46 protein-coding genes and 1 other RNA gene (2 of these 47 cut by a window edge) are annotated in these 57,671 nt (G+C 39.0%); 20 read left to right on the plus strand and 27 right to left on the minus strand.

Translation table 11 applies throughout. The features are described from left to right. On the plus strand, nt 1-253 hold the 3' end of the coding sequence (locus tag OZX76_RS04715; RefSeq protein ID WP_277181392.1) for a CCA tRNA nucleotidyltransferase. Its footprint begins 944 nt before the window's first position; only the last 253 of its 1,197 coding nucleotides appear in the window; its start codon lies beyond the left edge, outside the window; it ends in the stop codon at nt 251-253. Here the strand turns inward: OZX76_RS04715 and OZX76_RS04720 are convergent. Next, complete coding sequence (locus OZX76_RS04720) at nt 250-915, minus strand: hemolysin III family protein (protein ID WP_277181394.1); 666 nt, start codon at nt 913-915, stop codon at nt 250-252. The two genes, OZX76_RS04715 and OZX76_RS04720, sit on opposite strands and share 4 nt — an antisense overlap. Nucleotides 916-1,033: 118 nt before the next feature. On the opposite strand from OZX76_RS04720, the gene OZX76_RS04725 reads away from it, so the two are divergent. The 11 genes from OZX76_RS04725 to OZX76_RS04775 all read left to right on the plus strand — a co-directional run bounded on the left by OZX76_RS04725 (nt 1,034) and on the right by OZX76_RS04775 (nt 12,020). Further along, nucleotides 1,034-1,894: a DegV family protein gene (locus tag OZX76_RS04725; RefSeq protein ID WP_277181396.1), complete on the plus strand. Its 861-nt coding sequence runs from the start codon at nt 1,034-1,036 to the stop codon at nt 1,892-1,894. Nucleotides 1,895-1,896: 2 nt separating this feature from the next. Continuing rightward, the gene (locus tag OZX76_RS04730) at nt 1,897-2,127 is read left to right on the plus strand and encodes a YozE family protein (RefSeq protein WP_277145034.1); all 231 of its coding nucleotides are present in this window, start codon (nt 1,897-1,899) and stop codon (nt 2,125-2,127) included. 49 nt (nt 2,128-2,176) lie between these two features. Then, on the plus strand, nt 2,177-3,016 hold the full coding sequence (gene ylqF, locus OZX76_RS04735; RefSeq protein ID WP_277181398.1) for a ribosome biogenesis GTPase YlqF: 840 nt from the start codon (nt 2,177-2,179) through the stop codon (nt 3,014-3,016). Beyond that, complete coding sequence (locus OZX76_RS04740) at nt 3,013-3,771, plus strand: ribonuclease HII (protein WP_277181400.1); 759 nt, start codon at nt 3,013-3,015, stop codon at nt 3,769-3,771. The genes ylqF and OZX76_RS04740 overlap by 4 nt, the downstream gene beginning before the upstream one ends. A 46-nt stretch (nt 3,772-3,817) precedes the next feature. After that, entirely contained in the window at nt 3,818-4,666 is an 849-nt protein-coding gene (gene dprA / locus OZX76_RS04745; RefSeq protein ID WP_277181403.1) for a DNA-processing protein DprA, read from the plus strand. Between the two features lie 65 nt (nt 4,667-4,731). Beyond that, a complete protein-coding gene (gene topA / locus OZX76_RS04750) occupies nt 4,732-6,843 on the plus strand; it encodes a type I DNA topoisomerase (protein WP_277181405.1) in 2,112 nt (703 codons plus the stop codon). 87 nt (nt 6,844-6,930) lie between these two features. Continuing rightward, nucleotides 6,931-8,247, plus strand: coding sequence for a methylenetetrahydrofolate--tRNA-(uracil(54)-C(5))-methyltransferase (FADH(2)-oxidizing) TrmFO (trmFO, locus tag OZX76_RS04755; protein ID WP_277181407.1), 1,317 nt, complete (start codon nt 6,931-6,933; stop codon nt 8,245-8,247). Beyond that, nucleotides 8,248-9,171, plus strand: a complete 924-nt coding sequence (gene xerC, locus OZX76_RS04760; RefSeq protein WP_277181409.1) for a tyrosine recombinase XerC — start codon at nt 8,248-8,250, stop codon at nt 9,169-9,171. Beyond that, entirely contained in the window at nt 9,171-9,695 is a 525-nt protein-coding gene (gene hslV, locus OZX76_RS04765; RefSeq protein WP_277132724.1) for an HslU--HslV peptidase proteolytic subunit, read from the plus strand. Before xerC ends, hslV begins: the two co-directional genes overlap by 1 nt. 15 nt (nt 9,696-9,710) lie before the next feature. Next, nucleotides 9,711-11,114 (plus strand): ATP-dependent protease ATPase subunit HslU, encoded by a 1,404-nt coding sequence (gene hslU, locus OZX76_RS04770; protein ID WP_277181411.1) that lies wholly within the window; start codon nt 9,711-9,713, stop codon nt 11,112-11,114. Between the two features lie 18 nt (nt 11,115-11,132). Beyond that, nucleotides 11,133-12,020: an aldose 1-epimerase family protein gene (locus OZX76_RS04775; protein ID WP_277181413.1), complete on the plus strand. Its 888-nt coding sequence runs from the start codon at nt 11,133-11,135 to the stop codon at nt 12,018-12,020. Between the two features lie 123 nt (nt 12,021-12,143). Here the strand turns inward: OZX76_RS04775 and plsY are convergent, their stop codons facing one another. Next, nucleotides 12,144-12,779, minus strand: a complete 636-nt coding sequence (gene plsY, locus OZX76_RS04780) for a glycerol-3-phosphate 1-O-acyltransferase PlsY (RefSeq protein WP_277181415.1) — start codon at nt 12,777-12,779, stop codon at nt 12,144-12,146. 96 nt (nt 12,780-12,875) lie between these two features. Between plsY and parE the strand changes: the two genes are divergently transcribed. From parE to OZX76_RS04800, 4 genes are all read left to right on the plus strand, one after another. Beyond that, complete coding sequence (parE, locus tag OZX76_RS04785; protein ID WP_277181417.1) at nt 12,876-14,834, plus strand: DNA topoisomerase IV subunit B; 1,959 nt, start codon at nt 12,876-12,878, stop codon at nt 14,832-14,834. 15 nt (nt 14,835-14,849) lie between these two features. Next, complete coding sequence (gene parC / locus OZX76_RS04790) at nt 14,850-17,303, plus strand: DNA topoisomerase IV subunit A (protein WP_277181419.1); 2,454 nt, start codon at nt 14,850-14,852, stop codon at nt 17,301-17,303. Between the two features lie 145 nt (nt 17,304-17,448). Then, nucleotides 17,449-18,384 carry a LysR family transcriptional regulator gene (locus OZX76_RS04795; RefSeq protein WP_277181421.1) on the plus strand — a complete coding sequence of 312 codons (936 nt, stop codon included), beginning with the start codon at nt 17,449-17,451 and terminating at the stop codon, nt 18,382-18,384. Between the two features lie 61 nt (nt 18,385-18,445). Next, on the plus strand, nt 18,446-19,375 hold the full coding sequence (locus OZX76_RS04800) for a manganese-dependent inorganic pyrophosphatase (protein WP_277181423.1): 930 nt from the start codon (nt 18,446-18,448) through the stop codon (nt 19,373-19,375). A 64-nt stretch (nt 19,376-19,439) separates the two neighbouring features. On the opposite strand, the gene OZX76_RS04805 is transcribed toward OZX76_RS04800, so the two are convergent. Next, nucleotides 19,440-19,799 carry a helix-turn-helix transcriptional regulator gene (locus tag OZX76_RS04805; protein ID WP_277132737.1) on the minus strand — a complete coding sequence of 120 codons (360 nt, stop codon included), beginning with the start codon at nt 19,797-19,799 and terminating at the stop codon, nt 19,440-19,442. A 1,238-nt stretch (nt 19,800-21,037) separates the two neighbouring features. Here OZX76_RS04805 and xerS point away from each other — a divergent pair. After that, nucleotides 21,038-22,105 (plus strand): tyrosine recombinase XerS, encoded by a 1,068-nt coding sequence (xerS, locus tag OZX76_RS04810; RefSeq protein ID WP_277181426.1) that lies wholly within the window; start codon nt 21,038-21,040, stop codon nt 22,103-22,105. Nucleotides 22,106-22,317: 212 nt separating this feature from the next. Here xerS and OZX76_RS04815 read toward each other — a convergent pair whose 3' ends face one another. The 4 genes from OZX76_RS04815 to OZX76_RS04830 form a co-directional block, all read right to left on the minus strand. Beyond that, nucleotides 22,318-24,294: a S9 family peptidase gene (locus OZX76_RS04815; RefSeq protein ID WP_277181429.1), complete on the minus strand. Its 1,977-nt coding sequence runs from the start codon at nt 24,292-24,294 to the stop codon at nt 22,318-22,320. Between the two features lie 154 nt (nt 24,295-24,448). Further along, on the minus strand, nt 24,449-25,072 hold the full coding sequence (locus OZX76_RS04820) for an NUDIX hydrolase N-terminal domain-containing protein (RefSeq protein WP_277181431.1): 624 nt from the start codon (nt 25,070-25,072) through the stop codon (nt 24,449-24,451). Nucleotides 25,073-25,120: 48 nt separating this feature from the next. Further along, nucleotides 25,121-25,999 (minus strand): DegV family protein, encoded by an 879-nt coding sequence (locus tag OZX76_RS04825; protein WP_277181434.1) that lies wholly within the window; start codon nt 25,997-25,999, stop codon nt 25,121-25,123. A gap of 78 nt (nt 26,000-26,077) precedes the next feature. Then, on the minus strand, nt 26,078-26,491 hold the full coding sequence (locus OZX76_RS04830; RefSeq protein WP_277181436.1) for a winged helix-turn-helix transcriptional regulator: 414 nt from the start codon (nt 26,489-26,491) through the stop codon (nt 26,078-26,080). Between the two features lie 377 nt (nt 26,492-26,868). Here OZX76_RS04830 and OZX76_RS04835 point away from each other — a divergent pair, with 377 nt between their 5' ends. Beyond that, nucleotides 26,869-28,557 (plus strand): NFACT RNA binding domain-containing protein, encoded by a 1,689-nt coding sequence (locus tag OZX76_RS04835; RefSeq protein WP_277181438.1) that lies wholly within the window; start codon nt 26,869-26,871, stop codon nt 28,555-28,557. Between the two features lie 50 nt (nt 28,558-28,607). Here OZX76_RS04835 and OZX76_RS04840 read toward each other — a convergent pair whose 3' ends face one another. The 12 genes from OZX76_RS04840 to OZX76_RS04895 form a co-directional block, all read right to left on the minus strand. After that, on the minus strand, nt 28,608-31,784 hold the full coding sequence (locus OZX76_RS04840) for a carbamoyl phosphate synthase large subunit (protein WP_277181441.1): 3,177 nt from the start codon (nt 31,782-31,784) through the stop codon (nt 28,608-28,610). 3 nt (nt 31,785-31,787) lie between these two features. Then, the gene (locus tag OZX76_RS04845) at nt 31,788-32,843 is read right to left on the minus strand and encodes a carbamoyl phosphate synthase small subunit (RefSeq protein ID WP_277181443.1); all 1,056 of its coding nucleotides are present in this window, start codon (nt 32,841-32,843) and stop codon (nt 31,788-31,790) included. A gap of 4 nt (nt 32,844-32,847) precedes the next feature. Continuing rightward, a complete protein-coding gene (locus tag OZX76_RS04850; RefSeq protein WP_277181445.1) occupies nt 32,848-33,756 on the minus strand; it encodes an RluA family pseudouridine synthase in 909 nt (302 codons plus the stop codon). Continuing rightward, on the minus strand, nt 33,749-34,213 hold the full coding sequence (gene lspA / locus OZX76_RS04855) for a signal peptidase II (RefSeq protein WP_277181447.1): 465 nt from the start codon (nt 34,211-34,213) through the stop codon (nt 33,749-33,751). The genes OZX76_RS04850 and lspA overlap by 8 nt, the downstream gene beginning before the upstream one ends. A 9-nt stretch (nt 34,214-34,222) precedes the next feature. Then, nucleotides 34,223-35,899 (minus strand): formate--tetrahydrofolate ligase, encoded by a 1,677-nt coding sequence (locus OZX76_RS04860; protein WP_277178300.1) that lies wholly within the window; start codon nt 35,897-35,899, stop codon nt 34,223-34,225. Between the two features lie 212 nt (nt 35,900-36,111). Next, nucleotides 36,112-37,509 (minus strand): ISLre2 family transposase, encoded by a 1,398-nt coding sequence (locus tag OZX76_RS04865; protein WP_277178302.1) that lies wholly within the window; start codon nt 37,507-37,509, stop codon nt 36,112-36,114. 154 nt (nt 37,510-37,663) lie between these two features. After that, nucleotides 37,664-37,999, minus strand: a complete 336-nt coding sequence (locus OZX76_RS04870; protein ID WP_277178304.1) for an acyltransferase — start codon at nt 37,997-37,999, stop codon at nt 37,664-37,666. 4 nt (nt 38,000-38,003) lie between these two features. Further along, nucleotides 38,004-39,242: a metallophosphoesterase gene (locus OZX76_RS04875; RefSeq protein WP_277178305.1), complete on the minus strand. Its 1,239-nt coding sequence runs from the start codon at nt 39,240-39,242 to the stop codon at nt 38,004-38,006. Continuing rightward, nucleotides 39,239-40,363: a class I SAM-dependent RNA methyltransferase gene (locus OZX76_RS04880; RefSeq protein ID WP_277181499.1), complete on the minus strand. Its 1,125-nt coding sequence runs from the start codon at nt 40,361-40,363 to the stop codon at nt 39,239-39,241. Before OZX76_RS04880 ends, OZX76_RS04875 begins: the two co-directional genes overlap by 4 nt. 68 nt (nt 40,364-40,431) lie before the next feature. Next, nucleotides 40,432-40,789: RNase P RNA component class B (gene rnpB / locus OZX76_RS04885), an RNA gene on the minus strand. A gap of 29 nt (nt 40,790-40,818) precedes the next feature. Beyond that, the gene (locus tag OZX76_RS04890) at nt 40,819-41,247 is read right to left on the minus strand and encodes a DivIVA domain-containing protein (RefSeq protein WP_277178307.1); all 429 of its coding nucleotides are present in this window, start codon (nt 41,245-41,247) and stop codon (nt 40,819-40,821) included. Between the two features lie 91 nt (nt 41,248-41,338). After that, the gene (locus OZX76_RS04895; protein WP_277178309.1) at nt 41,339-41,908 is read right to left on the minus strand and encodes a DUF1273 domain-containing protein; all 570 of its coding nucleotides are present in this window, start codon (nt 41,906-41,908) and stop codon (nt 41,339-41,341) included. Nucleotides 41,909-41,977: 69 nt separating this feature from the next. On the opposite strand from OZX76_RS04895, the gene recU reads away from it, so the two are divergent. Both recU and OZX76_RS04905 read left to right on the plus strand, forming a co-directional pair. Then, nucleotides 41,978-42,613, plus strand: coding sequence for a Holliday junction resolvase RecU (gene recU, locus OZX76_RS04900; protein ID WP_277178311.1), 636 nt, complete (start codon nt 41,978-41,980; stop codon nt 42,611-42,613). After that, complete coding sequence (locus OZX76_RS04905; RefSeq protein ID WP_277178313.1) at nt 42,600-44,924, plus strand: transglycosylase domain-containing protein; 2,325 nt, start codon at nt 42,600-42,602, stop codon at nt 44,922-44,924. Before recU ends, OZX76_RS04905 begins: the two co-directional genes overlap by 14 nt. Nucleotides 44,925-44,970: 46 nt before the next feature. On the opposite strand, the gene OZX76_RS04910 is transcribed toward OZX76_RS04905, so the two are convergent. The 8 genes from OZX76_RS04910 to OZX76_RS04945 all read right to left on the minus strand — a co-directional run. Further along, nucleotides 44,971-46,515, minus strand: a complete 1,545-nt coding sequence (locus OZX76_RS04910; RefSeq protein ID WP_277178315.1) for an ATP-binding cassette domain-containing protein — start codon at nt 46,513-46,515, stop codon at nt 44,971-44,973. Nucleotides 46,516-46,804: 289 nt separating this feature from the next. Beyond that, on the minus strand, nt 46,805-47,428 hold the full coding sequence (nth, locus tag OZX76_RS04915; protein WP_277178316.1) for an endonuclease III: 624 nt from the start codon (nt 47,426-47,428) through the stop codon (nt 46,805-46,807). After that, nucleotides 47,428-48,069, minus strand: a complete 642-nt coding sequence (locus OZX76_RS04920; protein WP_277178319.1) for a DnaD domain protein — start codon at nt 48,067-48,069, stop codon at nt 47,428-47,430. The genes nth and OZX76_RS04920 overlap by 1 nt, the downstream gene beginning before the upstream one ends. Before the next feature lie 75 nt (nt 48,070-48,144). Continuing rightward, nucleotides 48,145-49,443: an asparagine--tRNA ligase gene (gene asnS, locus OZX76_RS04925; RefSeq protein WP_277178322.1), complete on the minus strand. Its 1,299-nt coding sequence runs from the start codon at nt 49,441-49,443 to the stop codon at nt 48,145-48,147. A 66-nt stretch (nt 49,444-49,509) separates the two neighbouring features. Next, on the minus strand, nt 49,510-49,992 hold the full coding sequence (locus OZX76_RS04930; protein WP_277178324.1) for a hypothetical protein: 483 nt from the start codon (nt 49,990-49,992) through the stop codon (nt 49,510-49,512). After that, entirely contained in the window at nt 49,985-52,771 is a 2,787-nt protein-coding gene (locus tag OZX76_RS04935) for a helicase C-terminal domain-containing protein (protein ID WP_277178326.1), read from the minus strand. Before OZX76_RS04935 ends, OZX76_RS04930 begins: the two co-directional genes overlap by 8 nt. Before the next feature lie 21 nt (nt 52,772-52,792). After that, nucleotides 52,793-56,407 carry a helicase-exonuclease AddAB subunit AddA gene (gene addA, locus OZX76_RS04940; protein ID WP_277178328.1) on the minus strand — a complete coding sequence of 1,205 codons (3,615 nt, stop codon included), beginning with the start codon at nt 56,405-56,407 and terminating at the stop codon, nt 52,793-52,795. Between the two features lie 3 nt (nt 56,408-56,410). Further along, nucleotides 56,411-57,671 carry the 3' portion of a PD-(D/E)XK nuclease family protein gene (locus OZX76_RS04945; protein ID WP_277178330.1) on the minus strand. It continues 2,216 nt past the right edge of the window, so only the last 1,261 of its 3,477 coding nucleotides appear in the window; its start codon lies off the right edge, out of view; the stop codon is at nt 56,411-56,413.

The raw sequence follows: 57,671 nt of genomic DNA on the forward strand, positions 1-57,671 counted from the left end.
TCTGCTGAATGCAATTGATGTTGCTCATATCTTGGGTCAGCCAGTTGATTCCGAAGCCTTGGTTGACCGCTATGTTGCTCTGCCGATTAAGTCAACAGCTGAACTAGCAATTGACGGCCGGTTTTTAATTAATGCTGGAATTGCTCCGGGACCACAATTAGGTAATTTATTGACCAAGATTAAGCAGAAAATCATTGCTGGCGAACTTGAGAACACGACAGACGCAGTTATTGCCTTTTTGGCAAATAATTAAACGTATAACAGGACTGAAAAGTACATTAAGCCCGATCCCAGCATCACAAATAAGTGCCAAATGACATGGATGAAGGGAATACCGCGCATGGTATACAATAAGGCGCCGATAGTGTAGGCAACGCCGCCGCCAACAAGTAGCCAAAAGCCAACGGGACTGAGGCGAACGTAAAGTGATTGCCCCGAAAAAATGACGAGCCAACCCATAACAACATACAAAACGGTGTCAAGGATTGTGTGCTTACCACGGTTAAAGATATAGTAAATAATGCCAAAAATGGTCAATGTCCAGATTAAGCTAAATAAAATCCAGCCCCAAGTGCCACCGATAGCCACAAGCGAATACGGCGTGTATGATCCAGCAATTAATAAAAAGATTGATGTGTGATCAAAAATTTGAAAAACATTGCGTGCACGGGTAAAGATTAGGCTATGAAATAGCGTTGAAAATAGGTATAAAAAGACCAAACAAGCACCATAAATACTAAAGGTTACGATGCGTAATGCACTCCCAGTAGCTGCAGCTTTAACGACTAGCAATACTAGACCAGCAACGGCTAGGCCAAAGCCAATTCCGTGAGTAATGGCACTAAAAATATTGTCTAAAATGTAATATGCTTTTGATCTTGTAGTTGGCTCTTGCCAGAGTTTTTTAAATTCCATTATTAAATTAGTCCAATCATTTTCTTCTACACTAAAGTTTTTTGCTATAATGCAAGTATTGATATTGTTCACATTTTATCATAAAATGTAACGCGAATTAGAATTGAGGGCAAATACATTGTCAGAGATAAAAATTATGACGGATTCTTCAGCGCAATTAACGCCAGAAGAAATCGAGAAATATCATATCACAGTTGTTCCACTATTAGTGACGATTGATGATCAAACATATGTTGATGGCGTTGACATTACACGGCAAGAGTTTGTCGAAAAAATGACGACATCAAAAGAATTACCTAAGACGAGTCAGCCGCCAATTGGTCAGTTAGTTGATACAATCAATGGGCTAACTGCTGATGGTAGTAGCGTTATCGGTATCTTTTTAGGCAAAGGCTTAAGTGGCACAGTTGATGCGGCAAGACAGGCCGTTAAAATTGCAGGTAAAGCTGAACAAGTAAGTATCGTAGATTCTCAATTGACCGATCGAGCTGAGGGACTACAAGTTTTAGAAGCTGCTCGGGGTACTCTTAAAGGGCAAAGTGTTCAAGAAATCTTGGCGCACCTAGAGCAAATTAAAAAGACGCAGCGCTTGCGCATGATGATTGTTAATTTAGAAAATATCATTAAGGGTGGACGACTAGGAGCTGTTTCTGGTAAAATTGCTACTTTACTGAACATTCGTATTGAGCTGCAAATGCCGGGTGGTCATTTAAAAGTGGCTAAAAAGGGGCGCGGCAAGAAGTTCTCGCTAGCTTTTGATAATCGAGTTTTGGCTGATATTGAGGCAAACAAGGATAAAATCAAGGAAGTTGGTATTTCTTACGTTTCACTCGATGGTGTGCCGCAAGAATTAAAGGATTTTGCACAAAAAATCAAGGAAATTAATTCTAAAATTGATGTGCTAGTGCGCGAGACCAGCCCAGTAATTGCAACGCATGCTGGACTTGGTGCTTATGCAATTTTGTATTATACGGAGTAATAATGGCTTATCGAGAAAGTTTTTATCGTTATTTGATGACGCAGCGTGACAGTGATTCAAATGATGAAGTCGCACAGTTTGCAAATAATGCTCAGAATGATCAGACTTTTCCTAAGCAGGAACAAAATTACGAAAAGCTATCTGATTACCTAGAACTAAATGCGGGTTATTTACCTAGTATGAGTATTTTTGATCAGGCTTATGAGATGTATCGGGAAAAGATGGCGTATTAAGCAAGCTCCTCATTATTTGGGGCTTTTTTAGTGTTAAAGAGGGCAAAAAATGGCGACAATTCAGTGGTATCCGGGACATATGAACAAGGCGCGCAACCAGCTTGAAGACAAGATGGGCTTAATTGATGTCTTAGTTGAAGTTTTAGACGCGCGCATCCCGCAATCATCAAGAAATCCAATGATTGAGGAGTTAGTAGGTACTAAGCCGCACCTAATCATTTTGAATAAGGCGGATTTGGCGGACCCAGTGCTAACTAAGATTTGGCAAAAAAAGCTTACGGAAAAAGGCAAATTCGTCATGGCGATAGACTCACTGCATAATACCAACATGCAGGTGTTAGTTCGGATGGTTAAAAAGGCGGCGGCTGATAAAATTGCTAAATTGGAGGCCAAGGGAGCTTCTAATCCGGTGATTAGAATTGCCCTTGCTGGTATTCCTAACTGTGGTAAGTCAACAATTATTAACCGGTTAGTTGGCCGAAATGTGACTGCTGTTGGAAATAAGCCGGGGGTAACCAAAGGTCAAACTTGGCTTAAGACGCAAAGCAATATTCAAATTTTGGATACACCGGGAATTTTGTGGCCTAAATTTGACGATCAAGAAGTCGGTTATAAATTAGCAGCTTTTGGCGCAATTAAGGACAGCATTTTTCACGCTGATGATGTGGCGCTATTTTTACTGAAAAATTTACGCAAATATTATCTCGCTGATTTAGCTAAATTTGCCCGAACAACTAAGGATCAAATTACGCAAATTAATGACACTGACTTATTGCTAGCGATGACTGAGGTTTATGGGATGCGGGACGACTATGACCGCTTTTCGTTATACTTGCTGCAGCGTCTGCGTAAGGGTAAGGTTGGTAGAATTACGCTGGACCGCCCATGACAATTAAAGAAATAAAGCAGCTGCTTTCAGATAAAGTTAGTGGAGAAGAATTAGCTGCTCTCAAAGCTGACCCACGTACAGGCGTTCAAAAGCTATTGGCAAGTTACTATCGCCGGCAGAAAAAATCAGCGCAAAAACAGGCTGCCTTTTTAACCAGAATGCAATATGAACGACAATTTTGGGCTAAGGGGCAAATTGTGGCTGGTGTAGATGAAGTTGGTCGCGGGCCATTAGCTGGGCCGGTAGTCACGGCCGCAGTGATTATTGATGCCAATTTTGATTTGCTTGATGTGAATGATTCTAAGAAGCTAAGTCCACAAAAGCGGCAGGAATTATACCCGAAGATTTTGCAAGAAGCAGTTAGTGTTGCTGTGGGCGTTAAAAGTGCCCAAGTAATCGATGAGATTAATATTTATGAAGCAGACCGTTTGGCAATGGCGCAAGCTGTCAAGGAGCTTGATTGCAGGCCCGATGCATTATTAGTCGATGCAATGAATGTCCCCGTTAATTTACCGCAAGTGCGCCTGATCAAGGGGGATGCTAAGTCAAATTCGATTGCGGCAGCCTCGATTGTAGCGAAGGTCTTTCGTGATCGCTTGATGACCGATTACGGCAAAATTTACCCGCAATATCAATTTGCGCATAATGCCGGTTACGGCACTAGTGCCCATCTTGCTGCTTTAGAAAAGTACGGGCCAACACCAATTCACCGCAAGACTTTTGCACCAGTTAGTGACTTTTTTAAAACAAAATAGAATATATCCTCCTTTTTTACGTATTTGTAATTAGGAGGCTTTTTTAATGGAAAAAACAAATTTTTTGTTACGCCTGAAATTACAAAAGGGACTTGGTTATGTCAAGATGCTGCAAGTTGCCAGTCAACTGGACGATGATCAGGTCACTGTACAAACAATTAAGCAAATGACCTTACCTGCAGCTGTCAAAGAAGCTAGCTTGGCTGCCTATAGACTTGAAAAATTTGGCAAGGTGATTAAGCGAATTAAAAAGCAGTGTCAGGTAATCAGCTTTTTTGATGATAATTATCCCGAGCAATTGCGGCAGATATATCAGCCGCCCTTAATTTTATTTGCGCGTGGCGATATTACCCTACTACAAAAAAGAATTGTGACAATTGTTGGCTCGCGACAGGCAACGGTGTATAGTCAGCGGGTTTTGGCTCAACTCGTACCAAATTTAGTTAATAACCATGTGGTAATTGCCAGTGGTCTAGCTAAAGGCGTCGATGTCTTGGCACATCAAGCCACTTTACAAAATCATGGTAAGACAATTGCTGTTGTCGGTAACGGCTTAAATCATTATTATCCAATGGTTAACCACCACGTGCAGGAGCAAGTTATGCAAAAGGGGCTGATTTTAAGTGAATATTTACCAGATACACCGCCGCGTCCTTTTCGCTTTCCTGAGCGCAACCGTATTCTAGCGGGACTTGCGGAAAGTGTCGTGGTAACGGAAGCTAAGGAAAAGTCGGGCTCCTTAATCACGGCTAACTTGGCACTGCAGGAAAATCGCAATGTCTATGCTGTCCCCGGGCCGATTACTAGTCCATTATCAGCGGGACCAAATAGGTTGATTGCAGTGGGTGCTAACCCGATAACAGATTTTAAATTAAATGAAAGATTTGACAACTAGCCATTAAATATTCTATTCTCAGAATAGTATTTTTAAAAAATAGAATTTTAATGAGGAGGCATTTGATGCCTACTAAGTCAAAGCCAAAAAAACGTAAAAAAACATTAGTAATTGTAGAATCGCCGGCAAAAGCCAAGACGATTGAAAAATATTTGGGGCGTAATTATCGGGTAATTGCTTCTAAGGGGCATATTCGCGACTTGCCAAAATCACAAATGGGAATTGATTTTGACAATAATTACAAGCCGAAATATATTTCCATTCGGGGTAAAGGCGATACAATTAAGGAATTAAAATCAGAAGCAAAAAAGGCTAAAGATGTCTATCTAGCATCCGACCCCGACCGTGAAGGAGAAGCAATTGCTTGGCATGTAGCTCATGCGTTAAATCTTGACGATACAGCTAAGAACCGGGTAACTTTCAATGAGGTTACTAAGGATGCAGTTAAGGAGAGCTTCAAGCATCCCCGTGCAATTGATATGGACACGGTTAACGCCCAGCAGGCACGGCGAATTTTAGACCGGATTGTTGGTTATTCACTCTCACCAATTTTATGGGATAAGGTTAAAAAGGGTTTGAGTGCTGGTCGTGTTCAGTCAGTTGCCTTAAAGTTAGTAATTGACCGGGAAAAAGAAATTAAAAATTTCAAACCGGAAGAATACTGGTCAATTGATGCTGAATTTAAAAAGGAACGCAAAGCATTCAAATCACAATTTTGGGGTGTTGATGGTAAAAAGAAGGAACTGCCAAATAACGATGCCGTTAAGGAAGTTTTAGCTAAAATCGATAAGAAAAAGGCATTCACCGTCAGCAAAGTTGTTGCTCGTGAACGCCGCCGGCAACCAGCTGCGCCATTTACAACTTCCACAATGCAACAGGAAGCTAACAAGCGGCTCAATTACCGTACTCGGCGAACAATGAGTATTGCCCAACAGCTTTATGAAGGAATTAGCCTTGGTAAATCAGGAACAGTCGGCTTAATTACTTATATGAGAACCGACTCTAAGCGGACGTCGCCGATTGCTCAAGCTGAAGCATCGAAGTTTTTAAATGAAAAATATGGTAAAGAATATGCAGCTAAGGGTCAGCGGCACTTTAAGAATGCTCAAGATGCTCAGGATGCCCATGAGGCAATTAGACCGACTAGTATTTATCGGACGCCGGAATCGCTCAAGTCAGTTTTAACGACTGAACAATATCGACTGTACAAGCTAATTTGGTCCAGATTTTTAGCCAGTGAAATGACGCCGGCTGTATATGATACGGTTAGAGCTGATATTGAGCAAAATGGGGTTATTTTTAGAACAACCGGCTCGAAGATGAAGTTTGCCGGATTTACTAAGGTTTACGATAATCAGCAGGAAAAAAACATCGAATTACCAAATTTAAATGAAGGCGATCAAGTTAAATTAACCAAGTCGGATAACAAGCAGCACTTTACTTTGCCACCGGCAAGATATACCGAAGCTAGTCTAGTGCATTCACTTGAAGAAAACGGCGTTGGTCGCCCTTCGACTTATGCGCCAACTATTGATACCATTCAGCGTCGCTATTATGTTAAGCTTGAGGGTAAGGCGATTGTGCCAACAGAATTAGGTGAAATCGTTGATAATTTAATCGAAAAGTTTTTCCCTGATATTGTTAACGTTGACTTTACTGCCCAATTAGAAAATGACCTCGACAGCGTTGAGGAAGGTAAGAAAAATTGGGTCAAGGTCATTGACGAATATTATCATCCCTTCAAAAAGGAACTTGATAAGGCAGACGCCGACATCAAGAAAGTTCAGATTAAGGATGAACCCGCTGGTTTTAATTGTGACATCTGTGGTGCACCAATGGTTATTAAAATGGGACGTTATGGCAAGTTCTATGCTTGCTCACGCTTCCCTGATTGCCGTAATACTAAGGCAATTGTCAAGAAGATTGGTGTAACTTGTCCTAAATGTGGCAAGGGGGATGTTGTTGAAAAGAAATCCAAGCGTAACCGCAAATTCTTTGGTTGCTCGCGTTATCCAGAATGCGACTTTGTCTCATGGGATAAACCGATTGGTCGCAATTGCCCTAATGATGGTCACTTTTTGGTTGAAAAGAAAAACAAGAAGGGCTTGGTTGTTCTGTGTCCTAACGGTGACTATAAAGAGGAGCCTAAGGATGAAGGCGCCGTAAAAGAAAGTTAAATTTAAGTTAATATCATCAAGTCAGGCATGGTTTGATGATATTCTTGTATTTAGAAGAAATATTTTTTAGAAAAGGAATATCTTAAGATGCCTAAAAATATAACAGTAATTGGCGGTGGACTTGCCGGCAGTGAGGCAACGTGGCAATTAGCTAGGCGTGGAATTCAAGTTGACTTATACGAGATGCGTCCCACAAAGTTAACACCAGCGCATAAGACTGGTAATTTTGCCGAGTTAGTCTGCACCAACTCAATGCGATCTAACCAGTTGTCAAACGCCGTAGGCCTATTAAAAGAAGAAATGCGGCAACTAGATTCACTTATTTTAGAGGCAGCTGATAGAACCCAAGTTCCAGCCGGTGGTGCCTTAGCCGTTGATCGAGATAAATTTAGTGAGTATGTTACCCAGAAGTTGCATTCACTGCCTAATGTGACCTTTCATGATGAAGAAATCACGTCAATTCCGCAAGATGGAATTACGGTAATTGCGACTGGCCCTTTGACTAGTGATGCTCTGGCTGACAAAATTCAACAATTTTCTGGAACCGATAGTCTGCACTTCTTTGATGCAGCAGCACCAATTGTGGCGGCCGATTCAATTGATCAGGAGATTGTTTATAAAAAGTCCCGCTATGACCGCGGTGAAGCAGCTTATTTAAACTGTCCAATGACTAAAGAAGAATATGATCGCTTTGCTCAAGAGCTGGTCAATGCCGAAACAGCTGAAATGCACGGCTTTGAAAATAGTGAAGTTTTTGAAGGTTGTATGCCAATTGAGGTAATGGCCGCACGGGGAAGTAAAACAATGCTGTTTGGTCCCTTAAAGCCAGTTGGCTTGGAAGATCCTCACACGGGTAAAACGCCGTATGCCGTTGTTCAATTGCGCCAAGATAATGCGGCGGCTTCGATGTACAACATTGTCGGCTTCCAAACGCATCTGAAATACGGTGAGCAAAAGCGGGTTTTTTCAATGATTCCGGGCTTAGCCAATGCGCGCTTTGTCCGTTATGGTAAAATGCACCGTAATACCTACATGGCTTCACCAGAAGTCTTGACGGCTAGCTATGAAGCTAAAAAGCAACCCGGTTTGTTCTTTGCCGGACAAATGACAGGCGTTGAAGGTTACGTTGAAAGTGCCGGAAGTGGTTTAGTTGCCGGAATTAATGCAGCTAGAAGAGCGCTGGCAGAAGAACCGGTTGCTTTCCCGAAAGTAACAGCTCTTGGTTCGATGGCTAATTATGTAACTACCACTAGTGCTAAACACTTCCAACCGATGAATGCCAGTTTTGCCTTGATTCCGGGGCTTGAAGGCAAAAAGGTGCGGAATAAGCGTGAGCGTCACGAAAAAATTAGTGAACGCGGCTTAGCCAGTTTGGCTAAATTTAAAGAGGAAGTCTTGGGTTAAATGACAACGCAGGATCAAGAGTTGCAAAGCTTTATTTCTTATTTGCAAAATGAGCGGCATTATAGTTCAAAGACGATTCAGTCTTACCAAACTGATTTGCTTGAGGCGAAGGCATTTTGGCAGGCTAATGGCGGGTTTGTAACTTGGCAAAAAATTAGTGAACGCGATGTTGAGATTTTTTTACAAAATCTTGCAGAGCGTAAATTAGCCAGAACAACGCAAGCTCGTAAAATGTCCAGTTTACGGTCATTTTATCGCTTTTTAACACGGCGGAAGGTAGTTAAGACTAACCCAACGCAAACAATTGTGCTCCGTAAAAAGACGCGCAAATTGCCCCAATTTTTCTATGCACCGGAAATGAAGCAGGTCTTTGCGACATTGACGGCTAGTGATCCACTAACGGTGCGTAACCTCGCGATGTTTGAGTTGTTTTATACAACTGGGATGCGGGTCAGTGAAGTTAGTGGATTAAAATTACCACAGCTAGATTTGGATTTAAAAGTGATTTTGGTTCACGGTAAAGGTAATAAGGACCGTTATGTCGCTTTTGATGAGCAAACTGCAAAAGCATTAAAGCGGTATTTAACCGACTCCCGGTCGCAACTTCTTGGTCAACAGACCGATCCGCAAATAGTCTTTTTAAATAATCAAGGTAAGCCAATCACATCACGTGGAATTGAATATGTGATGCAAAAAGTATTTAATAAGGCTGGGGTCAGCGGTAAGGTGCATCCCCATGAACTGCGTCACTCCTTTGCAACGGCAATGCTTAACAATGGCGCCGATCTGCGCAGCGTGCAGGAGTTACTGGGACATGCGAACTTGTCAACAACGCAAATTTATACCCACGTTACAATGAGCCACTTACAGGCTAATTACGAGCAATTTTTCACTCGTAATAATCAGAAAGATGAGGCAAAATAATGACAACAATTTGTTCAGTAAAATTTAATGGTAAAACAGCAATCGCTGGTGACGGTCAAGTTACCTTAGGCGAAAAGGTAATTGCCAAGGCAACAGCTAAAAAGATCCGGCGGATCTATCATGACCGCGTTGTGATCGGCTTTGCCGGCGGAGTTGCGGATGCGGTTAGCTTGCAGGACATGTTGGAGGGCAAACTAGAAGCCTTTGGCGGCGACTTACGTCGTGCTGCCGTTGAGATGGCCCAATCATGGCGTAAAGATCCTACTCTGCAAAAGCTAGAAGCAATGCTGATTGCATTTGATGAAAAGGATTTGTTGCTGATTTCTGGAAATGGTGAAGTGCTGGAACCAGACGAAAATGTTGTCGCAATTGGTTCTGGTGGTAACTTTGCTCAGGCTGCTGCAATCGCTTTGACAAGACACTCAACAGGGATGTCTGCTGAAGAAATTGCTCATGAAGCAGTGGAAATTGCTTCAGGAATTGATATTTTTACTGATAATCAAATTATTACGGACGAACTCTAATTAGGAGAAAAATTCATGGAAACAAAAACGCCAAAACAAATTGTTAATTTGCTAAATGAGTACATTATTGGGCAAGATGAGGCAAAAAAGGCAGTGGCGATTGCCCTATATAACCGCTATCGCCGCATGCAATTGCCAAAGAAAATGCAGGAGGACATCACACCTAAGAATTTGCTGATGGCTGGTCCTACCGGTGTTGGTAAGACGGAAATTGCTCGGCGGCTTGCTGCAATTGTTCAGGCTCCCTTTGTTAAGGTTGAGGCAACTAAGTTTACCGAAGTTGGCTATGTTGGCCGCGATGTTGAATCAATGGTGCGCGATTTAGTCAATGAAGCTGTCCGCATGGAAGAAAAGGATCAATTTGACCGCGTCCGTGCTCAAGCTGCTAAGGAAGCTAATAAGACTTTGGTTCGGTTATTGGTTCCCGGGATTAAGCATGAAAAGCGCCAAAATCAGATGCAAGAAATGCAAGATATGATGTCGATGTTAATGGGCAGCAGTCAAACTGATAAGCAACCTACTGACCAAGAAGAAGTAACAGATGATATTCGCAATCAGCGGTTGACAGTTTCCGAGCAGCTGAATAAAGGCTTATTAGAGAACCGTGAAGTAACAATTGAGGTTGAGCAGGCACCAAAAGTTAACCCAATGGGCGACGTGATGGGCCAAATGGGTCTTGATATGAGCTCAATGCTGAGTGACTTAGTTCCTAAGAAGAAGGTTAAGCGGACTTTACCGGTCAAAGATGCGCGTGAAGTCTTAATTCAAGAAGAATCACACAAGCTGATAGATTACGATACTCTTTATCAAAAGGCAATTGAGCGTACAACTAACAACGGCATTATTTTTATTGATGAAATTGATAAAATTACTTCAGGCAATAAGAAAAATTCCGGCGATGTTTCTCGTGAAGGTGTGCAACGTGATATTTTGCCAATCGTCGAAGGTTCAACTGTGCAGACAAAATACGGCCCAGTTTCCACCGATCATATTCTGTTTATTGCTGCAGGAGCGTTCGCAGAAACTAAGCCAAGTGATTTGATTCCTGAATTACAAGGACGTTTTCCAATTAGAGTTGAGTTAGATGCTTTGTCTAAAGATGACTTCGTTAAAATTTTAAAAGACCCAGCAGACTCACTGTTGGAGCAATATGTTGCCTTGCTGCATGCAGACGGTATCAAATTAATCTTTACACAAGAAGCCATTGCTCGCATCGCGCAAATTGCCTACGACGTTAATCAAGGAACAGACAATATCGGGGCAAGAAGGCTGGCAACTATCCTTGAAAAATTGCTTGAAGATGTGTTGTATGAAGGCCCAGACATGGAAATGGGTGAAATTACCGTGACTGAAGCATATGTTAATGAAAAACTTAGTGATATAATAACAAATAAAGATTTGACTAAGTTTATTCTTTAACAAAGGATGATGAGTAAGATGAACTACATTATCAAAAATACAATTTTACAAGTTGTTATTTCGAGCAAGGGTGCCGAATTGCAAAGCATTAAAAGTCAGCATAGTGGTTATGAATATCTCTGGCAGGCAGACCCCAATGTATGGGGTCGTCATGCGCCGGTATTGTTTCCAATTGTTGGTCGGCTTAAAAATGATGAGTACACTTATCAGGGTAAGACCTATCACATGACGCAACATGGCTTTGCTCGTGATATGGAATTTAGTGTCGAGCAACAGACCACTGAGAGCATTACCTTTTTGCTAAAAGATACTCAAGAAACAAGGAAGATTTATCCGTTTAAGTTTGAATTACGGGTCAATTATAATTTGTTGAATAATTTGCTTGAAGAAAATTTCAGTGTGACAAATAAGTCTGCTGGTGAAATGATTTTTGGTATTGGTGGTCATCCGGGATTTAATATTCCAACAACTAATTCGATTAGTAAGGAAGATTACTACTTTAGTACGAAGCCTTCGGTTGCTAGAGTGCAAATTCCATTAAAGGGTTCATATCTTGATTGGGATAATCGGTCTCTTGCTTCTACCAATAGCCTGATTACGTTAAGCGATCATTTATTTAAGAATGATGCTCTGATTTTTCAAATGAAAGGGCATGATAATAAAGTGTCCCTTAAAACGGAGACGAGTGCTTTTCACGTTAATGTTTGGCTGCGGGATGCACCATTTGTTGGTGCTTGGTCGCAGTATCCGCAAACAGCCGATTATGTATGTATCGAGCCGTGGTGGGGAATTGCTGACAGAAGTGATACTAATGGTAAGTTGGAAGACAAATATGGGATGAACCATTTAGCTCATGATGCTACTTTTACGGCTGGTTTTGGTATGGCTTTTCATGATCAAAATTAAGCAAAAAAAGAGACACTTATGTGTCTCTTTTTAATTATAATTAGCACTTGCGAACAATTGTTCGAATAGCTATAATATAAAAGCCAGTAAACTAATGTTTAACTGGCTGTATTTATTTCTAGTTTATAATTTGTGGTGGCGTTTCTTATACCAATAAAGCAGACCAAAGGGAATAATATTCTCATTGTGATGCTCAAGGCGCTTAATGTTATCTCGATGTCTTGTAAAAAGAATAATGAGCATGACGCCCGCGATTACGGTTAAGAAAATATCGTGAAAGAAAAATGTCGCGATAAAAATTGCGGTAATCGAAATTAGGCTTGATAGGCTAACATACGATGTAATAAAGACTAACGGTAAGAAGATTACCGCACAAACGCCAAAGAATTGGAGATTGTAGCCTAAAAAGACACCGGCGCTAGTCGCAACCGCCTTGCCTCCTTTAAATTTAAGGAAAATTGAAAAGGTATGTCCTAAAACAGCCAGCCCGCCACAAATTAATAAGACATACTTAGGTGCTCCTAGATGCAAGAGGCGCGGCAAGCAAGTTGCAAGTGTCCCCTTAAGGACATCAACGACGAGCACAAAGCTGCCGGCAAGTGGTCCCAGAACCCGAAATGAGTTGGTGGTACCGATGTTTCCCGAGCCATAGTTGCGGATGTCTTCATGGAAAAATAGTTTGCCAATGATTACCCCCGTCGGGAAGGATCCAATTAAGTATGCTAGAATAAATACCAGTAATAATTTCAAATTTATCATTTAAATCCTGCTCTCTTAGTGTCTTAAAGCTATTTTAGCAAAGATTAAGTAATATGCGGTGACTTTTTAAATGATTTAATAACTGGAGGAGTTTATTTGGCTAAAACAAATAAAAAAACAAATTCTTACGATGACTCGTCAATTCAGATTCTTCACGGTTTAGAAGCGGTTCGTAAGCGGCCTGGGATGTATATTGGTTCAACTGATATACACGGCTTGAATCAATTGGTTTATGAAATTGTCGATAATTCAGTTGATGAGGCAATGGCCGGTTATGGTAAAGAAATTGACGTGACTATTCATCGGGATAATAGCGTAACTGTGCGTGATTTTGGTCGGGGGATGCCGACGGGGATGCACAAATCGGGGAAACCAACGATTGAAGTTATCTTGACCGTTTTGCATGCCGGTGGTAAATTTACCGAACAAAACTATAAGACATCAGGTGGTCTGCATGGTGTTGGGTCTTCAGTTGTCAACGCTCTGTCCAGTTATCTGAAAGTTAGAGTTGTGCGTGGCGGCAAAGCTTATGAGGAAGAATTTGCTAATGGTGGTCATCCAGTAGGAACTTTAAAGTCGCTGGGTAAAACCAAAGAAAAAGACGGCACAACCATTACTTTTAAGCCTGACGAAACTATCTTTTCAACTACTAAGTATAAATACGAGACAATTCAGGAACGGATTCGTGAGTCCGCCTTTTTGTTAAAGGGCGTGCGTTTTATCTTAAATGATGAACGTGAGCCGGAGCATCATGATGATTTTAAGTATGACGATGGGATTAAGTCCTTTGTGTCCTACTTGAATGAGGGCAAAGATACTCTGAACGATGTGTTTTATTTTGAAGGCAAACAGGACGGGATGGAAGTTGAGTTTAGCGGTCAATATAGTGACAGCTATTCAGAAAACTTGGTTTCATTTGTTAACAATGTCAGAACCTCTGATGGTGGTACTCATGAAGTTGGTGCCCGCAGCGGTTTCACTCGTGCCTTTAACGATTATGCCAAAAAACAAGGCTTGCTCGGTAAAAAAGATAAAAATATTGATGGCTCAGATTACCGTGAAGGTCTCAGTGCTGTTCTTTCAGTTAAAATTCCGGAAGAATTGCTTGAGTTTGAAGGTCAGACTAAGGGTAAACTAGGAACACCACAAGCTCGTTCGGTAGTTGATACGCTCGTTTACGAGCAGATGTCGTACTACTTAATGGAAAACGGTGAGTTAGCCCAAGACCTTGTTAAAAAGGCACAGCGAGCACGAGACGCCCGTGAAGCAGCTAAGAAAGCGCGTAACGAGAGCCGCAATGGTAAAAAACGCCGCAAGAAAGAAGTCTTGTCCGGTAAGTTAACCCCAGCGCAGTCACGTAATCCCAAAAAGAATGAGTTATTTTTGGTCGAGGGTGATTCTGCCGGTGGTTCTGCTAAACAAGGTCGCGACCGCAGATTTCAGGCAATTTTGCCGCTGCGGGGCAAGGTCTTAAACACCCAAAAGGCTAAATTACAAGACATTTTTAAAAATGAAGAAATTAACACCATGATTTATACCATTGGTGCTGGTGTTGGTGCCGAATTTAAGGTCGAAGACTCTAATTACGATAAAGTAATTATCATGACGGACGCTGATGATGATGGTGCGCATATTCAAATTTTGCTGCTGACATTTTTCTACCGGTACATGCGACCGATGATTGAGCAAGGCAAGGTCTATATTGCTCTGCCACCTCTTTATCGTCTGCAAAAGGGCCGCGGTAAAAAAGCACGGGTTAAGTATTCTTGGACTGATGAAGAGTTAGCAACTGATGAGAAGAATATGGGTCGCGGCTATGCTTTACAAAGATTTAAAGGTTTAGGTGAAATGAACGCCGAACAATTGTGGCAAACGACTATGAACCCAGAATCAAGAATGCTAATTCGGGTGAAAATTGATGATGCAGCCCTTGCTGAACGCCGAGTTACGACTTTGATGGGTGATAAGGTTGCTGCTAGACGGAAATGGATTGAACAGAACGTTAAATTTAGAATGGGCGAGAACGCGTCAATCTTAGAAGAAGAAAATGAGTAAAGAGGTTTTTAATTAATGGCGATAAAAGAACGAATTCGTGAAATGCCGCTTGAGCAGGTCATGGGTGAACGATTTGGGCGATATTCCAAATACATCATTCAGGAACGGGCTCTGCCGGATATTCGTGATGGCTTGAAACCAGTGCAAAGAAGAATCCTTTACGCAATGTATCAGGATAACAACACGTACGACAAGCCATTTAAAAAAGCAGCCAAGGCTGTAGGAAATATCATGGGTAATTTTCACCCCCACGGCGACAGTTCCATTTATGGCGCGCTGGTTCACTTATCACAAGGCTGGAAAATGCGTGAGCCGTTAGTTGAAATGCACGGTAACAATGGTTCAATGGATGGTGATGGTCCAGCTGCCATGCGTTATACGGAATCGCGGCTGAACAAGATTTCTAATATGCTATTGCAGGACATTGACAAAGAAACCGTCAATATGGTGCTTAATTTCGATGATACGGAATATGAACCGACGGTGTTACCGGCAAGATTCCCCAACCTGCTAGTTAATGGTTCAACGGGGATTTCCTCAGGATATGCCACAGATATTCCGCCACACAATCTGTCAGAAGTAATTGATGCCACGATATATTTATTAAAGCACCCAGATGCCACGCTAGATGACTTAATGAAGTATGTTCAGGGGCCCGATTTTCCTACTGGTGCAATTGTCATGGGCCAAAAGGGATTGCGCGAGGCTTATGAGACTGGGCGCGGCCGTATCCAGGTGCGGGCTAAGACTTCAATTCAAGAAATCCGTGGTCATCGGCAAGAAATCGTAATTACCGAAATTCCATTTGCCGTCAATAAGGCTTTGATGGTTAAGAAGATGGATGAAATCCGTCTTAATAAGGAAATTGACGGGATTGCAGAAGTTCGCGATGAAACCGACCGGCATGGTTTATCAATTGTTGTTGAGCTTAAGAAAGATGCTGACGCGCAAAATATCTTGAACTATCTGTTCAAGAATACCGAGCTACAGGTGTCTTATAACTTTAACATGGTTGCAATTGATAATATGACGCCCGTTCAAGTTGGCTTAAAGCATATTTTGGCTTCCTACCTTGACCATGAAAAGGACGTTGTGATTAAGCGGACCAAGTTTGATTTAAATAAGGCACAAAACCGGTTAGAAATCATTCAGGGTCTAATTCACGCAATGGACATCTTGGATCAAGTAATTAAGGTTATTCGGGCATCCAAGAATAAGGTGGATGCTAAGAAAAATTTGATGGCTGAATTTGACTTTACACTAAGACAGGCAGAAGCCATTGTATCTTTGCAGCTGTATCGTTTAACCAATACTGATGTTGATGCTTTAATTGCGGAACAAACTGATTTAAATAAAAAGGTTGATCAATATCAGCAATTGTTATCTGATAAGAAGGTCTTAGAAAAAGAAATTATTCGCGAGTTATCAGCTGTTAAACGAGAATTTGGTAATCCGCGGCGAACAACAATTTCTACTGCCACTGCTAAAATTCAAATTGATGAGAAAGCATTGGTTGCTGATGAACAAGTTCGGGTTTTAATTAGTCATGATGGTTATTTAAAGCGCTCTTCCTTACGTTCATGGCAATCAAGCGATGATGCAGAAAACGGCTTACCTGATGGTGACGACGTTGTCTTTGAAAAGACAATTTCAACTTTAGCTAACTTATATCTGTTTACTAATCGTGGGAATGTCATCTATCGGCCGGTTCACGAGCTCGTTGAAGCAAAATGGAAAGAAACAGGGCAGCACCTGTCGCAAGAAATCGGTTTACCAAGTGAAGAACAGATAATTCACGTCTTTGCGTTTGATAAATTGGACAAGAATATTAACTTCCTGCTAGCTACTAATGATGGCTATATTAAGCAACTAGAACTGGCTAATTTACAACCAACTAGGACATATCGTTCTAGAGCAATGGCTGCTATGAAGATGAAGTCACAGGCAAGCCAAGTGGTCCGTGTTGATGTTGTTCAACCTGATACAAAGGCAGAAATCATCTTATTCACACATGATGCTTATGCTGTTCGCTATGACGTAAGTGAAATACCAACATCTGGAGCTAAAGCTGTTGGAGTTAAATCAGTTAATTTGAAGGATGATGATTTTATTGTGTCCTACATCTTAGTTGCTCCTGAATATCTTGACTTAATTAAAGTTGGTTTGATTACACAACGAGGTGCTTTTAAGCAATTCAAAGTTAAGTTGATTAATAAGGTTTCGCGTGCTAAACGAGGCGTGCTCGTTCTACGTGAGTTAAAGACAAAGCCCCATCGGATTTCAGCATTAGTATCTTACGGTCAAAATCATATTTTAATAATTGTTTCTAGTAGTAAAAGAAAAGTAACTTTGCAAACTAATGATTATCCGTTGGGAGATCGTTACTCAAATGGATCGTTTGTAATTGATACAGTAAGTGATGGTCAACCTGTTGATCTGATTTTGGGACAGCCGTTAAATCGTAAATAGTTGAAGGGCTTACAACTTATAAATAAAAATTTCAAAAATCGTTTATAAATTTGTAAAATATTTTAAATTATGCTTTGACATGAGCGCGATTTTATCTGATAATACATGTAAATATATTCTTACTAAGATAGAGGAAGTTTTTTACATGCCTAAAACAGATACAATACTTTCAACAAAGTCATTACATTATTTTTTACAACTAATCGATACAATGAATTATACGCAGGCCGCTCAAATATTGGGCATTACACAACCTGCGCTGACGCAGCAAATCAAAAAGATTGAGCATTCAATTGGAACACCGCTGTTTGGTCAAATGGGGAAGAAGCTCTATTTAACTGAAGCTGGTAAAGAACTGCAGACGGGTGCTATTAAGCTATTAAATACAATTAACTCAGTTGTAAGCGACATTCAAGAGTTTACTCAAGCTGATAAAGGTCAAATCTCAATTGGTATTTTGGATAGCATTAATTCAGAAATATTGCGCAAGTTCTTGGTTGGTTTCAACCAAAAGAATCCTGATATTGTTCTTAATGTGACTTACTATGACCGCAAAAATTTATGGTATAGCTTAGATAATAACTTAATTGATATGGCAGTTATGTTCTGGCCTGACAGTACCAAGAAGAGCCAGGCTGAATTGCAGAATCAATACGAGCACACAACGGTTTATGAAGATCGATTAACGGTCTTAACACATAAGGATACAGTTGAGGCAGGGCAGTCATATCCGATTTCTCGCTTTGCCCACCGTGAATGGGTTGCTTATCCAGATGGTTTTTACTTAACTCAATTAATGAAGAAAAAGCTGAGTAATAAGACTAACATCAAGAACTGCTTAACTGTTCCAATCAGCTTGTCATCAACAGAGCAATTAATTAAGACGGCTCAAGAAACTGATTACGATACATTTATCAGTGAGGCATATTACCAAGCTCATAAAGATGAGATTAAGTTGACACCAATTTATTTAAAAGAAGTTGAGCCATTTACTGTTTCATTAGTTTATCGTAAAGGTAAAAAGGCTGTTCCTCGGATCAATAATATTTTGACCGAATTTAAAAATTTCTTGGATAAATAACGTCTATTAGCTAAAATAGAATAGAACGATAAATTTTATAAAAGAAGAAAGAGGAAGATTAATGGAAAAAGAGTTAGTTTTTGGTCACCAAAATCCTGATACTGATGCGATTGGTACCGCAATAGCTTACTCATACTTGCAAAACAAGTTGGGTTTTAACACTGAAGCTGTAGCACTTGGCGAACCTAATGATGAAACTGCTTATGCTTTAAATAAGTTTGGTTTTGAAGCACCACGAGTAATTAAGACTGCTGCTAATGAGGTTGACAAAGTAATGCTGGTCGACCATAATGAGCCGCAACAGAGTGTCTCTGACATTGATCAAGTGACGGTAACGCATGTTGTTGACCACCACCGGATTATGAACTTTGATACTAGTGCACCATTGTTTTATTTAGCAGAACCTGTTGGTTGTACAAGTACAATTATGTGGAAGTTGTACAAGCACTTTGGTGTTGAAATTCCGCAAAACATCGCGGGAATTATGTTGTCAGCAATTATTTCTGATACTTTGCTGCTCAAGTCGCCAACTACTACTGATGACGACCGCGACGCTGTTGAGGCTTTAGCTAAAATAGCTGGTGTTGATTACAAGACTTATGGTCTTGATGAATTAAAGGCTGGTACTAACATTGCATCTAAGTCAGAAGAAGACTTAATTGACTTAGATGCCAAGAGCTTTTCACTTAATGGCAAGAACGTTCGGGTTGCTCAAATTAACGTTGTTGATCTGCCGGAAGCAATGGAACGCAAGGATGCCTTCTTGAAGGCAATGCAGGCAGCATCAGATGCTAATAACTACGACATGTTTATGCTGTTAATTACCAATGTTCTTGATTCTGATTCAACTGCGCTTGTAGTTGGTTCAGATGAGGCTCAAGCAGCATTTGAAAAAGCATTTGGTAAGGTTACAGACTCAGAAATCAGCTTACCGGGAGTTGTTTCGCGTAAGAAGCAAGTTGTTCCACCGTTGACTGAAGCTTTTAACTAAAATTGGCTAACAAAAAGACGAAGTAGGGAATTAATCCTACTTCGTCTTTTTTGATTTTTAAAAATTAGTCTTTGTTAATTTCTTTGGCTAAGATAATGAAAGACTTGCATACACGTTCAGCCTTTTCAGGAGCCATTTTTCTTAATTCGTTAAGAACCTTCTTGATGAAAACTGGAGTATTATCTTGATGATTTTCTACCTTAACTTCTTTGAAGCGGTAAGCGTTCATGATAATATCTGGTGTTGTTGTATTCAAAGCTCTGGCAATTGAATCAAGCTTTTGAATACTAATGTTTTGGTTCTTAGTACGCTCAAGACGTGAAATAAAGTTAACTGACAAATCACTTAATTCAGCGAGATCCTCCTGTGTCAATTTTTGTTCACGTCGTCGACGGCATATTTCTTTTCCTAAATTTATACTCATGGAATAAATCAACCCTTTCAAAAAATAATAAGTATAATAAGTATAATCTTTAATTTCAAGTAACCGATTTGAAATTAAAAATTATTTTTAAAAACCCCAGATAGTATTGTAGGACATTTTGCTGAAAATTTAAATAAAAATGCACCTAGAAAAATTCAACTTAAAATAAAAAAGGAAAAAAGTGGCAAATATTATCTTAAATGGCGTAATTGCTTGTCACATGGGAAAGTTAAACAAAAAGATTAAAGTATAGTTAATTATTAAATGCCATGTATTTAATTTTTACCTAGTAATCGCTTAAATTTTACAATTTTTAAAATATAGGATCCTTAAATGACTTTCAAATTAAATAATTACTTGGTTTAAGTAAGTAATTATTAATTTTGATCTGGTAAACTTAGCGTGGTCAGTAACTTGTTTTGCCAAATTTATCCAGTAAAATCAACAATTAAGCAGCTATTATCTTTGTAAGAAAAAATTATGGGGTAACAGTCGAGAAGAAGAATATAAAAGAGTAAATACTAAAATTATTCTAGATATAACTTCGTATAATATATATTATGTAAAGTTAATTAGAAAAATAATTATTTTCAAGAAGAGTTAGCGCTGACTGGCTTTAAATTATGGCCTATTGTAAATAATTAGATTAAGTAACTGTATTTTGATACAAAGATTCAATTTGTATTCTTACAAGCTTTATTTATAACTGCTGAGAACGTAATTCTACAATCAAATGAAATTATTTTGGCTGATAACTGATTACCTGTTAATCTAGTTAGTTTGAATTTGTTAATTGCTGGTAAGTAATTAAAGTACAAAGTGGTAATGATTGAATTTTTTATGCAAGGATTTATATGATTTGTATTTTGTATATAAATGAGTAATTAATTTAATTGTGAGTGTCGGTATTAAGTTTTGTTGAATTGCTATCATTAAAACTATAATTTTAATGATAGGTATAAACGGCTAAGTATCAGTGTTTTTTAGCTAAATTGTTTTAACTAACTGAACTTATTTAATTACTTATAGATATAGATAATTTTTAAAATTCATAAAAATATCTATAAAGACTGAATTTATTTTTAACAAAAGTTATTTGCTACAACTTACTTCGTTAAGCCCGCTAGTCTCCCTCCTCTGCTCGCTTATAGCACTTTCATAATCCAAAATTCGAACATACATTCTGTTTTTGCTTTATAATTATTAAATGTAATCAACTTTTTAAGGAGAATAGATTTGTGGAAACTAAAAAGTATTTAGACTTAATTGAAGCTGAGCTTAAAGGTATGCCGGATTTTGTCAAGGAGTACAATTTTGGTACTACCCATTCGTTAACGACAACATATCAATATTTAACAGAAATTCGGCGCTTTTTTGACTGGCTGCGTCAAGAAGGAATCTCATCTGCACCAGATAATAGTCAGATGAGTGTTGACACACTGGCTAATTTACGGCGCAATGATATTATGCTGTACATTAACTATTTGGGGCACGTGAAAAATCAACAGGGACATTTAAATTCACCGACAACGATTAATCGGTCAATTAATGCCTTACGCTCCCTATTTAAGTTTTTAACGATTACAGCTGATAACAATGATGGTCAGCCCTACTTTGAACGCAATGTCATGCTCAAAATCGACTCACTTAATAATACTAAGACGTTGAATTATCGGGCGCATATTCTTGAATCACACATGTACATTGGTAAATTAAAATATCAGTTTCTTGATTTTATTGAAAATGAGTACGAGCAGCACTGCAATAAGCAGGCATTGCCAGCCTTCAAAATCAATAAAGAACGCGATATGGCAATTATTGCCTTGATTTTAGGAACGGGAATTCGAGTTTCTGAATGTGCTGGCGTTAACTTGGCAGATTTGAACTTAAAAAAAGCTACACTTGATGTAACTCGTAAAGGTGGTCAGCGCGACAGTGTTCCAATTGCCGAATGGACTTTGGATTATATTATTGAATATCAAAAAGTTAGACGTGAGCGTTATTCTACTACTAAGAAAGAAACGGCATTTTTCTTAACGCGGTGGCACCAGCAAACAAAAAGAATGACCACTAACGCGATTGAAAAAATGGTCAACAAGTATTCTGCTAGCTTCGGCCACCCGCTGACGCCACATAAATTGCGTCATACGCTTGCTTCTGAGCTCTATGGCGTGACTAAGGACCAGGTGCTTGTAGCACAGCAGCTTGGTCAAAAAGGTACCTCAGCGACTGATTTGTATACGCATGTCGATCAAAAGAAACAACGTGACGCATTAAACGAAATTTCTGAAACAGAAAATAAATAAAAAAGTGTCTGGAAAAAACTCTGATTTTCACAAATATATTTTAATGGTTTGTATAAAAGTCGAATACTACAAAAAACTAACTTAAGTTAGTTTTTTGTAGTATAAGCCGATTAATTATTTATATTCAAAAAGGAACGTTAATCTTTGAAATTAACGTTCCTTGTCATATCTAGTTTGTTTCCAGACACTTTTGATATAAAACTACGATATTTTTATTGATGCTTATCAAACCATTCTTTAATATCATGCATTCTGTGGATTCTAAGAGATGGCAAGCCATTACGTGACACGCCATGGAATGATTGCGGGTAACGAATCATGTCGGTCTCTGCCCCTGCCAGCTTGACGGCAGTAAAGAATTCTTCACTTTGTGAGATTGGACAACGCATATCCCATTCACCATGGAGTAATCTAATCGGCGTTGTTACATTTTGGGCATAAGCTAACGGAGACATTCGCCAATATTTTTTAAGGGCTTCGTTGTCGCTGAATAAATTAGCCTGTAGTTCTTGACGGTCGAACCAATAACCGATATCTGAGGTGCCATTCATGCTGATCCAGTCACTGACACAGCGCTGGGCAACCGCTGCTTTAAACCGTTTGGTGTGCCCTACAGCCCAAGTTGTCATGAAGCCGCCGTAAGAACCACCAGCGATGTATTGATGGTTCTTATCTAATTCAGGAAAATGCTCTAAGGCATAATCCAGGCCAGCTAAGACATCAGAAAAATCATTCTCGCCATAATGGCCGTCGACATCATTACAGAATTTTTGACCGTATGTGGTTGAGCCACGTGGGTTAACATAAACTATTCCATAACCCCAACTAGCTAAAACTTGAAATTCATGGAAAAAGGCTTCACCATAGGCTGCATGTGGACCACCGTGAACATACAACAATACTGGAGACTGTTTAGGCTTGTTTGCTGCAGGCAAGTACCAGCCTTCCAATTCCTGTGTTTTATCTTTAGACAGATAAGTGAATTTTTGCGCTTTAAGATAACTATGAGTCCGTTCAAAGTCATGATTAGGATTATACAACTGACTCGTGGTTTTAGTTTTAAGGTCAAAAAGTAATAATTCACTTGGCAATGCCTGTTTTGAAACTGTCAAAAGCAATTTTTGTGGGCTAGCTGCACAAAAGTCAGTGATATCTTCGGCTTCATCGCGAATTAGTTGTACAGTATCCCGATTACCCAGGTACAGTTGACTATGACCATGATGTAAGGCAGTAAAAACATACTGTTTATTATCTAACCAAACTACACTGTTACTGCATAAATTTTGGGTAAAATCTGCAGTTAGAGCCGCTTCATATCCTACATCAATATCGAGCAACTGCTGAGTTAAATTAGTTAATTGCTTAGTTTCTAAGGAATACAGCCACAGATCGTTAATGGTTTGTCCTGGATAACTGTTATCATTACCGACCAATGCCAAAGTCTTGCCGTCCGGTGAAAATGCTGCGGCAGAAAAACTCCCTTGAGCAACATTAGTAGTAATCAATTGGGTTTTGCCTGTCTTTTCGTTATAAAGATACACTGCCTTGGTGTAATCAATATCGGTATCAAGTTCAGGCTGGCGCCCCCTGATATAAGCAATATTAGTTCCTGCCTTAGCGACCGCTGCTAATTCAAAATCGTCTTTCGTTGTAAATAAAACCGTTGCTTCTTGCATTAGTTTATCTATCTTAATCAGTGAAAATTCGGCATCATTTTCAAACCAACCATAGCCATCTAAGCGTCCATTCAGCTTTGTTACGTGTCTAACTTCTGGGAATTTTTCCGTTTTGAATTTAGGCTTTTCCTGAGTTTTCTTACTCTTCACATACAAAGCTTGCGCATCATTGGAAACAACTAATTCTTGAACTGAAGTGTCTTTACCATCAGTTAATAAGAAAGGTTGTGCGCTGCCCCCGTCAATTGGCATCCTGTAAAGCTGCGGCTTTTCACCGTCTTCTTGATGAAGATAATAGAGAAAATCTCCCAATACTCGCGGACTACTGTTTAATCCTTCTCGACTCCAAACGCGATAGTTTTTGTCTTGATCAAGACTAACTAAATTGGCTAAATAACTGTTGCTGTCTTTTTTAATAAAATTTTCAGTAAAGAAGATTTTATTATCGTAAAATCGTACTTGCGAAACTGATCTCAACTGATAAAGGTCTTCTGGTGCGATATTTTTCGTCATAAAGCTTCACTCCTTTGATTAATTAAATTAAATATTATTTCATTATTTATTAATTTAATTAATCTTACTATTCTGACCTTTTTTGTCAATCCTTTTTCTAACTAATAAAACACACAATTGACAGTAGTTTCTCGCCAATCGTGTGTTTGAAGTTTTATTCAAAAGTTGTTTGCCAGTTAGGATCATGATATGCATCAAAACACGCTTTAATTTCTGCTTTGCTGTTTCGTTCAGCTGATAACTTAGGTAGGTTTTTAAGACTAAAATAGCAGCAGTCAGTAGTTTCCGTGTTTTTGACAAATTCGCCACCAACTTCACGGCATAGGAAGAAAACATCAATGACATTAATTGCTCGCTCACCCCGAATTGTATGTACATGGTTGCGAATCGTAATAACTCGTTCGGCAACCACGTCACGACCTGACTCCTCTTTGGCTTCTTTAATACAATTCTCTTTGACGGACATATTAGGTTCGCACCAGCCACCAGGCATTGACCAAGCACCATCTGTGGTTTCTCGCACTAACAAAATTTGATCATCTTTAAAAATCGCTGCACGAGTGCCCAATTTAGGCGTCTGGTAGCCGTCATCACTGCTGAATAATGACTTAACTTGCCTGAGTGGCAAACCAGTTTTAGCGGCCATCATTTCGGTGGCAATAGCCCTAATTCGCTCATAGCGCTCTAAGTCAAACTTGTCATGACCATACTCCAAGCCGTTTTGAGCTAAGCTTTGTAATTCAATTGCCCAATCAGTAAACTGATCTTTTTTATCCATGTTTTCTCCTTTAAATATCATAGAAAAAGCAGCTGTAACAGCTGCTAATTATTTTGTTAAATCAATTTTGTCAATGTCAATCATCCAGCCAATGGCAAGTGATTTTTCACCTAAATGAGTTGCAATGCCGGGACTAAATCTGGTGATTGAAATCGTCTTATCTGGAAATTCTTTTAATAAAAATTCATTTGCTTGCTTAACCTGGCTTTCATCATTTGAGTCAATAATGAATAATTTAATTTTGTCCTTGTATGGCAATTGGTTAATTTTCTCAACTACTAAACTCTCCATTTTGATAAACGCTCGTTTCATTGACCGAATTTTGTCAAACGCGATGATTTCTCCGTCTTTAAAGGTTAATAACGGCTTAATATTAAGCATCGAACCAATAAAAGCACTGGCATTACTTAAACGGCCACCACGACTTAAGTTTTTTAGGTCGTTAACGACAAAAACTTCATCAATTGTTGCTCTGATTTTTTCTAAGTGATCAAGAATGGTCGTTAAATCTAAGCCATTTTTGATCATTTTTGCAGCAGCCAAGACCAAATTACCCTGCAAACGCACAGTCATCTTGGTATCAACTGGATGAAGATTGTATGCTGGGTGACTCTGGGCAATGTTACATAAATTTTGATAGAAACCTGAAATGCCACTAGAAAGTGTAATAGCGATAATTGCTTCGTATCCTTCTTCATGTAGCTTGTCAAAAAGGCTAATCATACTGCCCATACTTGGCTGTGAGGTTTTAGGAAAGTCAGCACCCTCTCGCTGCAGCTCGAAAAGCTTGTCGGAAGTAATATTGACACCTTCTAAATATTCTTCATTACCAATAATAATTGGAATTGGCACAATAATAATATTATTGTCTTCAGCTTCTTGTTTAGTTATAACGCTAGTACTATCGGTAACTAATGCAATTTTCATCTAATTAACCTTTCGCTTATTAATATGTGATACAAGAGAAATTATAGCATAAAAATAGGCGGGCATTCTACTATCTATCTAAAGAGACTTTACTGTTTCTAAGTTAGTAGCCAATTGATTAATTGAGGTGCTTAACTGCACAACGTCGTTTGGTGAAAAGTCCTTGAAGAGAACTTCTTCAATTTGCTTTAAAGCAGCCTTTAATTCAGCAGCTTTTTGCGTGCCAGCCTTGTTTAAAACAACCGATTTACTGGAGTTACTCTCAGAACGAGTAATTTCAACTAAAGCCAAAGTCTTTTTCTGTTGTAATTGTCTACTTAATGTTGATAAAGAGATATTTAGTTTTTCTGCTAAGCTTCCCATTTTCAATGGCTGATTACCACTTTTATCAAAGTATAGTAAAATTCTTGTTTGCGATAAGTTTAACCCACATTTACGACTAATTTCATTTTTAATTTGCACAGCAATCGTGCTAAAACATAAAATATCCATTCAACTAACCCTTTTCCTCTAACTAACTAAAAGATAAAATTATTTCCCATATTATAAATTTCAGCCATAAAAATGCTGAAAAGCATTGTTAAATAAGCACTAATTAGATTTGTGAAAGTGTGAAACAATAATATTAAGTGTGCAAATAATTTTATTGTGAAACATTCTAGTATTAATTTCAACTTATGAATAATAAATACCAATATTCATTAATATATATTACCAGTATAGCATCTTTTTGCAATAGTTTGTTTAGCTAATATTAAATTTGTTAATATATTGCTACTGTACGTTATTTTAAGAAATTTGGTATCATGATATTTATACTTATTGCTAAATAATTGGTATAATAGAGTTCGTATTTTGAGGTGATCTTTATGGCATTTGACGGCTTATTCATTCATAGCCTATTAAACAGCGTAGCCCCAGCTCTTGTTGGTGGCCGCTTATCAAAAATTTACCAGCCTTTTAACCAGGATTTGATTTTAACTTTTAGAAAAGAACGCAAAAATCAGCAATTATTGATTTCTGCAAATGCGCAATATCCACGATTTTACTTAACCAAACAAGTAATTAGTAATCCAGATAAGGCGCCTACTTTTGTAATGGTTCTGCGGAAATATCTTGAAGGCTCAGTTTTACAGTCTATTAATCAGGTTGGAGTTGACCGAATTATTAACTTTTGTTTCAGTAATCGTAATGAACTCGGAGATCAGGTGCAACTTGATTTATCAGTTGAATTGATGGGGCGCCATAGTAACGTAATTTTATATGACCAAACAAGCGGCCATATAATTGATTTATTGAAGCGGATTAATCCTGATGAAAACCGAGCACGAATTCTATTACCTAAGGCAAAATATGAATTGCCACCCCTTAATCCGGGTTTAAATGGCTTTGAGTTAACGGAAAGTGACTTTAATCAGGAAATGGCTGACTGCGAGCCAGCAGCTTTTGCTAAGAAAGTTGGCGGTTTAGACCGAGATGATCGAGATGAACTGACCGGCTATTTGGAAGATGATAATACTTACTCAACCTTCAAAATTTTTATGCAGCAATTTAATAAGTCTGGCGCGTTTATTTTAAAAACACCTAACAACAAGCGGAAAATCTTCCCTTACCTTCCCTATCATTTGGATTTAGTGCAAGAGAGTACGGATTCAGATTTGAACCATGCTCTTGATGAATTTTATCAATATCAGTCTAATCGTGATTGGGTTAAGCAAAAGGCAAGTCAAGTTGAGCGAATTATTAAAAATGAGCAAAAAAAGTTAAGTAAAAAAATCATCAAACTTAATAAGCAGCTTAATCAAGCGGAAAATTCCGAAGGGTATCGGATTCGGGGCGAAATTTTAAATGCAAATTTGCGACAAGTTAAGCCAGGAATGACGAAGATTTCTTTGCCAAATTATTATGATAATAATCAACCGATTGAGATTAAGCTTGATGCCGCATTGTCTCCAGCACGTAATGGTCAAAAGTATTTTACCCGTTACAAAAAGCTGCGGGATTCGATTAAGCATGTCAAGCAGCAAATTGATATAGCTCAGAATAACTTGGCCTACTTTGATTCCATTCAAACTGCCATTGATAACGCTGAACCACAAGATATTGACCAAATTACTGATGAATTAATCAGTCAAGGTTATATTCGGCGGCCACAGAAGCAAAAACGCCGAAAAAAAATCACGGAGCACAATTTAAACAAGTTTAAGCTTACCTCCGGTAAAACAGTGCTAGTTGGTAAGAATAATTACCAAAATGATTGGTTAACTCTTAAAAAGGCAAACAAAACCGATTTTTGGTTCCACGTTAAGAATATTCCCGGCTCACACGTAATTTTGCAAGATGACCACCCTACCGATGCAGATATTGCGGAAGCTGCTGAAATTGCGGCCTATTTCTCTAAAGCTAAAGATTCTGCGCATGTGCAAGTTGATTATGTTCAAGATAAGCGAGTTAAGAAGCCCAATGGTGCTAAACCAGGATTTGTTATTTATACCGGACAGAACTCGATTGAAGTTACTCCAGAAAAAGACCGTGTCTTAAGTAAAAGAATAGATTAAAAAAACCGAGAATGCATTGCATTCTCGATTTTGCGTTAGTTATTAAATTTTTAAATTGGTTGCGTGGTTAGTGATAATGATTCTAACACTTGTAAGATTAGTTCTGTAGTTTCAATGCTAGATAAAACGGGAATATGTGTATTTAAAGCCTCGTCTCTGATTCTTATCGCGTCACCGCTTGCTGTATCTGAAAGGTTAGTAATATTAACCACCATCACAATTTTGTGCTGGTGAATTTTTTCTAATAAGTTATTTGGATCCGAATGAACTTTGCTTACCACACCAGTAGTAATTCCGGCTTCAGCGAAGGAATTGGCAGTACCCTCGGTGGCTATAATTTTAAAACCTAACCGGTTAAAGCGTTGTGCCAACTCGGTCATTTTTTTCTTGTCCTCATCACGAACAGAAATAAAAAGAGTGCCGAAGCTTGGAATATGCAGTCCGCTGGCTTCATAACCCTTATAGAGAGCTTTAGCCAGTTCCGTATCGCGGCCCATCACCGATCCAGATGACTTCATTTTGGAATCAAAGGTATTACCACTATTGTAGTCAACGTACGAGAAGACTGGCATCTTAACATGAATAAAGCTGTTTGAATGCCATAGACCCTTTTTACAATTTAAATTAGCTAAATTTTTCCCCGTTAACACTTCTGTAGCGTATGCTGTAATATCTTTACCCAATGATTGCGATAAAAAGGCAACATTGTGCCCTGCATACGGCTTAATTTGTAACAGGTAGATACTCTTATCGACAATTAAAAAGTGAAGTGTGAAGATACCACGCATCTTTAACCGCTTAATTAATTCGGTTGCATATTCAACCAATAACTTTTTGCCAGTTTTAGACAAATTTTGTGGTTTAAAGACCGCAATTGAGTCCGAAGCATGTGAACCCGACTGCTCTAAGTGCTCAATAATTCCCGGAATGGTAACATCTTTACCATCAGAAATTGCCGTAATCTCGTACTTGTTGCCTTCAATGAAGTGTGACAAAGTTACTTTTGATAGTTGTGTTTCCAAAACATACTTCTCTAATGCTGGCTGATCGTAAACTACAGCCGACTTTTGCTTAACCCCCTGGTTGTTAAAACCGCCGATCAAAATGGGAAAATCGTGTTCTTGAATAAACTTTTCTGCTTCCTTAGCGTCAGTAGTTGTCAAAAGAGGATTTTGCTTAAGTGACTTCATTGGTGTTGTCAGCAACTGCTTAATCTTGTCAACGGGATTCTCGCTATGATTTCCTAAAACATTTAAACCACATTGAACTAATTTATCACCTAGTGCGTTAATCTTTTTACCAGAAAATTGGAGTAAAACGTTTTTGATGTTCTCCTTGCGTGTTACCTGAACAATGTTTTCAACTGTGACAGGTTCAAAATAGATGCGATCAGTATATTTATAACTAGTGGCCACGGATTCGTCATTATTGGAAATGAGAATTGTGGCATAATTATTATTATGTAAAGTTTGCACTGCATGACTAATCATGTAGTCAAACTCGCTGGTGACTGACACTTGTGACGGCAACATACCAATCACGAGCACCTTATTGTCAGCAGCAAGTGGCTCGACTTCATCCTGAACGCCAAAAGCACTGTAATAAGCAGAAACATTGGGCCGGTAAACACCTGACGAACCATCAATTTGTAAATAAGATGGTGTCAAATGGATTTTTTTTAGATGCTTTTGCAAGGCATCAAGACTTATTCCAGTTAAATTCGCAATTAATTCATCACGAAAACCGCGCTTTTTAGCTTCAAGAAGTAGTTCATCACTTGGCTTGTCTTCGCTTAATTTTTGTCCAATCTTGACAATGTTTTGCAATTTTTGAAAGTAAACGGGATGCAGCTGTAACAACTGCTGTAATTCTTGATACGAAAATCCTTTAGCAATAGCTGCCAGCAGCTTAATCAGATGCATTTCGTCGGGATGAAGTAAGTCCTGCTTAATTACTTCCTTGTCTTTTTCTGTTTCAGCGACAAATAATTGTACGGCCGTATTGAGATTGACTGTTGAAGCAAGCCCCTTTAAAAATGCAGTCTCAAAATTACGCCCAATACCAATAGCTTCCCCGCCTGATTGCATCCTTTTACCTAAAGAATAGTAGTTTGCACCTAATTGCGTTAATGACCAGTATGGCATGCGCACAGCGACCTTATCTTGAGTTGGCTCAATTGCAGCGTTTAGTCCCGACATGGGGTCCGTAATCTCGTTAAGGCGATAGCCAATCGCAATTTTGCTAACGATATAGCCAACGCTGTAAAGCCCAATTCGTTGTGTCCAAATCACGCTTCTAGTTAACCGCGGTTTAATGGTTAAAATTTTGACATCAAACTTAGTTCCCTGATGTTTAACAGCAAAATGAATATTCAAAATACCAACAATTTTTAAACTAGCTGCAATTTTTTGCGCAATCTGTCTAATGCGTTGCACCTGGTCATTATTCAGGGTCAATGCCGGCATCACCATTGCGGAATCCCCCGCATTAATCGCAACCGGTTCAATCGAATCCGCAAAACTGGTGAATAATACATTGCCATCACCATCACGGATAATATTGACGATGACTTCTTCCCATGAAGACAAGTCTTCAATTAAGCGGTAGTTATCACAGGAAAAGCCTTCACATTGCCGCTCCTTTTTAATGTAATCAACTAAGTCATGCGCTTTATGAAAAATAGTCTGTTTGTTGGGCAAATAACGCTCTTTTTTGACCAGTAAGACAGGAAAAGTAACTTTAGTATCTAATTCATGTGCCAAATTTTCAATGGTAAAATCGGCTAGCTTCCAATTTTGATTAACGATTAGACCGTTTTGTTTAAGAAAAGCGGTCATTTTCTGTTGAGAATTAATCATTAAGGTTTCTTTATTTAGCGTGAGCAACTTAATGCCCATTTGCTGCAAAATCCCATCGTTGACTAAATCCATCGTTACTGACAAACCCGTTGTTGAGCCATATGCAGGAATGATTGCATCGGGTTCTTCCATGCGAATAATCCGCTTTAAGAAGTCCAAGGTCATGGGTTCAAGATAAACAGTTACTCCTGGTCTTTTATCGGTTGAAATTGTTGCTGGATTAGGATTTACAAGGATTACATGAATGTCTTCCTCTAAAAGCGCTCTGATTGCATCAGAAGTCAGTAAATCAGTTTCTGCAACGCTACCTACTAGTGTTGGTCCTGACCCGAAGATTAAAATCTTATCTAAATCATTTTCTAAAGGCATACTTTACCCCATCATCTTTACAAAATCATCAAAAATAGATAGTGCATCAAGACTTCCCGGTGCACCTTCAGCGTTAAAAGCCGTGCCGATTATCTTTTTCTGCGTATTACAAAAGCCCGCCAGTAAATAACTGTGCAGGTCAAAGTATTCCTGTTCCATTTCCATTTGTACGCTATCAGCTAAAACCAATTGTGAAATGTTCATTGCTGTTTGCCAAATCTGGTTACAATTTTGTTCAATTACCGGATAATTAGTGCCATTAAATTCCTCCGGTAAGTCAACTAATTCGAAATTAAGGTAGTCACTAAGGGCTAAAAAACCCAGACCAATACCCCAAATAGGATACTTTCCACAAAAATGGGTAAACATTGGCTCTAAAGTAGCTTTAACTTCAGCGGCCTTACCTGGTCCTCCTGAGATAATAATGCCATCCGGTCGTAAATTCTTAATGTCGGTTACAGAAGCATCGAGTGGCAAGACGGTTGCGTTGATTTTTCTTAATGATAGTTCTCGCAGCATTGAATGCTTGAGACCTAGATCTAGGACAGCAACGGTTTTGCCAACGTTTGGTGCCGCATAAGCATTTTTAGTTGAAACTGCAGCGGATTTGTTTTTAGGCAAAACAAGTGCCTTAATTTGATCAAAAGCATGTTCATCACTCGCGTCCATAATTGACGCCTTGATAGTCTTTTCTGCAATTAATAAGTGCACCAATGCCCGCGTATCAACACCATATAATGCCGGTATTTTCTTTTCTTGTAAAAAAGAATTTAAATCTTGAAAATTTTCGCTATCAGAGATATTACGGGCAACATCGTTGGCAATAATTCCCTTGACAGTTGGGTTAATGCTTTCATAATCAATCGCATTAATTCCGCTGCCACCGATCATTGGGGCAGTAAAAACAAGTATTTTACCAGCGTTAGTTGGATCAGTTAATGCTTCTTGATAGCCATAATTACCGGTTTGAATTGCTAGTTCACCCGTTGAAATAATTGATGCTCCAAAGCCCTCACCTTCAAATGAGCTGCCATCCTCAAGAATTAAATATCGTTTCATGTAATCACTTAGTTTCTCTTAATTCAGCTAACCGCTGCATAAAGATTTGCGGTGGGTCTATCTGAAACTCAAGCCACTTGCCACTAGATGGTTGTGAAAAGCCCAAAACTTGAGCATGTAAAAATTGCCCATGACCTTGTAAGGTATGATGGGGGCCGTATAAAGGGTCGCCTGCAACGGGATGACCAATATAAGATAGATGGACACGGATTTGGTGTGTCCGGCCGGTCTCTAATTGGCAACGAATTAAACTATAATCCTTAAATTGTTCAAGTACTGTAAAATGCGTGACAGCACCCTTACCATTTTCAACAACGGCCATCTTTTTGCGATTGTAATGATTACGGCCAATTGGTGCATCGATAATACCACTGTTTTCATTAAAATTACCGTGAACAATTGCTAAATATTGCCGTTTATTAGTCTTATGAGCTAACTGGTCTTCTAGGCTCTCCCGCGCATGAGCATTTTTGGCAATCATTAATAAGCCGGATGTATCTTTATCAATGCGATGGACAATCCCTGGGCGAAAGCCTTCAGGACTGGCAGCTAAATCTTTTGTATGGTATAACAGCGCATTAACTAAGGTATGATCGGGATGTCCTGCTGCTGGATGAACAACCATTCCTTGAGGTTTATTAACGATAATGACATCTTCATCTTCATAAACAATATCTAGCGGGATATTTTCTGGAGTAACTGCTAACGGCTTTAAAGCTGGAACTGTTACCTTAATTTGATCACCAGGCTGAACCTTGTAAGAAACTTTTTCGAGCTTTTTATTGACGAGTACTTGTTTATCTTGAATTAATTCTTTGATACGCGTACGCGATAAGGTGGCAATTTTGGCAGCAATAAACTTGTCGAGCCGTCCTTGTTCAGTCTTAACTTCAAGCTGATAGTTTTCAGTCATTCACGTTACCACTTTCATCAAAAAACAACAGATAAATAAACACTAAAATAATGCCAATGGTAATTGCAGAATCGGCAATATTAAAGATATTAAAATGCATAAAATCTAATTGCAGCATGTCAACTACGTATTTGAGGTGAATGCGGTCAATTAAATTACCGATAATTCCCCCTAAAACAAGAGCCAATCCCCAATCAAATAACATGTTCTTGTATTTGGGTTTAAACAGATAAAACAGACAAACACCAATTGCAAAAACGCTAATCAAATAGAACAGCCACATTTGCCCAGTTAGAATATTCCAAGCAGCACCATTATTTTGGACATAAGTAAATGACAAAATGTGCGGCACAACTTGATGGACTTCTCCTAGGGCATAATTGTTGCTGATAAAAGACTTAAGTCCTTGGTCTGCAAGGACAACCACTAAAGAAATAATTAAATATAAAAATTGCATAAATAAATTTTAAAATAAACCGCTGATTTTACCATTATTGTCGACATCAATATCAAGCGCTGCCGGATGCTTAGGTAATCCCGGCATATCTAAAACATGTCCGGTAGTAATTACGATAAAGCCAGCACCGTTTCTTAAGCTTGCACCCTTAACGTGCAAAGTGAAATTAGTTGGTGCCCCCAGTAATTTTGCGTTATCAGTAAATGAATATTGCGTTTTGGCAATGATAACAGGCAATTTATCTTTTCCAATCTTTTCTAATTCTTGAATGTCACGCTCAGCCTTTTCGCTGTATTCAACGCTTGTTGCGTGATAAATATTTTTGGCAACTTTAGCAATTTTGGTTTTGACATCATCCATTGCTTGATAAGTTGGTGTCAAGTGGGATTTACCAGAATTAGCTAAGTCAATGACAGCTTGAGCAGCCTCAATACCACCTTTTGAGCCTCGCTCATGATAGTCAACTACCTTGGCGTCAATTCCCTGCTCATTAACTAACTGTGTCAGTAAATCGAGTTCTGCTTGTGTATCAGTTGCAAAATGGTTAATTAAGACGATTACAGGAACATCATAATTGCGCATATTATTCATATGGCGCTTTAGATTCTTAAAACCGCTGCGTAAAGCAGAGAGATTTTCCTGATCCAGATTATCGGTTGAACCTTCAGCCTGATATTTTAATGCCCGTACCGTTGCAACAATAACACTAACATCAGGCTTTTTATCAAGTTTCGTAGATACAAAATCCATAAACTTTTGGCCGCCAAGATCGCTACCAAAACCAGCTTCTGTTAAAGTATAATCACTCAAATGAAGAGCAAGGTTAGTTGCAATAACAGAGTTAGCACCGTGAGCAATATTAGCAAATGGCCCGCCATGAACTAATGCAGGTGTGTGCTCAATTGTTTGCACTAAATTTGGCTTTAGTGCATTAGAAAGAAGTGCAGCGATTGCCCCTTGAAAGCCTAGTTGCTTAACGTAAACTGGTTCATTAGCAGTTGTATAACCAACAAGCATGGCACCAATTCGTTTCTTCAAGTCATTAATGTCTGTTGCTAAGCATAAAATTGCCATTAGTTCGTTAGCAACGGTGATAGCAAAGCTTGACTTGTGTTCAATCCCGTTGAATTTAGAACCTTGGCCAACTGTTACTTGCCTTAAGCTCCGGTCATTAACATCAATTCCGCGCTTCAAGACAATTTTGTTAGGGTCAAGATGAAGTTCGTTTTGTTGGTAAATATAGTTATCAACAAGTGCCGCTAAAGTATCGATTGCGGCAGTTAATGCGTGCATATCACCTGTAAAATGCAGGTTAATATCTTCCATTGGAATAATCTGTGCTTGACCACCACCAGTGGCACCACCTTTAAGGCCAAAAACAGGGCCCATTGACGGCTCACGCAAAGCAATCATAGTTTTTTGATGTAATTGGTTGTTAATCGTGTCACCAAGTCCAATTGTTATTGTTGACTTACCTTCACCAGCCGGTGTTGGTGAAATTGAGGTTACCAAAATCAGCTTACCTAAGTGCTCATTAGATTGAACTCTTTTAATCGCTTGCCAATTAATCTTGGCTTTGTCATAGCCATAAGGCTCAAGGTCAGCCTTAGTTAAATCTACCTTAGCTGCAATCTCATTAATTGGTAAAATTTGTGCTTCTTGTGCAATTTGAATATCTGTTTTCAATTGGCCGTCTTCTTTCTGTCCTTAAGTTAAGTTGTCATTTCGTCTTCTTGCCTTTTCATATTAGAATTTAGGTCCCCACCTTTGTTAAAATCAACTTCTATTATAACAAATTTTAAAAATATTTTCTTATTTACAGGCTAATTGGTTAGTGTCAACTTTTTGTGGGTAATAAACTTTAAGCCTTTACCTGCTGCTATTTGTAGTTTTCGCTTTTAAATTATTTGCTCGGGTAAATCAAATATCTGCCCGCCATTAATGATCCCTTGATTCCAATAATGTGTCTTGGCCGTTTCGCCAAAGTCTGCTTGAAAATACTCATAATACGGTCTGTTCTTTGCCTTAAAACGATGGTCTACTTGCCTAATTCTTTGCTCTTTAGCAGCTTTTCGTTGCTCGTTAAGCAAATATTGGCTAATATCGCCGCCATTTAACTGGAAGATAATGCTTCTGGCTACACTTTCAGCTCCTACCTTACTCCAGCCCATTGGTCTTGAACTCAGCCGCTCTGACAAATAATGACTGATGTGGCCTTCAGCGGTGCAACGCTGATAAGCTGCTTCTTGCGTATTTAAAATTGCCTGCCAATTACCTAATAGATAAGTTTTAGCTTGGTTAAGAGCGGCAATTTGCGTTGATGTTAAGTCGGGATCACTAAAGCGAGTTTCAAAGTATAATTCTACTTTGTCCCGCTGACCGGTTAAAGCCCAATGATATAAGCGATAAGCAGCAGCTGCCTTAGTATTAACAGCGGCTTGACGGCAATACTTTAACAAATGAAAGCGATCCAAGACAAACTTACAGTTAGGTAAATATTTAGCGCCCGCCTTAATCCAAGGCGCGCCATCACCAGCAAGATAAAACTGCTTAGCTTGCGGATAATTAGCTTCTAAATAACATAGCACCTCGTCCCACAGTTGTTCATTGGCCATACCAGCATAAGTACCAGTAAAATATTTAGGCTTAATTAAGTGATGGCGCTTCTGGCTTTCATCATAGCCTTCGTGTAAGTACACTAACTTCATAAAATGGTTACTGCCATCTTGAAAGGCGACATGATCTTCATCTGCTTCTAAATAAACAATTTGCTTATTTCGTGCTTGCACCTGATCAGGTTGATTAGGCAATAGCTGGCCTGCACGATGAACAATATTCATGACTGTTGTTTTAGAATGGATTTCACTGTATTTAAGTAAATCAATGGCTGCCTGATAATGATATTTAGCTACGTTTTCTAAAACAGCCGCCTTAAAGCCTAAGGTCATCCGGCTATACTTGGTGAAAGCTAAGGCTTGATCAAGCCAAAAGAAATAATGTTGGTCTTGTTTATCTTGGTAATAAGTACGCTTAAAAGTTAATTGCCCATACAAAGTCTGCTTAATACATGTACGCATGGCTTTAACTTCATACTGCTTTTTGCGACTAGGCAACTGCTTATAACTAGCATCAAGCTGCTCAAGATAAGAACCAATTAGCTTTAAACCCCAATGGCGCAATTTCTGCATGAATGCTTCTAAGACATCATCGAAAGTAAGCTGACAGTCCAGCAGCTTATTAGTATCAGTAGTTAAATTATCTAACAAAAGCTGTAAATCTTGTAGTAAACTAGTCATATAGAAGAAAACCTTTCTGAATGTAAATTTTGTTCAAACTACATTTTAGCAGAAGGTTCTCTTCTATTTTTTATTTTCCCCACAAATACTTTACGCTAACGGCTAATTGCAATCACAAAAAAGCAGTCAACATTTTTAGTTGACTGCTTTTAATCTAGTCTTTAGCAATTCGTAATAGATAATATTTTTCTAAATCGGCAACAGTGATTACGTAGACATTCAAACAGCGCCATTGCCAGAACATTTCTGGCTTCTTGCTGCTTTTTACTTTAGCCTTGAACGGTAGTTTAAAGTATTGCTCATTCCAATATGAAGTTAAAAAGGTATAAATTAGTAAGATTATAAAAACTAGGCCGAAAATGATAGCCGGCCAGTTTGTAATGTGTGTGCCCTCATAAGCGATAATTAAGCTAAGAAATAATACAACAAATACCCAGCTAAAATAGACCAGCCCTACACGGCCAAGAATAATAAAGTGTTTTTTAGTCATTTAACTACTCCTGATTATATCTAACTGTTGCTTCTAAATTACTATGTTGCGACGTATCATACAATGTTTTCATATAACTACGGAATTTAGGATGCATTGCTTCAAGCGTTTTGTAAGCAATCGAATTATGAATTTCATCGAGCTTTTCCTGGCTAATATGATTGTGACCAGTAAAGTAATTAAAATTCATATTAAGAAACAAGTCATTTGCCTCTTTAATTAATGGTGACTGTTCATCAAGCAACGGATTGGCAGTTTCAGATTGACTACTCAAATTACGCAACTGAATGTCTTTTAAATATTGGTGAAAGTGGGTCAAGCGATGATTTTGTCGCTCTAGATCGGTCAAATACGGTACCATGTCAAATGTTTTTCTCTGATAAATAACTTGCTTAGGACTAACTTTGACAACACCATATGCTTGGTCATAAGAACAAAAGCTTGAGGTCACAACTTCAGTCGTTGGTGCCTTGCCAACTGGACCAATAATATTCTGTGCGTGAATATGACCAGAAAAAACTATTTTAACGTCGTATTTTTGGCATAATTGCCGTAGAAGTGGTGCGTTGTTTAAAACAAAGCCGCGATTAACTTCAGGATTATGAACGTAAAGTGTATGGTGCATAAATAGCAGCGGCCGCAAATGATGTTGGTGTGCCGCAATTAATTGCTTTTCAAGCCAGACAAATTGATCATCACTAATCTGGCCTTCAGTATTTGGCGAATTAAAATTTTCTTGAGTATCATAAATATTGGAATCTAGCATTAACAAAAGATATTGCGGATTTAGTTGCACGCTGTACGCCAGAGAATGTGGGTCTTGATTTAAACTGCAATCATAGGTTGATTTAAAAACTTGCCGCCAAGCTTGGGGGCTAATTTGCGGAGTTAGACTTTGCTTGGCAGCTTTAAAGCTACGAGCCCAGCCATCATAAATATCGTGATTACCGGGCAAAACCAGTAATTTTGTTTCAGTCAAACTACTAAAAATCTCTTGAAATTTTTGTGCGGAAATCAGTTCACCATTAAAAGTGACATCGCCAGTTACAATAATCGCCGCTGGTTTCTTTTCTTGTGCCATCTTACAAAAGGCACTCAAGGCGACTTCTTGGTACACTAGGTCTTTACCCTGACTGGTATTTTGCATTCGTGCAAAAGCTGAGCCATCGTCGTGAAGACTGTCCGCAATTAAATGCGTATCTGTAATTACCCAAAATTCAGAGTTTAACTTATCTGTAATCATTTTTTATTTGCCCAATATTGGTAAAAGTCAACACGCAAGTTACCGTTAAATAATTTACGCTTTTTGGTTGCTCGTTGACCGAAACATTTTTCAAAATCAGGGTCACCAACTAAGTAATATTGACTAAAACTCTCATATTTACGGAAGACTTCACCCATTTGCTTATACAAAGCTTCGGCAGATTCCTTATCTTTTAATCGCTTACCATATGGCGGATTAGCAATAATGACGCCATTTTCTAGGTCTGTTGCAAAATCCTTGACTGCTACCTGCTTGAAGTTAATATCCTGCAGCACGCCAGCATTGTGAGCATTCAACTTGGCAATTTCTAAAATTGACTGGTCAATATCACTGGCCCAGATTGGTTGCTCCAATGGTCGAACCTGAGATTTAGCTTCTTTTAACGCTGTTTCGTGCAGACTAGCATCAAACCAATCGAAGCCGTCAAAGGCAAATTTACGCCAAGTACCAGGAGCAATGTTTCTGGCAATTAACGCTGCCTCAATTGCTAAAGTTCCCGAACCAGTCATTGGGTCGATTAATGGGTGCGTACCATCATAAGGAGTCAACTTAATTAGGCTGGCCGCAAAATTTTCTTTTAACGGTGCGCCACCGTGCTCGATACGATAACCGCGCTTAAACAAACTCGCGCCAGTCGTGTCAAGGGAAACCCGCGCTGTATCTTTATAAATGTGAATGTCCAGCGGATATTCGTTGCCACTTTCTGGCAAAAAGCCACGGCGGTGATACTGGGCGGACATTTTATTGACGATGGCCTTCTTAACAATTGATTGGATGCCCGGTTCAGAATGCAATTTTGACCTAACGGAACGGCCTTGAACTGGAAATTTAGCATCGATTGGCAATAATTCTGCCCAATCAAAATCGTAAACTTGGTTATAAAGCGTGTCAAAGTCGGTAGCCTTGAACTCTTTTAGCAAAATTTTAACACGGTCTGCAGTCCGTAGCCACAGGTTAGTCTTAACGATGTCTGCTTGATTACCCTTAAAGAAAACGCGGCCATTTTCTGTTTTGGTTTCATAACCAAGCGATTGCAGTTCTTTGGCAACGACACTTTCAAAGCCCGCGCCCATTGTTGTATAAAGTTGGTATTGTTTCATCATGATCCTTTTCATTTCTTAAAAAAAGCGTTGAGCCCTTTGAAAAGCTCAACGCTGCCAGTGCAAATTTTTATAAGCCACGTTCTGTTCCAGCAATTTTGGCAAAATTACCTTCAGCAGCCATCTATCTTTACTACAAAGTAATCCAACCTTTAGTTCAATTTCTTAGGTTGAGACGCCCCCACCAAATTTGGGTTGCACGCTCGCAGGGTTTACCTCGTTCCACCAGTAGTGTTTCCGCTGCTGCTTCGTCACTGTGGCACTTTTCAGGATAGTCATGCATATCAAAGACTTAGCATTTTTTCCGCCGTAATTAAAAATTCTTTAGCTTATTGGGCTAAATACGAACACTACAAGCATCGCAGCTTGTGCGTGCGTGGACTTTCCTCAGCTTGGCACAAAGCCAAACCGCGACTGCTCAAAATTCACACTAGAAAAGATTATACCAAAAGAATTTACTTTTGTAACCCATAAACTCGTCTTTCCAAGTTATAGACCTTGCGCTCAAGAGCTGAAATCCGTTGAATTATTGCCATATTAGTCGAATTTTCGGTTTCTTGCTCGCTATCGTTATCTACAAAAGAATTAAATGTGCTGGTTTGGCTGCTTGGAGTATAAGTCCGGACAGTATCAGTTGGTACAGTGCGCCGTGATTGTTGATTTTCTAGCGTTTTTTCTTTTTGCTGGTCAGTGATTAATTTTCCTTGCAAATCGCCAATTTGACCATAGAGGTCCTCGATAATCTGTTCAAAAGTATCATAATCGGCAATTACTTTATCTAAGAAGGCATCGACTTCGTCTGGGTCAATGCCCTTGACCTTAGTTCTAAATTGTTTTTTCAAAATATCCTCGGTGGATAATTGAATATCATTTAAATCTGGCATAATAATGACAACTCCTTTATCATACCTTCTTATTTTAGCAAAAAGAGTACCCGCTTAACACCGTAAATTTAACTTTAAGAAATATTTTCAATTATTCTGATAGCTTTTTATCTTCAAGACTTTCCTGATATTCTTCTGCAGCATCTTGTAAATCATAAAAATCAATTAATTCTAGGGGATAATCCTTGGTTTCTTGGTGTTTTTTGATTAAATTATAATCAAATTTTGGCTTACCTGGGTTTTCGGGATCATAAATCATTAGTGCTTCATCCGTATGCGTCAACATAAAATTTTGATAATTACGCAGCTGCACCGGACTTTGATATGCGTGACTGGAAGTTGAAGCGTAAAAATCAACCTGATTCTTTAAATTGATAAATTTTCCTTGGTTGGCCTCATTCCAGCGGCCTGCAAATTCCTCGTACGGCGTAATTATTGAAACCCGCAAAGGATAACGTTCACGTAATTTGATTGCCACTTCACTGGCCCACTGTTCAACTCCTAAGTTAGCGCCGGTAATTACCCAATCGAGTTGCCCATCTTCTAAACGCGTTGTCATGCGCTTTTCTAAAACCAGCTTAATGATCTTTATTTTAGGATCCTTATCACCAAAAGTATTTAATTCATAATTTCTATAACCGGTAACCCATAGTCGTTGCATAGTGAAAGAGATGGCTCCTTGTTCAAAATTTTTTTCTTTATTGCTATAATGCTAGCAGGAGTGAGATTGATGGTCAAATATCCAAGCGGTAGTTTAGCCGCATTTCGTAAATCAACCAAAGAGCCCAAAATTCGCAAAAAATTTGAACACCGCAAGAATGTTAGCTTTTCTGGACGTGGGATGACCTTGGAACAAATGATTAACGAGTCAAATAAATATTATCGTCTAAAAGAGATTGCCGTTGTACACAAAAAGCCAACGCCGGTACAGATTGTCAAGGTTGATTATCCTAAACGCTCTCGGGCTGTAATTCGTGAAGCATACTTTCGCCAAGAGTCAACAACGGACTATAATGGGGTATATCAAGGTTATTATTTAGACTTTGAAGCTAAAGAAACCAAAAACAAGACTAATTTCCCGCTAAAGAACTTCCATGAACATCAAATTGTACATTTGGAAGAATGTTTAAAGCAGCGAGGAATTTGCTTTACCATCATTGGTTTTACAAGCTTAAAGCGGTATTTTGTTACCCCGGCAAGTTTCATCATTAAAGCATGGTGGACCAAGGATAAAAGCTCGGTAACTTTACCTGAGGTAGAAAAATGGTCAGTTGAAATTAAAAGTGGTTTTCAGCCTACGCTGCCCTATTTAATTGCTGTCGACCATTTTATTACAGATAGGAATATGAATAATGGCAAACAATAAATTTAGTTCAAATAATCAACACCAGTCGCGCCGAGAATATCGACAAAAGCAGCCCAAGCCCTTATGGTGGCGCATAATTAAGTGGTGTCTTCTAGCTGCTTTATTACTAATTGTTTCGGGAATTGGTCTTTTTGCATATTATGCAAAGGATGCACCCAATATTAGTCAGGCTCAGCTTGAAAGCGGCGGCTCATCCGGCTTTTATACTACTAATGGTAAGTTTCTTTTATCATTAGGCTCAGAAAAGCGAATTTATGTTAAAGATAGTCCTAAATTGCAGCTGCTTAAAGATGCAGTTGTGTCTGTTGAGGATAAACGCTTCTATAAAGATAAGTTAGGTATTGACCCAATTAGAATTGTGGGCTCGATGTTGACTAACGCTCAAAGCAAAGAAATTGCTGCTGGTGGGTCAACAATTACCCAGCAATTAGTTAAGTTAACGGTCTTTTCGACAGATGCTTCACAAAGGACATTGCGCCGTAAAGCTCAAGAAGCATGGCTAGCAATGCGCGTTCAGCGCGAATATACGCATGATGAAATTCTGGAATTTTACATTAATAAGGTTTACATGAATTACGGTAATTACGGCATTGGTACTGCTGCTAATTATTACTATGGTAAAAGTATTAGCAAGCTGGACTTGGCGCAGACCGCCCTACTTGCTGGGATGCCAAACAGACCAACTGCTTATAATCCGTATACCTACCCTAAATATGCTAAATATCGTCGGAACATTGTCTTAAATGCAATGCTTGATAATAAGAAAATCACGCAAGCACAATACGATAAGGCAAGTAAAGAAAGCATTAAAAAGGGTCTAAAGCATCATAGTCAAAAGGCACAAACTAAATTACGTCAGATTGATGATCCCTACATCAAGGAAGCAATTGGCGAGGTGCAAGACAAGGGTTTTGATCCTTATCGTGATAACCTCAAGATTACAGTGAATATTGACCAAAAGGCACAAAATAAGCTTTATGAACTTGCGAATAATGGTCTAGTGCCTTTTACTAATGATCAAATGCAGGTTGGTGCCACAGTTGTTGATCCAAGTAACGGTCACATTGTCGCTATTCTGGGTGGACGGCACTTGCCTTCTGTTCAGCTGGGGCTCGACCGTGCTGTTCAGACTAGTCGCTCAACTGGGTCTTCAATTAAGCCAGTGCTTGATTATGGTCCAGCAATTCAATATCTAAATTGGTCGACGGCTAAAATGCTTGATGATAGTAAATATTATTATCCTGGAACGAATGTGCAACTTTATGACTGGGATAACAAATACGATGGCATGATGACCATGCGTCACGCGTTGGAGCAGTCCCGCAATGTTCCTGCTGTTAAGACTTTGAAGCAGGTTGGTGTTCCCAAAGCTGCTGCTTTTGCGAAGAAGCTGGGAATCAACGTTCCAAAATCTTCTGGTTTATCGGTAGCGATTGGTGCTAATGCTTCAAGTATGCAAATGGCTGGTGCCTTTAGTGCTTTTGCGGCAATGGGTGTTTATCATAAACCGCAATTTGTTTCTAAAATCGAAACTCCAGATGGTTTAACCCGCAATTATGATTCTGCTGGTGTTCAGGTAATGAGTAAGTCAACGGCGTACATGATTACTGATATGCTTAAGGGTGTCATTAAAACTGGTTCGGGTACTAGTGCTAAAATTGCTGGATTGCACCAAGCTGGCAAAACTGGTTCTGTTAAATATTCAGATCAGGATTTAGCTCGTTATCCCAGCTACGCATCAACCCCTAAGGATTCTTGGTTTGTTGGTTACACGCAAAGTTATGTCATGGGTGTTTGGACGGGCTATGACAATCTAAAAGATGGAACTATTTCTGGTATTGGTCAGCAATCTGCTCAATTGCTATATAAGAGCATGATGTCATACTTAATGCAGAATAAATCCAATGTTGATTGGCAAAAGCCAAGTTCAGTTATTCGAGCTAGAATTGCTAAAAATTCCAATCCACCTGAAGTTTCTTCAAGTGGTCAATGGCAATTATTCGTTCGCGGTCATGCTCCTGGCGGGATTGTTGATGACAGTAGCAATTACGATGAGGATGATGAGCAAGCTGATACTAACAGCTCTAGTCCAACAACCAACACGCAGCAAAACCATGCAACTAGTCAGCATCAGAAGCAAAATGGTTCAACTGCACAATCTCATGACAGTCAGCATCATACAAATACCCATCAAAATAGTCAAAACAATCATCAACCTGAAAATCATGAGCCAAATTCTAATAATTCCTCATCGTCAGGTTCAACTAACGATAAAACACCATCTGAAAATAATTCAGGTACTAACCCATAAAGTTTAATAACACTAAAAAGACCTTCACGTTGTGAAGGTCTTTTGCTTATCTAGTTAACTTTTGTAATTGTTGTGTAATTTCTTTTATTTGCGCCAAAGTTGCCGTAGGATCAGCAATCATTTGATCACGTTTAAATTTAAGCAGCGCAACTTTTTCTTGGTCCTGGCTACTATTTGATTGCAGATAAGACCCATTAAGAAGTAGACCGTTTTTGATTTGCCAGTTAGGCAAGTTCAGGTCGGCAATAAATTTTTGATCATGTGACACGACAATCAGAGCAAACGGATAATTTTTTATAAAATCAGTTAGGGCTGTAATTGAACTAATATCTAAAAAATTAATTGGTTCGTCAAGTAACATAAAATTATGCTGCCCTAACAATATCTGAGCCAAATTAAAATAAACAAGTTGGCCCCCGCTCAACTTTGTAATCGGCTCATTAAGTGCAGTTTGTAAGTGCAAATCACCTAAAAGCTGCATTCTTATACTTCGAGCAAAAATTGATTCGTGCAGAATTTGGTGCAAGACAGTTTCTTGTGATAGCGAGGCTGTTAAGTCTTGATTAAAATAGCCAATGCTCAACTGCTTGTTATAAAATCCGGTTAAATGCTGCCCCGCTAATTGTTTTAAAAAAACAGACTTGCCACTGCCATTAGGTCCAGTTAGAACAATTTTGCTATTAGCTTGCAGCCGTAATTCGTGAGTAATCCTAAATAATTCTTGTTTTTGCCAAGAAATATACTGCGGCTTAATGCTTATTAGATTAGTCTTAGCCGGTAGGTTCAATTTATTCAAATCGGCGGTAATATTCTTAAGTGTAATTGGCTGACGTTTATAAGATTGCTTAATTGCTACGGCTTCTGCCGTGATTTTTTTAGTTAAAATTCGACTTTGCCGCAATAATTTTCGTTCTGTCCCAGTGGCGTCACCACGTGATTTCCAATCTGATGTGGAAATTCCTGCTTTACGCTTGCGGGCAGTATGACCTTGACTCTGTTTATGCTGGTATTCTCTTTGCAAACGCTTGCGCTTTAATTCGTGTTGGCGCACCTGAACTTTATGGTTTGCTTTTTCGCGTGCCGAGTATTGTTCATAGGCGGCAAAATTACCGGTAAAGGCAGTAATTTGCCGGTTCTTTAACTCCCAAGTACGATTAGTAACGGCATTCAATAATTGCCGATCATGACTAATGACAAGCAAGGGACAAGTTAAGTTCTGCAGCTTCGAAATCAACCAATTTTGCTCAGTTTCATCCAAATTTGAAGTTGGCTCGTCAAGTAGCAGTAAACCATTTGCTTGCTTTTTTAATTGATGAAAAGCCGCTTCTAGTGCTGCCTTTTCTTTTTCACCGCCACTGCAATTAGCTTGCGGCAATAATTGCGGGACATACACCAGTGAACAATTTTTAATGATTTGACCGTGAGCTGTTTCTGGCATTTGCACAATCGCTCGCATTAAAGTCGTTTTACCAGCTCCATTTTCACCAATTAAACCAACTTTTTCGTTTGTACTAATTTTTAAATGTGGGATTACAAACAACTTTGTTCCCTGATAATTAATTGTTAGATTAATAATTTTGATAAATTCCATAACTATCACACCTACAATTCAGTATTAATTGATTTAGCCATGGAATTTGCTCTAACAAAAGTTTCTTAAATAAAAATTGCTCTTGTTAGGCAATCTCCATTGCTTGTTTGCTAGTTAATTGGATTCTCATTGTTATCACTTCCTTGTAAACAGATTTGCTCTGCAGCATAACAATATTTTTAATAATTTTATCATGATTAAGCAAAAGAAAAAAGACCTAGTCAAAACTAGGTCTTTTAACGTTGATTGATTTATTATAATACCATCTTTAAGCGCACACAATGGTAATTTATTTCAAGTAAGTATACGGATCGTCTTTATCGCGGGCTGTCATGGAATAACGGCCAAACAAAATCATTGCGTGGTGCGTGTGAATCCATTCTTCAGGCGGTAAAATTTCTTCCAATCTTTTTTCAATTTCAAGCGGTTTTGCATCTTGAGCTACAATGTGAAATCGCTTAGAAATGCGTGAGACATGTGTATCAACGGCGATTGCTGGAATGCCAAAGCCATCGGCTAAGACAACGTTAGCAGTTTTTACACCAACTCCCGGCAAAGTTACAAGCGTCTTTTTATTCTCTGGAATTTGACAATCATATTTATCAACCAAAATTTGCGCGGTTTCCTTAAGGTGCTTAGCTTTTGAATGATACAAGCCAATTTTCGAAATATGATCTTCAATATCTTCAATCGTTGCCTGTGCTAACTCAACTGGCGTGGGATAATCAGTAATGAACTGAGGCATTACGCGGTTAACCATCTTATCTGTTGTTTGCGCACTCATTAAAACTGCACAAAGCAAGTGGAAGTTATTGTCCCAGATAAGTTCACTTTTAGCGTCAGGATACATCCTATTAATTGTGCGTAATACTTTGCGTGCTTCTTCAGTGCTTAATAATTTTTCATGTGCCATTAGCGATTCCTTTGTAAAAACTTCTGAACTTGGGCGACAGTTTTAAGATTATGTCTTTGCCAATTTAACAAAATACGATCGACATACTTTAAGCTGTATGCTTGTGATAGAACTGCTTCTCGCAATGCAAGCTTAATAATTTCGGGATTATAGTGATCGACATTCAACCAAGCCGAAATTTCTTCGCGCTCAATTGGGCTTAAATAACGGCCAAATTCAATTTCAAATTGTCGTGCAAGTGTGTTAAGTGGATTATTATCTAAGCTATCACTGACTTTTTCTGTTTGGTCTTGGTGACTTTTAATCATTACATTAGTACTCAAAAAGTCATCCAGCCTTTGATAAAGTGCATCCAAATTATAAAAATTGCCAATGCGACCTTGTTTGTCAGTTAATTGGTCAATGCTTAAATAATTTTGGTCAATTAATTGTTGCGTAATGCTGGCTACCTCACCGGTTGAAAGATTTGTATTAGCAGCAATTTGCTCATTTGTTGGGAAGTTTTCTCCTCTTTGCGCAAAGGCTTCTAATTGAATGATTAAAATTAATTCGGCATCACTGATTTTAAGCTGCGGATAGTAAGCAATTAGACCATTAGACAAAGTAGTAAAACCTAATTTGCGAAAATCATTGTAGTGCAATTAAATTCTCCCTTTAAAAAAGTTGAACTAAAAACTTTAGTTCAACTTTTAATAATATTCTACTAAATAATAAATTTATGGCTCGATGCGGTTAATCATTCTTGGGAATGGAATAGCTTCACGAACATGGTCTAATTTACAAATCCAAGCAATTACACGTTCAAAGCCCATACCAAAGCCTGAGTGTGGCACACTACCATATTTACGCAAGTCAAGGTACCAGCCGTAATCATTTTCATTCAAGCCAGCTTCATTAATTTGTTTTTTCAAAATATCATAGTCACTTTCACGTTCTGAGCCGCCCATGATTTCACCGTAACCTTCAGGTGCCAAAACATCGGCACATAGGTATTCCTTAGGATTTTCTGGGTTCTTCTTCATGTAAAATGGCTTAATTACTGTTGGGTAATTTACGATAAAGAATGGTCGGTCGAATTTTTCTGAAATGTAAGCTTCATCAGGAGAACCAAAGTCATCGCCCCACTTGAAGTCACGACCACCTTCTTGCAGCATCTTAACGGCATCATCGTATGATAAACGAGTGTAGTTACCTTCTGCGGCTGGTTCAAGCTTCTTAGGATCACGACCTAAAATTTCTAATTCATATTGGCAGTTAGCTAATACTTGCTTAACAACATAAGACAAAAATCTTTCTTGAATATCAAGAGATTCATCTTGATGCATCCATGCCATTTCTGGTTCCATCATCCAAAATTCAGTTAGATGACGTCTAGTCTTGGATTCTTCGGCTCTAAATGTTGGACCAAAGGTGAAGATTTTGCCAAAGGCTTCAGCGCCTACTTCACCGTAAAGTTGACCTGATTGTGATAAGTAAGCATCCCCACCAAAGTATTCCGTATGGAACAACTCAGTTGTACCTTCTGGTGCAGAATGCATAAAAATTGGCGCATCAAATTTTACGAAGCCTTCATTTTCAAAGAAATCAACTGTTGCTTTGAAAATGATATTTCTAATGCGCATAATAGCAAATGGTCGCCGGCTCCTTAACCATAAGTGACGGTGATCAAGCAAGAAGTCAATCCCGTGTTCTTTATTTGTTATTGGGTAGCCTTCATTGTTAGTAACAATCTTCAGGTCCGAAATTTGAATTTCGTAGCCAAAGTGTGAGCGCTCATCTTGATGAACAGTTCCCTTGATGTAAAAGCTAGCTTCTTGGTGCAATGACTTGGCGGCTTCAAATACTTCGCTAGAAACGTCATTTTTCCGCATAACTCCTTGGAAAAACGCGGTACCATCACGCAATTGTAAGAAAATAATCTTCCCACTTGAACGTTTATCTGTTAGCCAAACATGCATCTCAACTTCTTCATCAACATGCTTGGAACAATCTCTAATTGAAATTAATTCTGTCATAAATTCTTATTCCACTTTCCTTATTGTATCAAGTTAATCATACCAAAGTTTTATCTTTTTCGCGACTTAACCGATAAAATTTCCGGTTTTAAATTCATATAATTTGTAACTATAATCACCAGCCGCATTTTTGGCTGTTACTTCCCAAACTGGTTTGTTCTTGTACCAACCCAAGTTGACCTGATTAATTTTACCACCAGTTCGCTTCTGATTAAACTCGCTTCTAATCTTAGTTTCGCTAACGCCCTTTTTAGCAGGATAAAGGTAACCCTTCTTCGAGCCCGGCAAGTAAATAAAATAGTATGTGCCGTTATGCTTGCTAATACCTTTAACCGAATAACTGTTGACCTCGCGGTCTAAGTGATAGCTTGCTTGGACTAACGTAATCGGTGTTTTACTGGTTGCTATCTGCTTAACATTCTGCGTTTCATTGCGCCCAGGTTGACCTGCTTGGTAAAAAAGCGCCACAAACATGAGGTAGAGCAGCACGATAATGATTACCACCCAAGTAACGAACTTAATTGTTTGTCTCGTATCATCTTTAATCATAATTAGCCAACTTATCTCGTAACTCCTTTAAACTAACTTTTTGCGTTTTAACCGGAATTGCATCCAGAAATACTTTACCATAATCTCTCTGCCAAATGCGTGAATCTAAGATCACAAATTGACCGCGATCTTCTTCACCGCGAATTAAGCGCCCCATCCCCTGACGAAAGAGAATTACTGCCCGCGGTATTGTATCAGTCTGAAAAACATTCAAGCCCTCATCCTGCAACTTCTTTTGCCGTAATTTAACTTCTGGCTGATCCGGCGATTCAAATGGTAATTTGGCCGCAATTACCAAATCAATTCCGCATTGGTGGAAGTCAATTCCTTCCCAGAAGCTGTCGGCACCGAGAATAATTGCCTGATTAGCAATCGCAAATCTCTTGGCAATGCGGTTATTCGACCCTGACAATCCTTGAGCCAAAATTTCAAAATCACGTAAGTTTGGTGAGTTTAAAATCAGCGTAAATACCTCTTTAATTTGGTCCAAATTGGTCATTAATACCAACACATGCTTTTTCTTACCTAAATCGTTAGTCAAAATATTTGCCAACTGTGTAGTATATTGACTATCGCTAAAGTCTGGCATGTCTTTAACCGACAACACCTCAAGGTGTTTTGCCAGCTTGAATGTACTCTTACCAATGTATTTCTTAGGCATTAGATCGGTCAAGGCCAACTGCTTAATCGCAAAAGTAAAATTGTTCTCACTAGTTAATGTCGCACTGACAAATAATAAATGGTCAAAGCGCGCATAAATTTGCTTTAACTCGCTGCTAGCATCTAGCAATAGCCAACTAAGATTGGCACTAAGAGGATCCTGCGGATTAGTTAAGGTAACAATAAAGCCTTCCTGCTGCAAACTTGTCTGGTCATTAAGCAAATCAGATAATTGATAACTCTTTTCAATGTAAAAGTCGAGGCGATCAAGCTGCGTCGTTATTTCACTTAATAATGCATCTTCATCACTGGTTGTATCTCCAGCTTCTTTATCAAGCTTAAATAAAATCTGGTTAAGCTGCTGCCGAACACTCTCTAATTTGCGTTGAAATTCACTGAGCCGCGGTCTAAACTGGCCCTTTTTAGGAAAGAGGTCTGTTCCTTGAAAGCTAAGTAATAACTTACCATTTGCCAGTAAATTTTGATTGATTGCCCGCGATTTTTTGGCTGCCAACATTTTTTGCAATCTATTCATTACGTGAATCAGGTCGATGAGTCCTGGGTTTAATTTTTCTAGTAAAAAGTTAAGCTGCGTGTCATTACCATATTGGTTAGAAATACCATCCTCTGCGTAATACAGCAGATTGCGGATATGACTAAGCACACCCCAAAGCGACTCAAACTGAAACGAATCATTGCGCGAAGTAATTACATTGTCCACGAATCTGTGAGCCTCATCAATTACAAGGTATGGGTTTTGGCCCCAGATAGAATCGTTATAATGATTAGCCAAGTACGCATGATTAGTTACCAAAATGTCGGCTTGTTCCTGCCTCTGTCTTGCTAGATTCCAAAAATCAACAGCCGCAAAATTGCTGCCGACGCGTGCATCCCCCGGATGAGTGACCTGCATGAATAATGGCGCCCGATAATTGGTTAGCTGTAATTCATCTAGGTCACCTGTTTTTGTTTGCGTTAGCCACACCAAAATCCGCATTTGTAAAATCAAGGTAGGTTTGTTCTGTGTTCCCTGATAGAGACTCTGATAAAAACCATCGAGGTCAAGGTAGTGACTGCTTGACTTAACAACTTCTGCGGTCAGGTCAAGTTTAGTAACCGCCAGCATTTGCGGAATTTCTTGACTAATCACCTGATTTTGTAAAACCTTGGTTGGCGTCGCAATCACTAATTTTCGGCTAGAATATAACCGGTAAGCATAAGCAAATAGGTAAGAAAAAGTTTTTCCTGTACCATTAGGTGCCTCAACAAGCATTGCCCGCTCATTACCAGCACCTAAAAAGTCGTCAATTTGGTTAATCAAATTAACCTGCGGCTGGCGATAATTAATTTTTCCTTTAAACAGCTTTCGCTTAAGATCATCTTTAACCGGAAACTTTGCTTTGCTGGTTTTGGGATTACTTGGCGTAGCTACTTGCTGCTTTTGCAAAACAATATTACGTACCTGCATCCGGTCTTTACTCAACGGGCGTTTTTGCTGCCGAGCATTTTCCGCAATCGTTGTAAAGATCCATGAGGTATCACGAATTAATCCGTGAGCCAGTGAGCTAAGGGTATTGAGCGTAGCTTGTGGCAAAGTCTCAAGTTGATGGATAATATCAATTAATAAGATGGCAGTGCCGTAAGCATCAGAATCGGCCTTATGTGGATTTAAATGCTTAATTTTTAATTGTGCCGTTAAGTCACTAAGCTTATATGATGGCAGGGTTGGAAAGGCGATTTTGGCTAATTCAACCGTATCAATTGCCTTGTTAGCTAACTCATCAAAGCCATGATTAACTAATTCATAGTTTAAAAACGGCAGGTCAAAGTTAACGTTGTGCGCAACAAAAACCGTTCCTTTAAGAAGTTTACTAATTTTAGGAGCATAGTAAGCAAAGTCTTTTTGCCCAGCAACATCCTCATTATGAATGTGGGTCAGATTTTGAACTGCCAAGGGAATTTCACGGTGAGGATTAATCATGAACGAATAGGTCTTGACAACTTGCAGGTTTTTAATAATGGCGCAGCCAAACTGGATGATATGATTATCGTCCTCACGCTGCGTGCCTGTTGTTTCCAAATCAACAACCGCAAAAGTGTCTTTAGCAAATGATGTCATGTTCCGCCCTCCTTTTCTCTTCTATTTAACTTCTACCGCCCTTTTTGCGTCAAGTAGAATTAGGTATTTATGGGTTACTTTTTGTTTGGCAAAAGAATTAAGCGCCTGCTCGTACAACCTAAGCTGCCCCGTGTATTTTTGCTTAATCTTAGCAATTGCCGTATCTAAATTATTCGGATCAACATGGTCAGTCTTGTAATCAAACAAAATAATCCCATCGTCAGCTTCAAAATAACCATCAATGGTCCCGTGAATCAAAATCTTGGCATCAGGATCACTAAACTGGTTAAACAAGGTCGTTGCCGCAATTAAACTGGAAAAATCAACTTCACGCTTTAAATTACCTGGCTGCTGCCAAAAATCGCGAGCAAAATCGCTATGAACAAACCAGTTGATTTCATCTTTTTTCAGACTTGTAACAATTTGCGGGTTCAACTTTTTCTGTTTGACCAATTCCTGAATCTCAGTAGCTAATTGCGCATCATCACCACTACCGCGATAATCGTAATACTGCAGAATTAGGTGTGTCGCCGTCCCGACTTCTGCACCAGTAAATTTTGATTCAAATAGAAAATTAGGCTTGGTATCAATTAGCTGCAAATAACGGTTGGTGGATGATAGAAGGTGCGCATTTTCTAAATCCGTATCAATCGGGTCATTAAAGGCCTTCTTGATTTCTGAAACAGCCTGATACGCCGTTGTTTGACTTGCATCTTTAAACGGATAAACAAAATCATACAATTTTTGCGCTATTTGATTAAGTAAAGACAAATTTTGCGTTTCTTCTTGATGGTCTTCTTGTAGAGCTGCTCCAGCAATCTTTTCATTATCATATTTGATAATTAACAAGTCTTGGTTTTGATCTAATTCACTTGTGACATCGCTAATCTTTTGCACTGGTTGTTTATCAAAGTGAATTGCGGGCCCAATAAAGTTCATTGGGCTTGTAGCCGTTAATTTATCTGCTAACGCAAGTTGACCATTATCATTTAATTGGTGCTCCCAGGTCAAGACTTTTTTAGGAAAACTCGGAATATCGGCTACTAAGATAAGTTTTTGCTTAGCCCTCGTTAGCCCAACATATAAAATTCGCGCTTCTTCCTCCAGTAATTGCTGTTTTTGCTTAATATTATCAATTGCCTTAACCAGTGAGTCCGCGCGATAATGTTTGCGGCGCAAGGTCAGTCCAATGTTATCAGCATTAATAATGTAATTACCGCTTAGATCACGCATCTGGAACCGATGTTGAAGCCCAACGTAAAAAACAATTGGAAATTCAAGTCCCTTAGAACCGTGAACCGTCATCAGCCGCACGGCATCACCGGCTTCTTTAGTTAATAGCGGCTGGGCCAAGTCTTTCTGACTGCGGCGCATGCGTTCAATAAAGTTAATAAACTGGTATAAGCCTTTAAAGCCCGCACTTTCATAGGAGCTAGCGCGTTCATATAAGGCTTCAAGATTAACCCGGCGCTGTTCGCCGTTAGGTAATCCGGTCATGATTTCCAAAAGGCTGGTCCGCTCATAAATACTCCAGATTAATTCGGAAATGCGGTGATTAGTCGCAAATTGCCGTAAGTTATCTAGTTGATTTAAAAAGGCTTTAATCTGAACGCTTAATTGGTCACCGACTGTCACATAGGAAGTCAAAGCATCGTAAAAACTCGTATTTTTGCTGTGAATGCGAATTTTAGCTAAGTCTGGCTCTTTAAAGTTAAACAAGGGTGAACGTAAAACTGCCACGAGCGGAATGTCCTGGTCTGGATTATCAATAATTTTTAGGTAATTCATGATCACCGTTAATTCAAGGGTTTGGAAGTAATTTTTGGCATCCGTGATAAACAATGGCAAGTGATTTTTAGCAAACTCTTGCATGATTGTTAAGTTATCGCTGCGACTTCTAGTCAAAACGGCGATATCGCTGTACTTAAAAGGGCGCTGATGTCCTAAATGAGCATCATAGACCTGCAAATTCTCTTGCTTAAATTGCAGAATGCGGTTAATGACCATTGTGATTTCGCTAGCATCAATTTCCGGCTCGGTTTCATCAGAGTGATTTTGCTGAGTTTCTTTTTCATGATAAAGAAACTCGCTGGCTGTTGGCAGGTTGACTGGATAATATTGCGCACCAAAAACTAGTTGCCCTTCGCTAGGATAATCAATCCCGCCAAAATCTGTACTTAGCACACTATCAAAGACCTGATTAACCAACTTGACAACTGGTTTAGTGGAGCGAAAGTTTGCCGATAATAAAATTCGTTCTTGGCTCGTATTTTCCGCTTGTGCTGCTGCATGGTATTTATGCAGGAACAAACTCGGTTCAGCTTGCCGAAAACCATAAATCGACTGCTTAACATCCCCCACCATAAAGAGATTGTTTTGGCCATCTTTTTTCAGCAGCTGCAAAATCTTCTCTTGAAGGGCATTGATGTCCTGATATTCGTCAATCAAAATTTCTTTAAACTTATTACGGTAAAAGTCACGAGCTAACTGCGAATTTGACGTGTCCTGACTAAGAATTTGGTAAGCTAGTTGCTCCATATCACTATAATCAAGCAAGTTTTCCGCCCGTTTTAACTGGTTAAAGCGATCAATTAGGGCTAACTCCGCCTTAGTAATTGCTGACGTGATCTTTTGCCCCTGTTTTAAGAGGTCTAGTTGCTCGGACTCGTCCGTCACGTAAAAAGAGGTGTACGTTGAAAAGACCTGATTCTTAGCTTCTTCTTTTAAAGCCTGACTTTCTTGATAAGCGTCAAGCAGGTCCTCGTCCCACTTATTAGATTTACGGTAATTTCCGGTAAAAACGCAGCTGCGTAAATATGTCCGCTGAGTCTCATAATCGTCGTCAGCTGCCAGACTTTGGCGATAATTTGATAACGCTTGATGAAATTGCGTAAAACTCTCATGCACCTTGCTTAATTCTTTGGTTTCAATTTGACTGCTGGCAAGCAAGCGCCCAATTTTTTCATTAAGACTGGCAAAAGTATTGCTTAAATATGGTTTAATCTGTTCTTGCCATAAAGCAGACGTAATAATATTGTCTGCCACCTGATATTTTTGGCTTAACTGTTTCAACCAATCACGATAATCGGGCTTAGCCATCGCAAAGTTATACAAATCAAGCAGCAATCCTTGAGCCGAGTCTGCATCCCGATCGCCAGCGAAATTATCATAAAAGGCAATAAAATCTTTGTCCTTTGCTTCTAAAAATTCACCTTCGATTTCTCGCAGCGCCCGCTCACGTAATAGAGCCGCTTGCGTTTCATCGGTTAAGACGCTGAAGCTAGGATCAATATCAATTACATAATAGAAGCGGTGAATAACATCCAGACAAAAAGCATCGATTGTTGAAATATTGGCTGTATCAACTCGGTTAAGCTGCTGACGTAAATAACGCTTGTCTGCTGCTGACTCTAGCTGCTGTTCTAGCACCTGTTTAATCCGCGCTTTCATTTCTTGGGCCGCCGCCTTGGTAAAAGTTACAACCAGCAATTGGTCAACGCCAGTACCAGCTAGGATTTCTTGCATAACCCGTTCAACTAAGACCGTAGTTTTCCCACTACCTGCTGATGCAGAGACCAAAATATCTTGCCCGCGATCATCAACTGCTTGTTGTTGCTCTTTAGTAAATTGGGGCATTGTTTAGTCACTCTCTCCTAATTTTTCTTTGATTTTATTAAGCAGTTCTTTTTTACTTAAACTACTAATCTGGTGGTATTTATTTTCTTTAAGCATGGCGTCAAAAAAGAAGACGTCGCGATAATCGGAATAGGTCAAGGCACTTTTGCCCTTGCCATACTGATATGGATTGAGCTTAACTTGGCCCGACAGAATTTGACTGGAAGCAGCCTTAATTAAGTTCTCGTCATACTTTAATAACAAGTCAATTTCATCTTCAGTAAAATCATTCTTATTACTAAAGCTAAAGCCACCTTTTGCCTTAGCCTTAACACCAGTATAAAGTTCTGAGGCTTGGCCCTTTTCTTCAAGTAGTGGCTCAGCCTTCAATAATAAATCCGGATCATTATTAATCAGTCCCGTATACTTCAGCCGCGTTTTACCATCTAGGGATGGCTGCTTCAGCATTAAATCAGTGCCAATCAGGTCTTTACCATTCAGGCGCTCAATTTGTCTGGTAACTGTTTGATAAAAAGCCCCTAATAAGGACAACGGATGGTTACCAACAAAGAAGTCCTGATTTTGCGCTAACACGTCAAGATAAGATACCATCTGCAAAGATATGCCGTTATAAAATAAGCCAAGATTGAACTTTTTTGCCGATGACTTATAGTCAATTACTTGCGCCAAAAACTCCCGCTGGTCAGAAATTTGCGCAAGATCTACCCGATCCATTTTGCCGCGTAAGTTAACGTAATGCTCACCTGCTAAATTAGGAATCGCAAAGTTCAGACCTTTGACTTTTTCGCCTAGGCCAAAACTTAATTCTGAATATTTAGCTCGCAGTGGCGTTTTTTGCAAAGAATGGTGCCAATTATTGGCGACTTTAGTTGTTGTTTGGTCTAAGCACCTAAATAGATACTTGTTAAACGGATCATCCATTAACTGTTGGTATTTAGTCTCATCCTGCATTTTTGCCCGCGCCAATTCGAGCAGTCTCTGCAAGGTTGCCTGGTCGATTTTTGCTAAGTCCAGCTTTTGCTGGTTTAATTCCTTAACTAAACGGTCAAAGGTCTCATGAAAGTAATTACCAGCTTGGATCACATCAAGCTCATTTTCAAACCGTTTTCTTAACCGCAAACCATAATTTAAGAAATATTCGTAAGAATTTTCATAAAAAGTTTCTAACTGCGAAACCGAAGAATTGAGGTTCTCACCGTATAACTTTTGGGCTAATTCTGGGCCAATATCTTCAGGTCGATTATCAAACTGGCTGGCTTCAAGA

This window comes from Lactobacillus sp. ESL0677 (assembly GCF_029392875.1).
GTDB lineage: Bacteria > Bacillota > Bacilli > Lactobacillales > Lactobacillaceae > Lactobacillus.

Excerpts from the sequence above, each read along its gene's own strand:
- OZX76_RS04825 (WP_277181434.1), bottom strand. The coding sequence starts at position 25,999 with ATGAAAATTGCATTAGTTACCGATAGTACTAGCGTTATAACTAAACAA.
- OZX76_RS04795 (WP_277181421.1), top strand. The coding sequence starts at position 17,449 with ATGCCTAAAACAGATACAATACTTTCAACAAAGTCATTACATTATTTT.
- xerC (WP_277181409.1), top strand. The coding sequence starts at position 8,248 with ATGACAACGCAGGATCAAGAGTTGCAAAGCTTTATTTCTTATTTGCAA.
- OZX76_RS04865 (WP_277178302.1), bottom strand. The coding sequence starts at position 37,509 with ATGACTAGTTTACTACAAGATTTACAGCTTTTGTTAGATAATTTAACT.
- OZX76_RS04800 (WP_277181423.1), top strand. The coding sequence starts at position 18,446 with ATGGAAAAAGAGTTAGTTTTTGGTCACCAAAATCCTGATACTGATGCG.
- plsY (WP_277181415.1), bottom strand. The coding sequence starts at position 12,779 with ATGATAAATTTGAAATTATTACTGGTATTTATTCTAGCATACTTAATT.
- OZX76_RS04875 (WP_277178305.1), bottom strand. The coding sequence starts at position 39,242 with ATGATTACAGATAAGTTAAACTCTGAATTTTGGGTAATTACAGATACG.
- OZX76_RS04910 (WP_277178315.1), bottom strand. The coding sequence starts at position 46,515 with ATGGAATTTATCAAAATTATTAATCTAACAATTAATTATCAGGGAACA.
- hslU (WP_277181411.1), top strand. The coding sequence starts at position 9,711 with ATGGAAACAAAAACGCCAAAACAAATTGTTAATTTGCTAAATGAGTAC.
- OZX76_RS04840 (WP_277181441.1), bottom strand. The coding sequence starts at position 31,784 with ATGCCTTTAGAAAATGATTTAGATAAGATTTTAATCTTCGGGTCAGGA.
- nth (WP_277178316.1), bottom strand. The coding sequence starts at position 47,428 with ATGGCACATGAAAAATTATTAAGCACTGAAGAAGCACGCAAAGTATTA.
- OZX76_RS04870 (WP_277178304.1), bottom strand. The coding sequence starts at position 37,999 with ATGACTAAAAAACACTTTATTATTCTTGGCCGTGTAGGGCTGGTCTAT.
- topA (WP_277181405.1), top strand. The coding sequence starts at position 4,732 with ATGCCTACTAAGTCAAAGCCAAAAAAACGTAAAAAAACATTAGTAATT.
- recU (WP_277178311.1), top strand. The coding sequence starts at position 41,978 with ATGGTCAAATATCCAAGCGGTAGTTTAGCCGCATTTCGTAAATCAACC.
- addA (WP_277178328.1), bottom strand. The coding sequence starts at position 56,407 with ATGCCCCAATTTACTAAAGAGCAACAACAAGCAGTTGATGATCGCGGG.
- dprA (WP_277181403.1), top strand. The coding sequence starts at position 3,818 with ATGGAAAAAACAAATTTTTTGTTACGCCTGAAATTACAAAAGGGACTT.
- OZX76_RS04935 (WP_277178326.1), bottom strand. The coding sequence starts at position 52,771 with ATGACATCATTTGCTAAAGACACTTTTGCGGTTGTTGATTTGGAAACA.
- trmFO (WP_277181407.1), top strand. The coding sequence starts at position 6,931 with ATGCCTAAAAATATAACAGTAATTGGCGGTGGACTTGCCGGCAGTGAG.
- OZX76_RS04805 (WP_277132737.1), bottom strand. The coding sequence starts at position 19,799 with ATGAGTATAAATTTAGGAAAAGAAATATGCCGTCGACGACGTGAACAA.
- OZX76_RS04905 (WP_277178313.1), top strand. The coding sequence starts at position 42,600 with ATGGCAAACAATAAATTTAGTTCAAATAATCAACACCAGTCGCGCCGA.
- lspA (WP_277181447.1), bottom strand. The coding sequence starts at position 34,213 with ATGCAATTTTTATATTTAATTATTTCTTTAGTGGTTGTCCTTGCAGAC.
- OZX76_RS04850 (WP_277181445.1), bottom strand. The coding sequence starts at position 33,756 with ATGACTGAAAACTATCAGCTTGAAGTTAAGACTGAACAAGGACGGCTC.
- OZX76_RS04845 (WP_277181443.1), bottom strand. The coding sequence starts at position 32,843 with ATGAAACGATATTTAATTCTTGAGGATGGCAGCTCATTTGAAGGTGAG.
- OZX76_RS04730 (WP_277145034.1), top strand. The coding sequence starts at position 1,897 with ATGGCTTATCGAGAAAGTTTTTATCGTTATTTGATGACGCAGCGTGAC.
- OZX76_RS04775 (WP_277181413.1), top strand. The coding sequence starts at position 11,133 with ATGAACTACATTATCAAAAATACAATTTTACAAGTTGTTATTTCGAGC.
- OZX76_RS04835 (WP_277181438.1), top strand. The coding sequence starts at position 26,869 with ATGGCATTTGACGGCTTATTCATTCATAGCCTATTAAACAGCGTAGCC.
- OZX76_RS04720 (WP_277181394.1), bottom strand. The coding sequence starts at position 915 with ATGGAATTTAAAAAACTCTGGCAAGAGCCAACTACAAGATCAAAAGCA.
- hslV (WP_277132724.1), top strand. The coding sequence starts at position 9,171 with ATGACAACAATTTGTTCAGTAAAATTTAATGGTAAAACAGCAATCGCT.
- OZX76_RS04880 (WP_277181499.1), bottom strand. The coding sequence starts at position 40,363 with ATGAAACAATACCAACTTTATACAACAATGGGCGCGGGCTTTGAAAGT.
- OZX76_RS04895 (WP_277178309.1), bottom strand. The coding sequence starts at position 41,908 with ATGCAACGACTATGGGTTACCGGTTATAGAAATTATGAATTAAATACT.
- OZX76_RS04740 (WP_277181400.1), top strand. The coding sequence starts at position 3,013 with ATGACAATTAAAGAAATAAAGCAGCTGCTTTCAGATAAAGTTAGTGGA.
- ylqF (WP_277181398.1), top strand. The coding sequence starts at position 2,177 with ATGGCGACAATTCAGTGGTATCCGGGACATATGAACAAGGCGCGCAAC.
- asnS (WP_277178322.1), bottom strand. The coding sequence starts at position 49,443 with ATGACAGAATTAATTTCAATTAGAGATTGTTCCAAGCATGTTGATGAA.
- OZX76_RS04890 (WP_277178307.1), bottom strand. The coding sequence starts at position 41,247 with ATGCCAGATTTAAATGATATTCAATTATCCACCGAGGATATTTTGAAA.
- parC (WP_277181419.1), top strand. The coding sequence starts at position 14,850 with ATGGCGATAAAAGAACGAATTCGTGAAATGCCGCTTGAGCAGGTCATG.
- OZX76_RS04820 (WP_277181431.1), bottom strand. The coding sequence starts at position 25,072 with ATGGATAAAAAAGATCAGTTTACTGATTGGGCAATTGAATTACAAAGC.
- OZX76_RS04830 (WP_277181436.1), bottom strand. The coding sequence starts at position 26,491 with ATGGATATTTTATGTTTTAGCACGATTGCTGTGCAAATTAAAAATGAA.
- OZX76_RS04930 (WP_277178324.1), bottom strand. The coding sequence starts at position 49,992 with ATGATTAAAGATGATACGAGACAAACAATTAAGTTCGTTACTTGGGTG.
- OZX76_RS04815 (WP_277181429.1), bottom strand. The coding sequence starts at position 24,294 with ATGACGAAAAATATCGCACCAGAAGACCTTTATCAGTTGAGATCAGTT.